Annotated in this window: 53 protein-coding genes and 1 tRNA gene (2 of these 54 cut by a window edge); 36 read left to right on the forward strand and 18 right to left on the reverse strand. The window is 40.1% G+C overall.

The features are described from left to right. The 4 genes in view from AN389_RS02355 to AN389_RS02370 are tightly spaced (at most 23 nt apart) and all read left to right on the forward strand, a layout consistent with a single transcriptional unit that may run on beyond the window. A protein-coding gene (locus AN389_RS02355; RefSeq protein ID WP_082430531.1) for a MipA/OmpV family protein crosses the window boundary here: on the forward strand, nucleotides 1-708 show its 3' portion. The gene continues 156 nt to the left of window position 1, outside the view; the window shows 708 of its 864 coding nt (coding positions 157-864); the start codon falls outside the window, past its left edge; its stop codon occupies nucleotides 706-708. Nucleotide 709: 1 nt separating this feature from the next. Next, nucleotides 710-1,090 (forward strand): DUF3019 domain-containing protein, encoded by a 381-nt coding sequence (locus AN389_RS02360; protein WP_171042066.1) that lies wholly within the window; start codon nucleotides 710-712, stop codon nucleotides 1,088-1,090. 14 nt (nucleotides 1,091-1,104) lie between these two features. Beyond that, nucleotides 1,105-1,797 (forward strand): response regulator transcription factor, encoded by a 693-nt coding sequence (locus AN389_RS02365; protein ID WP_055014070.1) that lies wholly within the window; start codon nucleotides 1,105-1,107, stop codon nucleotides 1,795-1,797. Nucleotides 1,798-1,820: 23 nt separating this feature from the next. After that, nucleotides 1,821-3,068: an ATP-binding protein gene (locus AN389_RS02370; protein ID WP_055014069.1), complete on the forward strand. Its 1,248-nt coding sequence runs from the start codon at nucleotides 1,821-1,823 to the stop codon at nucleotides 3,066-3,068. Nucleotides 3,069-3,377: 309 nt separating this feature from the next. On the opposite strand, the gene AN389_RS02375 is transcribed toward AN389_RS02370, so the two are convergent. Continuing rightward, nucleotides 3,378-3,602, reverse strand: a complete 225-nt coding sequence (locus AN389_RS02375; RefSeq protein ID WP_055017164.1) for a DUF3820 family protein — start codon at nucleotides 3,600-3,602, stop codon at nucleotides 3,378-3,380. 404 nt (nucleotides 3,603-4,006) lie between these two features. Further along, nucleotides 4,007-5,581: a cation:proton antiporter family protein gene (locus AN389_RS02380; RefSeq protein ID WP_055014067.1), complete on the reverse strand. Its 1,575-nt coding sequence runs from the start codon at nucleotides 5,579-5,581 to the stop codon at nucleotides 4,007-4,009. Nucleotides 5,582-5,847: 266 nt separating this feature from the next. Here AN389_RS02380 and AN389_RS02385 point away from each other — a divergent pair, with 266 nt between their 5' ends. Together AN389_RS02385 and AN389_RS02390 are read left to right on the forward strand one after the other, a co-directional pair. Beyond that, nucleotides 5,848-6,591: a sporulation protein gene (locus AN389_RS02385; protein WP_055014066.1), complete on the forward strand. Its 744-nt coding sequence runs from the start codon at nucleotides 5,848-5,850 to the stop codon at nucleotides 6,589-6,591. A gap of 58 nt (nucleotides 6,592-6,649) precedes the next feature. Further along, entirely contained in the window at nucleotides 6,650-7,099 is a 450-nt protein-coding gene (locus AN389_RS02390) for a GNAT family N-acetyltransferase (RefSeq protein WP_055017165.1), read from the forward strand. 101 nt (nucleotides 7,100-7,200) lie between these two features. Here AN389_RS02390 and AN389_RS02395 read toward each other — a convergent pair whose 3' ends face one another. The 6 genes from AN389_RS02395 to AN389_RS02420 form a co-directional block, all read right to left on the reverse strand. Then, entirely contained in the window at nucleotides 7,201-8,553 is a 1,353-nt protein-coding gene (locus AN389_RS02395) for a sodium-dependent transporter (RefSeq protein ID WP_055014064.1), read from the reverse strand. A 471-nt stretch (nucleotides 8,554-9,024) separates the two neighbouring features. Next, nucleotides 9,025-10,317, reverse strand: coding sequence for a HAMP domain-containing sensor histidine kinase (locus AN389_RS02400; RefSeq protein ID WP_055014063.1), 1,293 nt, complete (start codon nucleotides 10,315-10,317; stop codon nucleotides 9,025-9,027). Between the two features lie 14 nt (nucleotides 10,318-10,331). Further along, on the reverse strand, nucleotides 10,332-11,039 hold the full coding sequence (locus AN389_RS02405) for a response regulator transcription factor (RefSeq protein ID WP_055014062.1): 708 nt from the start codon (nucleotides 11,037-11,039) through the stop codon (nucleotides 10,332-10,334). Between the two features lie 17 nt (nucleotides 11,040-11,056). Continuing rightward, nucleotides 11,057-11,440, reverse strand: coding sequence for a DUF3019 domain-containing protein (locus AN389_RS02410; RefSeq protein ID WP_055014061.1), 384 nt, complete (start codon nucleotides 11,438-11,440; stop codon nucleotides 11,057-11,059). Beyond that, entirely contained in the window at nucleotides 11,430-12,287 is an 858-nt protein-coding gene (locus AN389_RS02415; RefSeq protein WP_055014060.1) for a MipA/OmpV family protein, read from the reverse strand. Before AN389_RS02415 ends, AN389_RS02410 begins: the two co-directional genes overlap by 11 nt. An 87-nt stretch (nucleotides 12,288-12,374) precedes the next feature. Then, entirely contained in the window at nucleotides 12,375-13,178 is an 804-nt protein-coding gene (locus AN389_RS02420) for a hypothetical protein (protein WP_055014059.1), read from the reverse strand. Nucleotides 13,179-13,293: 115 nt separating this feature from the next. Between AN389_RS02420 and AN389_RS02425 the strand changes: the two genes are divergently transcribed. After that, a complete protein-coding gene (locus AN389_RS02425) occupies nucleotides 13,294-14,439 on the forward strand; it encodes a serine hydrolase (protein ID WP_055014058.1) in 1,146 nt (381 codons plus the stop codon). 136 nt (nucleotides 14,440-14,575) lie between these two features. Here the strand turns inward: AN389_RS02425 and yhbY are convergent, their stop codons facing one another. Next, nucleotides 14,576-14,872, reverse strand: a complete 297-nt coding sequence (gene yhbY / locus AN389_RS02430; RefSeq protein WP_055019192.1) for a ribosome assembly RNA-binding protein YhbY — start codon at nucleotides 14,870-14,872, stop codon at nucleotides 14,576-14,578. Nucleotides 14,873-14,960: 88 nt separating this feature from the next. Here yhbY and rlmE point away from each other — a divergent pair, with 88 nt between their 5' ends. The 8 genes from rlmE (at nucleotide 14,961) to AN389_RS02470 (ending at nucleotide 23,036) form a co-directional block, all read left to right on the forward strand. Continuing rightward, nucleotides 14,961-15,590: a 23S rRNA (uridine(2552)-2'-O)-methyltransferase RlmE gene (rlmE, locus tag AN389_RS02435; RefSeq protein WP_004587345.1), complete on the forward strand. Its 630-nt coding sequence runs from the start codon at nucleotides 14,961-14,963 to the stop codon at nucleotides 15,588-15,590. A gap of 66 nt (nucleotides 15,591-15,656) precedes the next feature. Beyond that, a complete protein-coding gene (ftsH, locus tag AN389_RS02440) occupies nucleotides 15,657-17,600 on the forward strand; it encodes an ATP-dependent zinc metalloprotease FtsH (RefSeq protein WP_004587344.1) in 1,944 nt (647 codons plus the stop codon). A gap of 70 nt (nucleotides 17,601-17,670) precedes the next feature. Continuing rightward, nucleotides 17,671-18,516 carry a dihydropteroate synthase gene (folP, locus tag AN389_RS02445; RefSeq protein ID WP_055017167.1) on the forward strand — a complete coding sequence of 282 codons (846 nt, stop codon included), beginning with the start codon at nucleotides 17,671-17,673 and terminating at the stop codon, nucleotides 18,514-18,516. Then, nucleotides 18,516-19,856, forward strand: a complete 1,341-nt coding sequence (gene glmM / locus AN389_RS02450; protein WP_055017168.1) for a phosphoglucosamine mutase — start codon at nucleotides 18,516-18,518, stop codon at nucleotides 19,854-19,856. The genes folP and glmM overlap by 1 nt, the downstream gene beginning before the upstream one ends. A gap of 80 nt (nucleotides 19,857-19,936) precedes the next feature. After that, nucleotides 19,937-20,686, forward strand: a complete 750-nt coding sequence (gene tpiA, locus AN389_RS02455) for a triose-phosphate isomerase (RefSeq protein ID WP_055019193.1) — start codon at nucleotides 19,937-19,939, stop codon at nucleotides 20,684-20,686. A gap of 1 nt (nucleotide 20,687) precedes the next feature. Beyond that, nucleotides 20,688-21,035 (forward strand): preprotein translocase subunit SecG, encoded by a 348-nt coding sequence (secG, locus tag AN389_RS02460; RefSeq protein ID WP_004587340.1) that lies wholly within the window; start codon nucleotides 20,688-20,690, stop codon nucleotides 21,033-21,035. A gap of 81 nt (nucleotides 21,036-21,116) precedes the next feature. After that, nucleotides 21,117-21,201 (forward strand) — tRNA-Leu (locus tag AN389_RS02465). A gap of 209 nt (nucleotides 21,202-21,410) precedes the next feature. Continuing rightward, nucleotides 21,411-23,036 (forward strand): methyl-accepting chemotaxis protein, encoded by a 1,626-nt coding sequence (locus tag AN389_RS02470; protein ID WP_055014054.1) that lies wholly within the window; start codon nucleotides 21,411-21,413, stop codon nucleotides 23,034-23,036. 224 nt (nucleotides 23,037-23,260) lie between these two features. Here the strand turns inward: AN389_RS02470 and AN389_RS02475 are convergent, their stop codons facing one another. Continuing rightward, nucleotides 23,261-23,668: a hypothetical protein gene (locus AN389_RS02475; protein ID WP_055019194.1), complete on the reverse strand. Its 408-nt coding sequence runs from the start codon at nucleotides 23,666-23,668 to the stop codon at nucleotides 23,261-23,263. 12 nt (nucleotides 23,669-23,680) lie between these two features. After that, nucleotides 23,681-24,829 (reverse strand): porin, encoded by a 1,149-nt coding sequence (locus AN389_RS02480; protein ID WP_055017171.1) that lies wholly within the window; start codon nucleotides 24,827-24,829, stop codon nucleotides 23,681-23,683. 511 nt (nucleotides 24,830-25,340) lie between these two features. On the opposite strand from AN389_RS02480, the gene AN389_RS02485 reads away from it, so the two are divergent. From AN389_RS02485 to AN389_RS02510, 6 genes are read left to right on the forward strand one after another with little or no spacing between them, the layout of a single operon-like run. Next, the gene (locus tag AN389_RS02485; RefSeq protein WP_235575936.1) at nucleotides 25,341-25,814 is read left to right on the forward strand and encodes a hypothetical protein; all 474 of its coding nucleotides are present in this window, start codon (nucleotides 25,341-25,343) and stop codon (nucleotides 25,812-25,814) included. 55 nt (nucleotides 25,815-25,869) lie between these two features. Then, the gene (locus AN389_RS02490) at nucleotides 25,870-26,346 is read left to right on the forward strand and encodes a hypothetical protein (protein WP_055014051.1); all 477 of its coding nucleotides are present in this window, start codon (nucleotides 25,870-25,872) and stop codon (nucleotides 26,344-26,346) included. A gap of 54 nt (nucleotides 26,347-26,400) precedes the next feature. Next, nucleotides 26,401-27,099 carry a molecular chaperone gene (locus tag AN389_RS02495; protein WP_055014050.1) on the forward strand — a complete coding sequence of 233 codons (699 nt, stop codon included), beginning with the start codon at nucleotides 26,401-26,403 and terminating at the stop codon, nucleotides 27,097-27,099. Further along, entirely contained in the window at nucleotides 27,099-27,827 is a 729-nt protein-coding gene (locus AN389_RS02500) for a hypothetical protein (protein WP_235575937.1), read from the forward strand. Before AN389_RS02495 ends, AN389_RS02500 begins: the two co-directional genes overlap by 1 nt. Further along, nucleotides 27,824-30,235, forward strand: coding sequence for a fimbria/pilus outer membrane usher protein (locus AN389_RS02505; protein ID WP_055019195.1), 2,412 nt, complete (start codon nucleotides 27,824-27,826; stop codon nucleotides 30,233-30,235). The genes AN389_RS02500 and AN389_RS02505 overlap by 4 nt, the downstream gene beginning before the upstream one ends. Then, nucleotides 30,225-31,070, forward strand: a complete 846-nt coding sequence (locus AN389_RS02510) for a hypothetical protein (RefSeq protein WP_055014048.1) — start codon at nucleotides 30,225-30,227, stop codon at nucleotides 31,068-31,070. Before AN389_RS02505 ends, AN389_RS02510 begins: the two co-directional genes overlap by 11 nt. Here AN389_RS02510 and AN389_RS02515 read toward each other — a convergent pair. After that, complete coding sequence (locus tag AN389_RS02515) at nucleotides 31,060-31,650, reverse strand: LuxR C-terminal-related transcriptional regulator (RefSeq protein ID WP_055017176.1); 591 nt, start codon at nucleotides 31,648-31,650, stop codon at nucleotides 31,060-31,062. The genes AN389_RS02510 and AN389_RS02515 overlap by 11 nt on opposite strands. 412 nt (nucleotides 31,651-32,062) lie before the next feature. Between AN389_RS02515 and AN389_RS02520 the strand changes: the two genes are divergently transcribed. Next, complete coding sequence (locus AN389_RS02520; protein ID WP_055014046.1) at nucleotides 32,063-34,285, forward strand: TonB-dependent receptor; 2,223 nt, start codon at nucleotides 32,063-32,065, stop codon at nucleotides 34,283-34,285. A gap of 268 nt (nucleotides 34,286-34,553) precedes the next feature. Here the strand turns inward: AN389_RS02520 and AN389_RS02525 are convergent, their stop codons facing one another. Further along, nucleotides 34,554-35,318: an outer membrane protein assembly factor BamD gene (locus tag AN389_RS02525; RefSeq protein ID WP_055017177.1), complete on the reverse strand. Its 765-nt coding sequence runs from the start codon at nucleotides 35,316-35,318 to the stop codon at nucleotides 34,554-34,556. Between the two features lie 141 nt (nucleotides 35,319-35,459). On the opposite strand from AN389_RS02525, the gene rluD reads away from it, so the two are divergent. The 3 genes from rluD (at nucleotide 35,460) to clpB (ending at nucleotide 39,841) form a co-directional block, all read left to right on the forward strand. Continuing rightward, nucleotides 35,460-36,437, forward strand: a complete 978-nt coding sequence (gene rluD, locus AN389_RS02530; RefSeq protein WP_055019196.1) for a 23S rRNA pseudouridine(1911/1915/1917) synthase RluD — start codon at nucleotides 35,460-35,462, stop codon at nucleotides 36,435-36,437. After that, nucleotides 36,437-37,168 (forward strand): peptidoglycan editing factor PgeF, encoded by a 732-nt coding sequence (gene pgeF / locus AN389_RS02535; RefSeq protein ID WP_055014043.1) that lies wholly within the window; start codon nucleotides 36,437-36,439, stop codon nucleotides 37,166-37,168. Before rluD ends, pgeF begins: the two co-directional genes overlap by 1 nt. A 96-nt stretch (nucleotides 37,169-37,264) precedes the next feature. After that, nucleotides 37,265-39,841: an ATP-dependent chaperone ClpB gene (gene clpB / locus AN389_RS02540; RefSeq protein ID WP_055017178.1), complete on the forward strand. Its 2,577-nt coding sequence runs from the start codon at nucleotides 37,265-37,267 to the stop codon at nucleotides 39,839-39,841. Nucleotides 39,842-39,882: 41 nt separating this feature from the next. Here the strand turns inward: clpB and AN389_RS02545 are convergent, their stop codons facing one another. Further along, nucleotides 39,883-41,430 carry a methyl-accepting chemotaxis protein gene (locus AN389_RS02545; protein ID WP_055017179.1) on the reverse strand — a complete coding sequence of 516 codons (1,548 nt, stop codon included), beginning with the start codon at nucleotides 41,428-41,430 and terminating at the stop codon, nucleotides 39,883-39,885. A 387-nt stretch (nucleotides 41,431-41,817) separates the two neighbouring features. Between AN389_RS02545 and gshA the strand changes: the two genes are divergently transcribed. Both gshA and AN389_RS02555 read left to right on the forward strand, forming a co-directional pair. Further along, nucleotides 41,818-43,404 carry a glutamate--cysteine ligase gene (gene gshA / locus AN389_RS02550; RefSeq protein WP_055019197.1) on the forward strand — a complete coding sequence of 529 codons (1,587 nt, stop codon included), beginning with the start codon at nucleotides 41,818-41,820 and terminating at the stop codon, nucleotides 43,402-43,404. Between the two features lie 133 nt (nucleotides 43,405-43,537). Further along, nucleotides 43,538-44,149 (forward strand): transglycosylase SLT domain-containing protein, encoded by a 612-nt coding sequence (locus AN389_RS02555; protein WP_055014039.1) that lies wholly within the window; start codon nucleotides 43,538-43,540, stop codon nucleotides 44,147-44,149. A gap of 59 nt (nucleotides 44,150-44,208) precedes the next feature. On the opposite strand, the gene AN389_RS02560 is transcribed toward AN389_RS02555, so the two are convergent. Together AN389_RS02560 and AN389_RS02565 are read right to left on the reverse strand one after the other, a co-directional pair. Continuing rightward, on the reverse strand, nucleotides 44,209-45,477 hold the full coding sequence (locus AN389_RS02560) for an HlyC/CorC family transporter (RefSeq protein WP_138540798.1): 1,269 nt from the start codon (nucleotides 45,475-45,477) through the stop codon (nucleotides 44,209-44,211). A 61-nt stretch (nucleotides 45,478-45,538) separates the two neighbouring features. After that, on the reverse strand, nucleotides 45,539-46,345 hold the full coding sequence (locus tag AN389_RS02565) for an inner membrane protein YpjD (RefSeq protein WP_055014038.1): 807 nt from the start codon (nucleotides 46,343-46,345) through the stop codon (nucleotides 45,539-45,541). A gap of 253 nt (nucleotides 46,346-46,598) precedes the next feature. Between AN389_RS02565 and ffh the strand changes: the two genes are divergently transcribed. The 6 genes from ffh (at nucleotide 46,599) to tyrA (ending at nucleotide 51,738) form a co-directional block, all read left to right on the forward strand. Continuing rightward, a complete protein-coding gene (gene ffh, locus AN389_RS02570) occupies nucleotides 46,599-47,978 on the forward strand; it encodes a signal recognition particle protein (protein WP_055017181.1) in 1,380 nt (459 codons plus the stop codon). Nucleotides 47,979-48,229: 251 nt separating this feature from the next. Next, nucleotides 48,230-48,478 carry a 30S ribosomal protein S16 gene (gene rpsP / locus AN389_RS02575; protein WP_055014036.1) on the forward strand — a complete coding sequence of 83 codons (249 nt, stop codon included), beginning with the start codon at nucleotides 48,230-48,232 and terminating at the stop codon, nucleotides 48,476-48,478. 17 nt (nucleotides 48,479-48,495) lie between these two features. Continuing rightward, nucleotides 48,496-49,032: a ribosome maturation factor RimM gene (gene rimM, locus AN389_RS02580; RefSeq protein ID WP_055014035.1), complete on the forward strand. Its 537-nt coding sequence runs from the start codon at nucleotides 48,496-48,498 to the stop codon at nucleotides 49,030-49,032. Next, nucleotides 49,032-49,799: a tRNA (guanosine(37)-N1)-methyltransferase TrmD gene (gene trmD / locus AN389_RS02585; RefSeq protein WP_004587325.1), complete on the forward strand. Its 768-nt coding sequence runs from the start codon at nucleotides 49,032-49,034 to the stop codon at nucleotides 49,797-49,799. The genes rimM and trmD overlap by 1 nt, the downstream gene beginning before the upstream one ends. 33 nt (nucleotides 49,800-49,832) lie before the next feature. After that, complete coding sequence (gene rplS / locus AN389_RS02590) at nucleotides 49,833-50,192, forward strand: 50S ribosomal protein L19 (protein WP_004587324.1); 360 nt, start codon at nucleotides 49,833-49,835, stop codon at nucleotides 50,190-50,192. 412 nt (nucleotides 50,193-50,604) lie between these two features. After that, nucleotides 50,605-51,738, forward strand: a complete 1,134-nt coding sequence (tyrA, locus tag AN389_RS02595) for a bifunctional chorismate mutase/prephenate dehydrogenase (RefSeq protein ID WP_055019271.1) — start codon at nucleotides 50,605-50,607, stop codon at nucleotides 51,736-51,738. A 313-nt stretch (nucleotides 51,739-52,051) separates the two neighbouring features. Here tyrA and AN389_RS02600 read toward each other — a convergent pair whose 3' ends face one another. Next, nucleotides 52,052-53,209: a chorismate mutase gene (locus AN389_RS02600; RefSeq protein ID WP_055019198.1), complete on the reverse strand. Its 1,158-nt coding sequence runs from the start codon at nucleotides 53,207-53,209 to the stop codon at nucleotides 52,052-52,054. 359 nt (nucleotides 53,210-53,568) lie between these two features. Between AN389_RS02600 and AN389_RS02605 the strand changes: the two genes are divergently transcribed. After that, complete coding sequence (locus AN389_RS02605; protein ID WP_200911300.1) at nucleotides 53,569-56,583, forward strand: EAL domain-containing protein; 3,015 nt, start codon at nucleotides 53,569-53,571, stop codon at nucleotides 56,581-56,583. A 12-nt stretch (nucleotides 56,584-56,595) separates the two neighbouring features. Here AN389_RS02605 and AN389_RS02610 read toward each other — a convergent pair whose 3' ends face one another. Beyond that, on the reverse strand, nucleotides 56,596-56,925 hold the full coding sequence (locus AN389_RS02610; protein ID WP_055014033.1) for a translation initiation factor: 330 nt from the start codon (nucleotides 56,923-56,925) through the stop codon (nucleotides 56,596-56,598). Between the two features lie 129 nt (nucleotides 56,926-57,054). Between AN389_RS02610 and AN389_RS02615 the strand changes: the two genes are divergently transcribed. Continuing rightward, nucleotides 57,055-57,360: an STAS domain-containing protein gene (locus AN389_RS02615; protein WP_004587319.1), complete on the forward strand. Its 306-nt coding sequence runs from the start codon at nucleotides 57,055-57,057 to the stop codon at nucleotides 57,358-57,360. Then, nucleotides 57,360-57,671 carry the 5' end (the start) of a SpoIIE family protein phosphatase gene (locus AN389_RS02620; protein ID WP_055019199.1) on the forward strand. It continues 1,338 nt past the right edge of the window, so 312 of the gene's 1,650 nt are visible here — the first part of the coding sequence; it begins with the start codon at nucleotides 57,360-57,362; its stop codon lies off the right edge, out of view. Before AN389_RS02615 ends, AN389_RS02620 begins: the two co-directional genes overlap by 1 nt.

A 57,671-nucleotide genomic window follows, 5' to 3' on the forward strand; every position in this document is an offset into this window, starting at 1 on the left:
ATTACCAACCCACTGCATGGCGGCAAAAATGTCCCACTTCCTTTGATACCGCGAATTGCTTTTTATGGTGAACGTTGGTTTTTTGATAATGGCCGCCTAGGCTATACACTTAAAGAAAATCAACAACATCATTTTAATATTGTTTCAGAACTCAACGCAGAGTCTCGGTTTTTTATTGATTGGCACCCAAACAACCTCTTTGTTTTGCCCGCAACCGCAGGTGTTTCTTCATTCGCGCAAAATAATGCCCAACCTAAAAAAGTAAATATCGATAATATTGATAAACGCCATTTAGCCCTAGATGCCGGTGCGAGCTACCATTATGTGCAGCAAAGCCATGTACTATCAATACAGTTATTGCACGATGTAAGTAATGTTTATAATGGTATTCGTGGCGCCGTACAATGGCAGTACCACAGTAGAATAGGGCGTTTAAAGTTAAAACCAACACTGGGTGTTAACTACAAATCGGCTGAATTAAATAGCCACTTTTATGGTTTAAAAGCACACGAAACTTCATTAGGTAAAATTGACGTTGGTAGTAGCTGGCAACCTTATGCTAAAATCGACGCCAGTTGGCCATTGAGTGAGGCCAACAGTCTTCGTTTTCATGTAGCATATTATGACTATTCAGCTATGGATAGCAGTCCGCTTTTTGAACGTAACTATTCAATGACTGCTTTTATAGGATTCGATCATACTTTTTGATATGAAGTATTTAATGTTGATTGTGCTTACAGTTTTTCTGTTTAGCCCTCCCGTTGTAGCGCAAAATGCGTTTTTAAAGGTTTCCCCTAAAGTGTGCGTTGTGTCTAAGCAGCAAGCATTTTGCGATCTCGATTTAACGTTTGATTGGCAGCAGCCATCGCCAAGCGATGTATGTCTGTACCAACAAAGTAAACTTATTAAATGCTGGCAACAGCAGGCTATTGGTGAGTTTAAGTATAAAGCGCGTGTTCAGGTAGAGACCATATACTCCTTAATCAATCCTCATACCGGTGTGTTAATTGCTAAAACACACGTTGAAGTGCAAAGTGCTGATGCTAAAAAAAGTAGGCGCAGACTTCGCTCTCCATGGAGCTATTTTTAATTTAGGAGCAACTCATGCCAAAAATTTTACTTGTTGAAGATGACCTAGGATTACAACAATTAACAAAAGATTATCTTGAACATAATGGCTTAGAAGTAGATGTATTGAGCCGTGGTGATGAAGTATTTAGTTATCTTGAGAATAACGCTGCTGATTTAATGATTTTAGATATTATGTTGCCAGGTAAAGACGGTTTTAGCGTATGTCGTCAAGTCCGTGATAAATTTTCGTTGCCAATTTTAATGCTTACTGCAAAAGGTGAAGATTTTGACCAAGTGATTGGATTAGAACTAGGTGCAGATGATTATGTTGTAAAGCCTGCTGAGCCGCGTGTTTTACTGGCGCGTGTAAATGCTTTACTGCGTCGCGGGCAACCAGAAGTTAAAGCGGCCGAAGAGATTCAATTTGGTGATTTAGTCATTGATAAAACTAGCCGAATTGTTAAGTTAAATGAAAACGAAATAGTACTTACATCCCATGAGTTTGAGCTATTATGGTTACTTGCCTCAAATGCAGGCGAAGTGCTAAGCCGTGAACAGGTTCATCAGCATATGATTGGTCGCCAATACGATGGGCTTGACCGCACTGTTGATGTACGTGTATCACGCATTCGCAAAAAGTTAGGTGATAATAGTGATAAACCTTACCGTATAAAAACCGTGTGGGGACAAGGTTACTTGTTTGTATCTGATGCTTGGGAAAAATAATATATGAAGGTAAATAAGGAATAATGGGCAAACTATTTATAAGTTTATATGTTTATATCATTGTTTCTTTATTTATTGTTAGTGGTGTTATAGAACAAATTTGGCCTTACGAAGAGACGCAGCAGCAAGTGCTGCTAGATGATGAGTTTGGCCAAGCTCTTTGGTTATTATCGCAAACTGATGATGGATTAGATAAGCTCAAACACAGTTTTGAAAGCCATGTTATTGCCCGTAAAGATCTTATTTTACCCCTTAAGCAGCAAGCCTCATTAGATAAAAATCATTACCTGTACCTGTATGATAAAAAGCAGCGCATAGTGTGGTATGTTGAGCTTGGTGATAACAAGCTACTTCAAATTGGCCCTGTAGGCGTTTTAAAAGCACCTGAAAGCTCTGTTATCCCGTATTTAATGTTACTGGCTATTGTAGGGTTACCTGTGGGGCTTTGGAGCTTTTTACTATGGCGTGATTTTTCTAAGTTACGCCATGCGTGCGAAGCGGTAGATGGCTCGCAAGACTTTACTGTAAGTACTCCTTCTAAGTCGTTTTTCTTACCTGTTACTGATACTTTAAAAGTAATGCAGCAGCGCATAGAGCATCTTCTTAGTGCACAGCAAGAACTGACTTCCTCTGTATCCCATGAGTTTAGAACGCCACTTGCACGATTAAAATTTGGCATAGCTATGCTAGAAGAAACACTGCAATCAGAAAAAGGGCAGCATTACCTAACTAATATGCAGGCAGATATAAGCGAACTTGAGGCGCTTGTGTGTGAAATGCTTGAATATGCTCGGCTTGATTCGCAGCAACCAAGTTTAGCGACAAGCGACGTTGACTTGGCTACCTTAACAAAATCGGTCATTGATAAGCTAAATTTTGCAAGCGGCATAGAATTTAATGCGGTGTTACCACCGGCTCTAGTGTACAAGTGTGACGCACACTTTATTGCGCGTGTAATGCAAAATCTGGTGGGCAATGCGTTAAAGTACGCTGTTAGTCGTGTTGATGTGACACTCAAAGCGCAGGCTGATGCAATTTACTTTATTGTGGAAGATGACGGTGAAGGAATTTTAAAAAGCGACAGAGAAAGCGTATTTAAACCTTTTACTCGTTTAGATAAAAGCCGTGATAAAAGCACAGGGGGCTTTGGTTTAGGCTTAGCAATAGTGGCAAAAATTGTATCGTGGCATAAAGGGCACTATTCAATCACTGACTCATCGCTTGGTGGCGCTAAGTTTATAGTTACCTTACCTAATACCTACCCACAATAATACTTAATCATTTTGTGGGGGCAGATGTGTCGCTACCTACGTTAAAAAATCCTCATTTACGACTGCATGGATGCAGAAGGTAGAGCAATGTAGAAGCAATTGCCGAGAACAACTAAATAGCAAATTTTTTGCCTAGATATCAACACGTTTGTCTATCCACAAGATAGATGACTTAGTTATACGGATTGGTATAAAAGCAACTCACCTAAAAATACCAGACATAAAAAAAGCGCCTAAGGCGCTTTTTGTGGTTAAAAACCAAAATCAACAAGTAGCAAAATAATAGACCCGGCTACGCGAAAAAAGTTCTCAATTATTTTTCATTTTTTTAAGTAAAGGCATCAGCATTTGCTCAAGCCCATTTAATTTAACCTCGTACATCATCGCCAGCTGCGCCCCGAGTTTACTTTCTGGAAACCCTTGTTGTTTAAACCACACTAGGTAAGGCTCCGGCAAAAGAAGCAGTGGCCTGCCAGCATACTTCCCGAAGGGCATGATTGTATTAATGGCGAGCTTGAGTTCTGCTGTATCCATAATGAGTCAGTCATTGATAAAAAGTAGGAGGGAATACTACTGCTTTTTGGCTAAAAACGCATTAAATACTGGGTTTTAAAATGGGCGAGAAAAAATAAATAAAATAGGCTGTGACGGGCAAGAAACAGCCTATTGAATGAGGGAGTAGGCCCTCTAATTGAATAAATTTATGTTGATAAATAAATGCTTACCTTACATTAACTAGCTGGAGTCTAATTAACTGACAGAGGTGCGAAGGCGTTTATTTAAGCAACACCGGTAGTTTATCTGTTTTTCTTGTTGATAGAGAGAAGTAATGTAAAGGAATGTAAATAAAATGGTTTTTTAAACAAAAACTAATAAAAAAGCCTTATTAATAATAAGGCTTTTTTATTTTGCTTACTCTATTTTTTAGTTTTAAAGTATTATTTTTCAAATAGCTCTTGCTTAACATGCTCAGCAAAACCACTGCCTGCTTCTAGGTAAAAGTTATAGGTGGAGTTAACGCCCATTTGTTCGAGCTCTTTTTGCTGATCTGGGTAATTGGCGATAGCTGTTACTTGACCGTTATAGCCTGAGGCTTGTAATTGTTCTAATGCAAAAATATTTTGCATATGTTTTGGCATAGCTAACATCACCATTTCTACATGGGAGTGGTTAACGCGCTGCCAAAAGTCAGGGTCGGTGGCATCAGCAAGGAGTACCTTTCGATTGCGTTTAATATGTTTTTCGACCACCTCTGGTTTTATATCAATGCCCGCCACTACATTAGGGTGAGTCGCATTTATTGTTTCGTATGCACCTGTACCTATACGCCCCATACCGAATATAACGATTTTAGTGTCGTTTAAATTAACGGGTAGCTCTTCAGCTAAGCGAGTTTTGCTTTCAAACTTTAATAGCCAGCGCTCAATTTTAACGTATAACTCGTTTGAGCGTTTATTAAGTGGCGATGCAATAACAAACGTAATAGACACCGCAATAGCCATTACGGCCAGCCACTCTGAGGTGATCATACCCGTAGAAGCTGCCACAGCACACACAATAAGGCCAAACTCACTAAAATTGGCAAGGCTAAACGCAGTGAGTAACGAGGTGCGCGCTCTGAGCTTAAAGGTATTCGTAAACACATAATAAAGTAAGGTTTTAACTGGCAGCACAAGTATAAGGATTAACGCGACAATTAATGAATTAGCTGTAAGCTCTGCGTTCAAACCAATACTTAAGAAAAAACCGACGAGCAAAATATCTTTTAAATTAAGTAGTGATTTAGAAAGCTCTCCCGCCTTTTTATGTGGTGCAAACATCATCCCCATAATAAGTGCGCCTAAATCACCTTTTAAACCTGCAAAATCAAATGCGTTATAACCGGCTACCAATGCAAAGAAAAAGCCAAATAAGGGTAATAGCTCTCCATGTTTAGAGCGGTTAAGCACGGCATACATAAGCGGGCGTATTAAAGGAAGTGAGATAATTATAACAAGTGCCCACATATTAGGTACTTTGCCGGTGCTAATGGCTAAAAATATAACCGCAAAAATATCCTGCATAACTAAGATGCCAATGGCTATTTTTCCGTGCAGGCTTGCCATTTCGCCTCGCTCTTCAAGTACTTTTACGGCAAATACAGTGCTCGAGAAACTTAGTGCAAAACCAACTAATAACGCACTTTGCCAGCTTAAATCAACAAACATAGGCACAGCAAAAATACCGAGGAGTAACATAAAACCACTAAATAAAGCACTGCTAAAAATAATGTGCAGGGTTGCAGGTGCCCAAACTTGGGGCTTTATTAAGCTGTTTACTTTAAGTTTTAAACCAATACTAAATAAAAGAAGTGTTACGCCCAAGGCGGCAATGGTATCGAGTAGCTCGGTGCTTTTATAGCCAGATAAATTTAATGCAAAACCAGCAAGTAAAAAGCCAATAAGAGGGGGAAGTTTTAATTGATAAACACCAAATCCACACACAAATGCGGCGGCAAAATAGATTAGTTCCATAATTCTTAATATCACTTCATTTGGGATTGCAGTGTAGCGAAAATTTTATACCATTGAAAATAAAAATAGCCCTAAAATTGAGCGCCTTTAATCAATTACTTGTCTAGCCATGTATAAAAAATGCACATTAAGCGTGTATTTAATAGTAAATAGCATGTAAATAACATTTTTTCACTGACATTGGCTTTTAAATATGGTTAAGATGCCTTAACGAAGGAGTTTAAGCTTGAGCAACAAACTGAGCCGCTCAGCTTAAGGAGATAGATATGTTTAAAAAGATTTTAGCGTCGGTTGGTATTGGCGCTGCAAAAGTAGATACAATTTTAGAAACTGAGCATCTTCAGCCGGGGCAACTTTTTAACGCTAATATCGTTATAACTGCAGGCGATGTGGCTCAAGAAATCGCGGGTCTTGATTTGTTTTTAATGACACGCGTTAAAGTTGATGGCGAAGATGGTGAATACTTTACTAACCACGTGATTGATCAGTGGCGTATAACCGACATAGGCACTGTTGAGCCAGGCGAAGTTAAAAGTATTCCATTTGAAGCGCGCCTTCATCCAGAAACGCCAATTACCGAAATTAATGCCGGCTACAACCAATCACATGTATGGATTGAAACGGGCCTTGATATTGATTTAGCACTAGATCCAACAGATAAAGACCATTTGCATATTTACCCTAACGAAGCCGTTAAAACCTGTATGCAAGCAATGGATAAATTAGGGTTTAGTTTATTAAAAGCTGATGTTGAAAAAGGCCATTTACGCGCGCCTACTTTTCAGTCGGTATCGGGGTGTTATCAAGAGTTAGAGTATAAGCCCAATAGCCGCAGCTTATTTGGTATTCAAGAAATTGAATTATCGTTTGTGCCAGAAGCACACAAAACACATGTTCTAATCGAGTTGGATAGAGCATTTAGAGGCGATGGTTATGTTGATTTAACCATAGAGCACGACCATGTTAATTTATCGCAGTTGTGCGACCAATTAGAGCGTTTGTTTGCCTAAGTGATGCGTAGTTTAACTAAACCCAGCTTAGGCTGGGTTTTTTATTTTAGGATTTTATATGTCGTTTAAATGTGCGCATTTTGATGCGCTTGATTCGCGTACTTTATTTACGATAATGCGCGGTCGCGTTGATGTATTTGTAGTAGAGCAAACATGTCCTTACCCTGAGCTTGATGACGTAGACATTAACCTTAGTACTCAGCATTTATATGCAATTGCAGATAATAGTTTATTAGCTTATGCCCGGTGCTATGAAAAAAACGAGCAGTACAGTGCAATAGGCCGTGTACTGGTAAGTAAAAGTGAGCGAGGTAAAGGGCGGGCTACTGAGCTTGTAAATGCGGCCATAGCATGTTGTAAAAAGCAGTGGCCACAGCGTCCTATTTATATAGGTGCACAAACCTATTTATTAGCATTTTATCGCTCTTTTGGGTTTGCAGAAGTTGGGGAGCAATACCTAGAAGATGGCATCCCTCATCAAGATATGGTGTTAAATACACTAAGCTAATTTATTACGAGTAAATTTAAGCTATTAAAAAGCCCACTTAACGCGTGGGCTTTACTTAATTTAGAACTTAACCTGAACTCGGGTTAGTTAAAAATAACGTTTTAACTTAACACCGAATGTAAAAACACAGCACCAATAGCTATAGGGCACACAAACTTTGTGTATACAGGCCATATTTTCCAAAAGAGCGTGTTATGAACCTCAGGGTTACCTTGTTGTATTGCTTTTAGTAGTGAGCCACGGTACCAAATCCAGCCAACAAAAATACAACACATTAAGCCAAGTAAAGGCTGAGCGACTTTAGTTGTTAAGGTGATCACTAAACCAAATAAGCTGCCTAAGTTACATACTATGGTAATGCTCACTGCACTTATTAGCGCACCAATTAACCATGTTGCCTGCAGGCGGCTCATTGCAAAGCGCTCCACAGTATACGACACCGGCGCCTCTAACATTGAAATAGAAGAGGTAAGTGCGGCTATGCTCATTAGGGCAAAAAATGCAAAACCAATAAATAAACCTACTGAGCCCATACCATCAAATAAAGCTGGCAATACCTGAAATACTAATGTGTCTTCAGAAAGAAGTGTGCCAGTAGATGAAAAAATTTCTACGCCTTGTGCTTGTGCTACATACATGGCGGGTATAATTAAAAGGCCCGCTACAAACGCGATAAACACATCTATTAACGTTACATAAGCGCCCAGTGTAACAAGGTTTTCTTTTTGACTAATGTACGAGCCATAAATAATCATCACGCTGGTGCCTAGCGACAATGAGAAAAACGCTTGACCGAGTGCACTTACGAGTAAGTTTGCATCAAATATCGATGAGAAATCAGGTACTAAATAGGCTTTTAGCCCTTGCATAGCACCTTCTTGAGTCATAACGTAGGCAATTAGGGCAAATAAAATACCTAAAAGAGCGGGCATTAGGCGCTTAGACCATTTTTCTATGCCGTTTTCTACGCCACGGCTAATAATCGCCACGGTGAGTATAATAAATGTAACTGTAAATAAGATATTTCGTGAGAGTGACTGCTCACTTAACCACGTTGAAGCACCGTTTGCGCCAGCCAACGTAGTGATAGGCTCGACTGTAGCGCTGAGCATCCAGCCTGCCACAATAGCATAAAAACTTAAAATAAAGCCCGCACATAAAATTCCGCCAAAACCAACAATAAAAGCAAAGCGCTTTTGCCACGTGTGTGATGTTATTTTTGTTAAAGAGGATACCGCATTAGCTTGTCCGTGTCGGCCAATTATAAGCTCAGCCATAAGTGCGGGGTATGCTAAAAAAAACGCTAGTATCAAATAAGCGACTAAAAAAGCTGCACCACCATTGCTTGCTGTTTGGGTCGGAAACCCCCAAATATTACCTAGACCTACTGCAGAGCCTGCGGCGGCCATTATAAATCCAAAGCGAGAGCTAAACTCACCTCTAACTGCGCTCATATTGTTATACTTCTCTATTTTTTGACGGCGCTGACAATCTACTGGAATTGCAAATAAATAAAAAGCACTTATTTACCCAATTGTGACAATAATTATCGTCTGATGTGTCTGTCGCGCGATGCATTTAATTAATGTTATCAACAGGTTTAGAATAAGGAGTTGATTTTGTGTAATAAATTTTAGGGCCTGTTTACCTTTCGAGGTTAAATTTGCAGCAGTCTGTTTGGTGTTTAGGCAAGGCAGAGCCTATGTAGTGTGGTTGTTCCCCATAAATAGGCGATAACGACGTATAAATGCCAAACAGGCTCTGCCCTAAGGGTTCTGCCTAGGGGCTATTTACTCTTTGTTACTCGGTTTTTACGTAGCCCACTAGGTTACAAACCTCGCGCCGCGATTAAACAGCCCCTAGATAGAACAAATTATAACCCTAAAAGGCCAACTAGCCCTAAATACAGTTGTGTAAATATTTTTTTACGTATCGTGGTGCTGACCAATTTTAAGGGTAAAACAGGCCCCGTTAAGTCGCGTACTTTTACTAACACTTACACTGCCGTGATGCCAATCTGCCACTTTAGCAACGATTGCTAAGCCTAAACCATAACTTTTATCAGCACGGTTACGGTGGCTCTCTTCTCTAAAAAATGGGCTAAAAACGTTATTAAAGTTCTCTGGTGCAATGCCTGGTCCATCATCTTCAACCGTAATATATAAATAATGCTCATCACGTTTTGCACTGACATAAATAGTGTCTTTTGCAAAGTCGCAGGCATTGCCAATTAAATTACTAATAGCCCGAGCAAGCCAATGTAAATCAGCAAAAACTATATCGTCACTGCTATTTAATTGTACTTTGAGGTGGCTGGTTTCAATTTTTGGCGAAAGCTGGGTGAGTAAGTCCTCAAGATAGTGCGATAAATGAGTTTGCGAGTAGGTAAGTTGATTGGCATTTTGCTCAAGTGTTGCAAAGGCTAAATAGCTTTTAAGCATCGACTCCATATGGTCAAGGTCGTTTTCCATACGCCCAAGGTACTGCTGAATTTTAGGCAAGTCTTCCGTCTCTAAAGCGGCATCTAAGCCAAAGCGTAAACAAGCGATAGGGGTTCTGATATCGTGCGATAAGCTCGATGCCATTAACTTATTCTCCGCCACGAGCTTTTCTATTTGGCTCGCCATGCGGTTAAATGTAAGTTCAACGTCTCTTATATAGGTAAAGTGTGAGACCTTTATTCTCGCTTGCACATCACCTGCGGCAAATTTTTTAGCCGCTTCGTTTAACACTGTTAAGCGTTTGGCAAGTGGGGCAATAATAAAGCCCATAAAAACGCATAGCCCTGCATAAAACAGCAAAGTAAGTATTATATCGTTGCGTTGTTCTGCCTCAACCCCTTTATCTAGACGCATAGAAAGATGATAAGGCGACAACACTTCACTGCTGTAGAGCATATAAAAACCTTGTTGGTCTTCTAAAATAAGCCCGCTTTGGGCATGCATCTGTAGTATTAAGGGCGGGGTTAATGCAAGAGATTCATTACTTTTATAATCGAGTTTTACATTAAAGTCGCTTGCCAGTTGCTTTACATAAGCTGCGCGTTCAGAGGTAGCTACATTAGCTAAATGCTTACTAAAGCCGTTGATCATTTGGCTTTGTACGCTAAATTCATCATGGGGTGTTTGTGTTTGTTGGCTAAATGCATCAATTAGCCAGCCCAATACAACAATAGATAGTAGCGCACTACCGAGTAGTGAAATGTAAAATTTTTTCATTTAAAGCGCCACGGTCACTCTTCCCACGCAGTGGCAACAAGTAAATAACCACGCCCCCAAATTGTTTTTATTTTTTCTGGGTTTTGAGGGTCATCATGAAACTTTTTGCGAAGCGCGGAGATTAATACATCCACACTTCTATCAAGTCCATCATACTCACGGCCTTTCGTTGCTTTAAACACTGCATCCCTTGAAACCACTTGGCCTGCATTATTTGCTAAATAGTGTAGTAACAGGTACTCAGCACTGGAAATAGTAATATCTTGCTTGTTAAATGTTACACTGCGAGATTGAGTATCGATACTGAGTTCGCCGACTTTTATCACACTGTCATTGGGCACTTTAGTTGGTTCACTGCTCAGGCGCAGCGCTGCTTTAATACGGGCTAATAATGCGCGAGGGCGCACCGGTTTCATGATGTAATCACTTGCCCCTACTTCTAAGCCAATAACTTCATCCATTTCATCATCGCGGGCGGTCAACATAATAATGGGGGCAGTGTAAAAACTACGTAGCTCTCTGCACACACTTATACCGTCTTGGCCTGGCAGCATAATGTCGAGTAGCACAATGTTAGGGTTTAAGTTTTTTACCTGGCTTATAACTTCATCACCGCGGTGGCAAACATGGGTCGTATAGCCTTGTTCGGTTAAGTACTCTGCCACCCATTGAGCTAGAGAGGTGTCATCTTCGACTAATAAAATAGTGCCGTAATTATCCATAAAGCTTCCTTAGTAGATTAGAATAGGCGCCAACGGCGTTTTTTTTGTCTATTTTGATAAACCCACTGAAGTTTAACTTCAGTGGTGGCAATAATTTGGGCTGTATTACTATCAAACAGTTCAAAAGAAATGCTTTGCTGGGAGTCAAATGTATATTCAAATACGCCTTGTTGTTGTTTTAACCAACATTGCATAATATATTTTGATGTTGCGTCTCGTAAGCAGTAGTTTCCAATAGTCGGCTGTTGCCAACTAAGTGTAATATCAGCATAGCAATTGCGGCCCTCACGCAGTGCTACACAGGTGTCTGGAAGCGCGGTTAAAGGGGCTGTTTTATCTGTCGTTTTTGCAGATGAAATAGCAGGGAAGATCAATAATAAACAGATCCATTTAAAATACATAACGCAGGCCTACCTTGGCTTTATGCTGATACCCTTGTGAAATAATAGGGCTATCGTCTATTTCTTTTGAAAACCACGTTGTTAACCAGCCAGACAAAAATACCCAATCTTGAGATATAGGGTACTCAGCATGAAATTCAAACATAATGCTGGTGCTGCCATTCGGGGTGTAAATAGGGCGATTAGCGGTGGTTTCGTCGGCGTCTATACCAAAATAATAGTTTGTAAAACTGCCCGAGTAAGCGCTTATACCCACCCCTGATCTAAACTCCCAATTACGCCATGGCAAAATGTGGCTAAAAAAGGTGTTTAATACCCAACCGTTATGTGTACCTGTAATGTCATGTAAAAACTCAAACGAAATTTGCGAGTTTTCAAAGCGGCGCGTTAATCTAAGTCCGGCATCAAAATCGTAATTACGCGATTTTATACCCGCAAGCTCTTCTATGACACCGTGGTTGTAAAAACCTAAGCCTTTTTCGTCAAATCCGGCTTGTGTATTAGTGCCCAATATATCTAGGCCCCAATCAAATTTATCTATAAGGCTGTAACCGACGACTAAACCGCCGCTTAACTGGTTATGATCAAAGTCGAGGTAAAAGTTTTCGTAGGAAATAGCCAGGCTTAAATCGAGTTCAATACCATCGTCGTATGAGTCAAGGCCAATTAGGTAAGAGTCTTCTACATAATAACCAGCCCCAGCGCTCCAATCCCACGCAAAACCTTGGGTAGGCTCTAGCGTGTTATCAGCATAGTATCGATTGCTTGCCTGGCTTTGAAAGCTCAAAAAACTGGCGCAAAGCAATACGCTATTAATTAAAGTATGCTGTAAGAAAGCGATTTTCATCCCTGGGGACCTAATTATTATGTGTTATTAAACGTAGTATATTAGTAAGTGAATCCTTGAATCTGTAAAAAAATGTAGTTTTTTACGTTATTGCACTTTTATTTTGTCAATTAAAATACTGCTTAAGTAATATTGCATCATAGGTGTTAAGGCGCTCACTTCGGTACGCGTACATGGACCTTGTAATTTAGTTAAGCTGCTTAATTTAGTAATGGTTTTAAAAGGCGGTACAGTTACTTCTTTACCTGCGCGCGCTATACGGGCTTGCTCGGTATTTTGCTGATGTACAAATGTTGCGACTTCTAACTCATTAGTAATTTTTTGCTCTTGGGCAAAGCTAAACAATAAAGGCTCACGGTGGAAGCTTGCGCTGTCTATTGATGATTTTGCAAACCATACCACATCGCCTGAAGCACGGTGCGTAATGCGCATACTTACTTGCGCGAGTATGGTGGCGCATTGCTGAGTAGGGTATTGCTGCGCTACTTTTGCAAATAAAGGGTAAGGGTTTTCAGGCTGGGTTAACGCATATTTGGTATCGTCAGTAAATGCTAGGTCTAACTGATGAATAGCGAGCGTGTAATCACTGCTTTTATTATTAGTCACCTCTAAGCCTTTATCGTTTAAGGCTTGTGTTATTTGTTTTAATAGTGTGTCTGTTACGCTTGCTTTATCTGTTGTAATACGCACTGTTTGGCCGCGTGTTACTTTGTGCGCCGGTAACTGTACAGACTTAACTTTTGGCGATGCGTGCTCTGTTTTATACTCAAGCTGGTAAGTTTCGCTCTTTAATGTTGGCTTTAAAGGTAAAGCCAAAGGCTCGGCCGGCTGTTTGGTAATTGCACAACCTGCTGATAATAATATAAAAAGTGATACAACTATAAAACGCATAACTACTTAACATCCACTTAAAAAGCCAATAATCGCAACATTGTACGTTAGTCCCACTAAAACTTCATGATATTATGCTCATAGATGTAGTTAAAAAAGAATAAATTTGTAACGAATGAAGTATCTCACTAATTTTATGTATGTTTGGGTCGCTATTTGTCTATCTCTTCCGCTTAAGGCAATAGCTAAAGCAGACTCAAACTGGGATGGATTCGTAAAACAGTATGGACGCTACGCAGAAAAAAAACTTAACAGTAAAGGTATACCTGGCGCTGCGCTCTCTATAGTGAGTATTGGTAACGCTGATTATATTCACACCATGGGCCGCACTAAGGCAGGAAGTGGTACTCAGGTTAATCGCCACACCCGCTTTAGGTTGGCTTCGGTGTCAAAAACCTTTGCTGGGTCCTTAACTGCGAAGCTTGCAAGTGAAGGGGTAATCGATTTATTTAAACCGGTAAGCGAGTATATACCTGCCTTTAAAGACACTGTTTATAAAGACAATTTAAAAGTGTTTCACTTATTAAGCCACTCCAGCGGTTTGGTCCCTAATGCATATGACAATTTAATCGAATCAAGAATGAGTTACCCCGATATTGTCGAAAAGCTATTAACAGTAAAGCCCATTTGCGAACCCGGCCAATGCTATGGGTATCAGAATGTGATGTTTAGTTTAATTGATGATGTAATTTATCGCAGTACCAATAAAAAATATGACCAGTGGCTGGAAGAGGGGATTTTTACACCATTAAAAATGAACGACACCAGCTTAGGCTACGATGCAATGGTGCAGGATAAAAATTATGCGTTGCCGCACGTTAGAGGAAAAAAACGTTGGTACACAGCCAAGCTGAAAAAAAACTATTATAAAGTTGGCCCAGCTGCGGGCGTAAATGCAAGCGCAACCGATATGGCAAAATGGTTAAAAGCGCAATTAGGGCAAAACCTAGATGTACTTTCTTTAGAAGCACTTGCTACACAAGCACGCCCTTTTACACTTACAAAAAAAGAACGTTATAGACGCGTATGGAAAAGGAAATTAGAACAAGCTTATTATGGTTTAGGCTGGCGTATTTATAACTATAACGATGAAACGCTGTACTATCATAGTGGTTGGGTGCAAGGTTATCGTAGTGATTTGGTTGTTATACCGCATTTAAATGTGGGGTTTAGCTTGATTGTAAACGCGGAAACCGGCGTTATAAATGAATTAACCACTGAATTTTTAGACCGTTTATTAAAATACAAACGCACTAAATAAAACAGGCCTTAAATTGCTTAAACAGAGCCGTACTTTTAAATTTATTTTTTAAAAGTAAAAAGTATAATTAAGCACCTATAATAAAAAAACCAGCTTAATGCTGGTTTTTTTATAAAAAGCTCACTGCACAATTAACTTATGCACGTGGTAATTGAATCTTTTTTTCTGCACTTTGACGATACAATACAACAGTGTGACCTATTGTTTGTAGCTTAGTAGCGCCGGTTTCACGAACAATTGCATCAAAAATAAGTGCTTTTGTTTCACGATCGTCAGTAGGTACTTTTACTTTAATCAATTCGTGAATCTCTAATGCACTTTGAATTTCAACGACTACGCCCTCGGTTAAACCGTTAGAACCTAGTAAAACTACAGGCTTAAGGGTATGCGCCTGGCCTTTTAAAAACTGCTTTTGTTTGTTTGATAATGTCATGTTTATACAAATTTTGCTGAATATGGCTTGAATTAAGGGTATTCTAACGCCATCTAAAGAATATTACTAATTAGTTGCGTGTTAATTTATGACAAATAAAAAACATTCAGCCAGTTCAAAGCGATGGCTGAAAGAACATTTTGATGATCAATATGTTCAGCAAGCGCAAAAAAAAGGCTGGCGTTCTCGAGCTGTTTTCAAATTAGATGAGATCCAAAATAAAGATAAACTGCTTCGCCCTGGTATGACCGTTGTTGATTTAGGTGCTGCACCTGGCAGCTGGTCACAATACTTAGCCGAGAAAGTATCTGATAAAGGTCAGGTTGTTGCGTGTGACATATTACCCATGGACTCACTTGCGGGGGTCGACTTTTTACAAGGCGATTTTCGTGAAGAAGCCGTACTCGATGCATTGTTAAAACGCATTGATGGTAAAAATGTTGATGTGGTACTCTCTGACATGGCACCAAATATGAGTGGGAATAACTCGGTAGATCAAGCGGGTAGCATGTATTTGGTAGAATTAGCACTTGATATGTGTCATCAAGTATTAAAGAAAAACGGTGCATTTGTTGTTAAAGTGTTTCAAGGTGAAGGCTTTGATCAATACTTGCAAGACGTTCGTAATAGTTTTAAAGCAGTGAAAATACGCAAACCTGATGCCTCACGTGCCCGTTCTCGGGAAGTATATATAGTAGCGACCGGCTACAAACTGTAGTACAGTTGCTTGGCGTTTAGTTGAATTTAAATTAATTGGATACAAGAGGTTAACCCCTTGAGCGATATGGCGAAAAATCTAATACTCTGGCTGGTTATTGCAGTTGTGCTAATGTCAGTATTTCAGAGCTTTAATGGTGGCGATCAAGTTGATCGTCAAACAAGTTACACTCAATTTGTAAAAGACGTGCGTAGCGGCTCTTTACAAGAAGTTATTATTGACCGTGGAACGGGTAATATAACCGGTACTAAAAGCAGTGGTGAGCGTTTTCAAACCACCATGCCAATGTACGATGAAGACTTAATTAATGATTTACTTAAAAATGATGTAAATGTGAAAGGCGTTCAGCCTGAAGAACAATCGTTTTTAGCAAGTATTTTTATTTCTTGGTTCCCAATGTTGCTGCTTATAGGGGTGTGGATATTCTTCATGCGTCAAATGCAAGGCGGTGGCGGTAAAGGCGCAATGTCGTTTGGTAAAAGCAAAGCTCGCCTGATGAGCGAAGACCAAGTTAAAACAACTTTTGCTGATGTAGCAGGGTGCGATGAAGCAAAAGACGACGTAACAGAGTTAGTAGACTTTTTACGTGACCCTTCTAAGTTCCAAAAACTTGGTGGTAGTATTCCTAAGGGGGTACTAATGGTAGGTCCTCCTGGTACGGGTAAAACATTACTTGCTAAAGCCGTAGCCGGTGAAGCAAAAGTACCGTTTTTCACTATTTCAGGTTCTGACTTTGTTGAAATGTTTGTTGGTGTTGGTGCATCGCGTGTACGTGACATGTTTGAACAAGCTAAAAAGGCTGCACCTTGTATTATCTTTATAGATGAGATTGATGCTGTAGGGCGTAAGCGTGGCGCTGGCATGGGCGGTGGACACGACGAACGTGAACAAACACTAAACCAAATGCTAGTCGAAATGGATGGTTTTGAAGGTAACGAAGGTATTATCGTTATAGCGGCAACTAACCGCCCTGACGTACTAGACCCTGCATTACTTCGTCCTGGTCGTTTTGACCGTCAAGTAGTGGTTGGCTTACCTGATATTCGTGGCCGTGAGCAAATCCTTAAAGTACATATGCGTAAAGTGCCATTAGGCGATAACGTAGAAGCGGCAGTTATTGCACGTGGTACACCTGGTTTCTCTGGTGCTGATTTAGCAAACCTTGTAAACGAAGCTGCACTTTATGCCGCACGTGGTAATAAGCGTGTTGTAAGTATGGCTGAATTCGATGCTGCTAAAGACAAAATCATGATGGGTGCAGAGCGCAAGACCATGGTGATGAGTGAGCAAGAGAAAGAAATGACGGCTTACCATGAAGCAGGGCATGCTATTGTTGGCCGTATGGTGCCAGAGCACGACCCAGTTTATAAAGTGTCGATTATTCCACGTGGCCGTGCCCTTGGTGTAACCATGTACTTACCTGAACAGGACCGTGTTAGCCATTCTAAAGAGCTTTTAGAGTCAATGATTTCTAGCCTTTACGGTGGCCGAATTGCTGAAGCACTTATTTATGGCGAAGACAAAGTAACCACGGGTGCGAGTAATGACATTGAGCGTGCAACAGATATTGCACGCAAAATGGTAACGCAGTGGGGCTTGAGTGAAAAACTAGGTCCGTTACTGTACGCTGAAGATCAAAACGAGATGTACATGGGCGGCGGCGGTGGTCGCGCAATGAGCATGTCTGATGAAACAGCTAAAGTCATTGATGCTGAAGTACGCTTATTCTCTGATCGCAATTATCAAAGAGCAGAAGATATATTAAAAGAAAATATTGATATTCTTCATGCGATGAAAGATGCATTAATGAAATACGAAACAATTGATGCTAAACAAATTGATGATTTAATGGCGCGTCAGCCTGTGCGTGAACCACGAGATGCACATGATCGTTTAGACGATAAGCCAACTAAAACAGTTGCACCTCAAGAAAAGCCGGTTGATGAAAGCCAAAAACCGGATGATTCATCGAAAAAAGATGAAACAAACCTTGATGATAAAGCTGAATAATCGTTAAAATAATGTTTTAAAAGCCCCGTACTTCGGGGCTTTTTTGTATCAAATAACTCAAAGGTTGGCGATGACTAACACAATAAACCTTCCCCGCGGGCGTAAATTAAATTTAGAAAAACCATGTGTGATGGGTATTTTAAATGTGACTCCGGATTCATTTTCTGATGGCGGAAAGTTTTTAGATACAGCGCACGCGGTAAGGCAGGCAATGCAGTTGTTAGATGAGGGTGCAACTATTATTGATATTGGCGGTGAATCTACACGCCCAGGCGCACCAGATGTTAGTTTAGACGATGAACTTAAACGTGTGATACCTGCAATAAAAGCCATTAGAGCTAAAAGTGACTGTGTTATATCGGTAGATACCAGTAAAGCGCAGGTTATGGAGCAGGGCATTTTAGCAGGTGCAGATATAGTTAACGATGTGCGTGCATTGCAAGAACCAGGTGCACTAAGTACACTCGCTAAATACCCTGATGTTGCAGTGTGCTTGATGCACATGCAAGGGCAGCCCCGCACAATGCAAAATTCGCCCACTTATACTGACTTATTAGCGCAAATTAACCATTTTTTTGAGCAGCGTATAAAGGCATGCGAAACAGCGGGTATTAAGGTAGAGCAACTTATCCTCGACCCGGGTTTTGGCTTTGGTAAAACCCTTGAGCATAATTTTGAAATACTGGCTAAATTTAATGCATTTAATAAGTTTGAACTACCACTTTTAGCGGGTCTTTCACGCAAGTCGATGATAGGTAATTTGCTAAACAGAAAAACAGATGAGCGATTAGCGGGCAGCTTAGCCGGTGCGCTAATTGCCGCGCAAAATGGCGCAAAAATTATTCGTGTACACGATGTAAAAGAAACGGCAGATGTGCTTGGTGTCCTCCAGGCATGCGAAAAAGGAGCTTTATAATGAGCGAAAGAAAATATTTTGGTACCGATGGGGTACGTGGTTTAGTGGGCACAGCGCCAATTAACCCTGAGTTTGCAATGAAATTAGGCTGGGCCGCTGGCCGAGTTTTGTCACTTAGTGGAACAAAAAAAGTAATTATAGGTAAAGATACCCGTATTTCAGGTTACATGTTAGAAACCGCGCTTGAAGCTGGTTTAATCGCCGCAGGAATAGATGTTGTATTGCTTGGGCCAATGCCGACGCCTGCAGTTGCCTATCTAGCGCAGACGTTTAGGGCCGAAGCGGGTATCGTAATTAGTGCATCGCATAACCCTTATTACGACAACGGAATTAAGTTTTTTAATGGCCAAGGCTTAAAACTGGACGACGACGTTGAGCTACAAATTGAAGCGATGCTTGATGAACCAATGACATGTGTTGCCTCCGATAAGCTTGGTAAAGCCTCGCGCTTAGTAAGTGCTGATGGGCGCTATATTGAGTTTTGTAAAAGCCAATTCCCTCAAGGTTTATCACTTGAAGGTATAAAAGTTGTACTAGATTGTGCCAATGGCGCAACCTACCATATTGCACCGTCGGTGATGCGTGAGCTAGGCGCTGAAGTGATTACTCATGCTTGCGAGCCTAATGGGGTGAATATAAACCATGAATGTGGTGCTACACACGTTGATACGTTAAAGCGCAAAGTGCTAGAGCACAAAGCCGATGTAGGTATTGCTTACGATGGTGACGGCGACCGCGTAATGATGGTTGATCATAACGGTCGTGTATTTGACGGTGATGATTTAGTTTACATTATTGCCTGCCAAGCGGCTGAAGATCACATGCTAGGTGGTGGTGTTGTTGGCACGGTTATGTCGAACATGGGGCTTGAAAATGCATTAAAAGCAAAAGGCATTGAATTTGCACGCAGTAAAGTTGGCGACCGTTATGTTATGGAAATGCTGCAGCAAAAAGGCTGGAAAATTGGTGGTGAAAGCTCAGGGCATGTATTAAATCTTGATTTAATCACCACAGGCGATGGTATCATTTCGAGCCTTCAGGTATTGGCTGCAATGGTGGCTCAAAATCGTACATTACAAGATTTAGGGGCAGGTTTCACAAAGTACCCAATGAAAATGATTAATGTACGCTACACACCTGGCACAGATCCCACACAAGCACCAGAAGTACAAGATACGGTTGCGCAAGTAGAGCAAGCTTTAGGCGACAAAGGCCGTGTTTTACTTCGTAAATCAGGCACTGAACCGGTAGTACGTGTTATGGTTGAAGCCGAACAAGAAAAAATAGTCATAGACAGTGCGCAAAAAATTGCAGCAGTTGTCGAATCTATGAGCAAATAAACTGGTTGATAACAATAACCTCTTGTAACTTAGGGCGAGAAAAGTTAATATCTCGCCCGCTTTCTAATCTGGAGTGGAAAATGGCAATACGTAAGGCAATGGTCGCAGGCAACTGGAAAATGAATGGGTCTTTAGAACTTGTTACTCAACTGTCTGATGCCATTAACAGTGTTAAATCAAATGAGATAGACATTGTTTTATTTCCTCCATTCCCATTAGTACCAGCACTGGTTGAAAGCGGTGTAACCACGGGGACTCAAACGCTAAGCGAAAATACCCCAGGCGCCTTTACCGGTGAAGTGGATGCTCAGCTTATTAAAGATTTAGGAGCTAAGTACGTACTCGTAGGCCACTCAGAGCGACGCAGTATCTACAAAGAGAGTAACGCAACCGTAGCCGCAAAATTTGCCCGTGCACAGCAAGTAGGACTAACACCAATCTTGTGTATTGGGGAAAGCGAGAGCGAGCAAGAAAACGGTCAAACCGAACACGTAGTTGCTGCACAAATTGATGCGGTAATTGAGAAATTAGGTGTAGCAGCACTGAAAGATTCTGTGATAGCATACGAGCCCGTTTGGGCCATAGGCACAGGTAAGACTGCATCGCCAGAACAGGCACAAGCTGTTCATAAATTTATCCGTGGTAAAATTGCTTCTTTAGACAGCCATTTAGCACAAGGGCTTACCATCTTATATGGTGGTAGCGTTAACGAAAAAAATAGCGAATTATTATTTGCACAACCAGATATAGACGGCGGCCTTATTGGCGGTGCTAGTCTAAAAGCAGATTCGTTCACTGCAATCTGTAACAGTGCAAAAGGGACCGTATAAGATGTACGAAATTTTATTAGTAGTTTATTTAGTTGTTGCTTTAGCTTTAGTTGGTATGGTTTTAATCCAGCAAGGTAAAGGCGCGGACATGGGTTCTTCATTTGGCGCCGGTGCTTCGGGCACAGTTTTTGGCTCATCAGGTGCAGGTAACTTTATGACCAAAACAACAACAAGCTTAGCAACAGTGTTTTTTGTTTTAAGTATTGTGTTAGGTAACTTAACTGCCGGTCAAATCAAAAAGACCGATGAGTGGGAAAACCTTGAAGCGGCACCTGCAGTTGAAACTGTAGCGCCAGCAGAAGAAGATGTACCTGTTACTCAACAGCAGAGCTCTGACGTACCAAACTAATTTAGCGTAAAGCTAACGTTAAGCGACTTATACTCCTCAAATAAGTCAATAAGTTTAACACCTAAGCGAAAGCTTGAAAATGCGGATGTGGTGGAATTGGTAGACACGCTACCTTGAGGGGGTAGTGCTTTCGGGCGTGGGGGTTCAAGTCCCCCCATCCGCACCAAATTATAAAACCAGTAGCAGTAATGCTACTGGTTTTTTTATGGAAAAATTTCACTTTGCTTGCTTATTAACCACCTTGTCCTTTTTGAGCTTACCAGTTGTTGAATACTCGCTGTATTTGTAAAAAAAACTAGAAATATTACAAATTTAGTTAACACTTATAGGTAATAAGCCGATAATAGATATAGACAACAAAATAAGGTATACACAATGGCTTCAGGCTTCTCTTTTCAAAACCTCAGCATAAGTAAAAAAATTCATGCTATTACCAGCATTGCGGTTCTAGCATTTTTAGCGATCGTTTTGATTAATTACTTTGCAATGAATGATAATAGAATCGCACTTGATGAAATGGAAAAGTCTTCGTATCAGGTTGTTAAATTAACATCGGCAAATGTAAGCCTTTTAGAAAAGCTCGATGAGCTTTATACGCAAGCTGTTACTTTTGGGGAGCAGGAGTTAGTAGAAAAAGCAGCAGATACATACAATGCACTAAGTAACAACATAAATGCGGTTGAGCAAATAAACGCGTCGTATATTCATAGCGATACAAAAGTACAATTAGCCAATTACGAAAAAATATCATCCAGCATTGCGAATGGTATGGTTAATGGGACAGCCGATTTTAGTAAAATCCAACAACAAGCGCAGAAAAAAACAGCCCTTTATAATGATGTACTTGAAAAGTTTAAAACCGCGCAAGCTAAAGCAGACGCTCGTTTCTTTGAGCTAGTTGCAAGTACAAAAGAACGTTCTGATCACGCCCTTACACTTATGTTAGTGGTATCTATTGTTTCGTTAATTTTACTGCTATTTATGGCTATTTGGATTGCTAAACGTATTGCTGCTTCTGCGAGTGATGCGGCTAATAACCTGAGTTTACTGGCGAATGGTAAAGGGTCACTGAGCACTAATCTGAGCGTAAATTCAGAGGATGAAATTGGTCAAGTATCGATTAACTTTAACTCATTTATCGCTCTGCTGAAAAAAACAGTCCTTGAGGTAATTGCGGTATGTGAGCCACTAATGGAAAACTCAACTCGCTTAGTGCAAGGTATGGAGCAGGCTGAGCGCGCAACCACAAAGCAAACAACTGAGGCTGAGGTGGTTAAACAGTCTATGGAAGAAATGAAGCAAAGTGTGGGTGATATTTCTCAATCAGCGGCAAGTGCATCAAATGCAGCGCAAACCGCAGAAAAAGAGGTAGAGCAAAGCAGAACTCAAGTTCAAATGTCAGTCAGCGCCTCACGAACGTTGAGTGATGAAATAAATCAAGCAGCTTCGACAATTAATAAGCTAGCGGATGATACAAAAAATGTGTCTCAAATCCTTAATGTAATTACATCTATTGCTGAGCAAACTAATTTATTAGCTCTAAATGCTGCTATAGAAGCGGCCCGTGCGGGTGAGCATGGTCGCGGTTTTGCTGTGGTTGCAGATGAAGTAAGAGAGCTTGCATCACGTACTGCCCACTCTACAAATGAAATTCGTGAGTTACTGAGCACATTGACTGAGGCTGCAAATGAGTCGGTAACGGCGATGACATCTGCGCGAGATATGGCCACAGATAATGCAACAGCCGCAGAGAAAACTGGTGTGTCGATAGAAAAAATTGCAGAGCAAATGCTAGAAATAAATGGTATGAATTCACAAATTGCCGCTGCTACAGAGGAGCAAACATCCGTTGCTGCGATGGTTGTAGAAAATGTGACGAATATGCATGAATCGTTTGAAGATACAATGGACTCACTCGCGGCGGTAAGGGATGTAGCGAAAAACCTGCACTACCTTTCAGATAACCTATTAGATGCGACTGCGAAGTTTAAAATTGAGTAATATTAATCTGTAATAATACTTAATCATTTTAGAGGCTAAGCCAAGCGCTAGTTGCATTCAAAAAACGTTATTTAGAGCAACTAAATAACGTTTTTTTGCCTCGCTATCTACACACTTGTCCGCCACATAACTGCTCATTTGTTTAAGCATATTAGTATATAGCCATAATATTTAGATATAAAAAAACCACCTAATCGGTGGTTTTTTATATCTAGCTACCGCACTTAAAACGTAGCAACTACCTTAACTTTATCTGTTGCCTTGCTGCTATCTATGTAACCAATTGAGTCGCCATTACTAGCAACAAAATCAATAACAGCCTGGTCAGAATCAAATTTTTCTGGTGGTGTACCTTTACCTGTAAAAACAAGTTTTGACCAATAGGCATTTAATTGGCTGCTTGATTTACCAACTACTTTAGAATTGAATTCATCAGCCACAGCGGTACCATTTTGAGTAACAGGGCTAACTTTATTACCGTTAGCAAATGATTTTGCTTTTCCTAGGTAAATCTTTTTAATTGTATCGGCATCAAGTGCACTTGCATTGCCTGGGTTTACTATCACCGCTACTTTAGCTGAGGCGCTAAACGTACATAGCGACAGTACACTTGCTAGGATTAATTTTTTCATATTTCGCTCCAATTAGAATACTAAGTCAACGCCAACAGCTACTACATCAGTTTCAAGGTTCGTTACGTCATCGTCAAATCGACTAAAATCAATTTTAAATGCAGCTGAAGGGTGGAAGTCATAGCGCGCGCCAATGGTGTATACGTTACTCTCTGCTCGCATGCTATCAAGGGCGAGGTTTACGTTTGTATTTAATAATGGAATTGATTCGAGTGTATTAAAGCGTGATGAATCATGTTCATCATCATTTTTTTCATAAGTTACATGAACAATAACATTATCTATACGGTAGCCAGCTGAGGCATAGTATTGTGATTGCTCAGCCAAAATACTTCCCTCGACTTCAAACTGAGTATATTCGGCATCAAATAAAAAGTTATCATAGTCAACAGAGAAACCAATCCCGAAAAAAGTTGTTTCATCTTCGTCAGTGATAAGGTCGTTCGCTGTGCTGCTTAAACCGCTTGCATTAAGTACATCAATAATACCATTTAGGGCACTTAAGTTACTTGAATCACTGTTATCTATAGAAATGCTAGTGTCGGCCACAATGTATGCAGCTCTTGCGCTAAACCAGTCGTAAGAAACGCTCCAGTTAATACCACCTAAGTTATTCAATTCTGCAGGTAGCTCATTTCCAAATACATCTATATCGCCATCAAAAGCGCCATAAAACCCTTGTAATGTAGAATCCCAGTCACCTAATTGGCTGTTATATACTACGCTAAGTCCTTCATACGTAGAAAATGGAATACCGTATACAGAACGCGGTGGACGAACCCAACGATAAGCATAGCCAACGTCTAAAAAGTCTGAGTATTTGTAAAAAGGAACACGCATTTTACCCGCGCTTAATTGCAGTTCATCGCTGTATTCATAGGTAACATATGCCCATTCAAATGTTGCGTCAAAGTCATCTTCTCCACGCGCAATAATTTGCGCTGTCGCGGTCAGTTTTTCTTGAAGATCAGCAGAGAGTTGTAAGGCGAACTTGCTCTCGTTTTTAAAAGAGATGTCATCATCATATCCGTATAAAGTCTGATCACTGTCTAGGGTTTTACCACCTACTATAGATGCAAAACCATTTATACGAACTTCAGCGCTTGCAGCGCTTGTTGCAAGTGCGGCACATATTGCTACTGCTACAGATAGCTTTTTCATATGTATTTCCTATTTGTTATTTAGATGTTGATTTCAGGGGGATTATAGAAGTGAATTTAGTATTTATCTAATAATTTTAGCTAGTTAGTTAAAAAAGAACTGAGAATTTAGTTTATTTCGAGTTTACAATTGTTAACTCATGGGTTTTTACTAGAACGAAGTTATTGATTTTATTAAAGTTAAAAAACTTTTAAATTTATTGAGTTTGTTTAGCTAATGATTTAGGAAATAGTAATTACTGTTTATTTTGCTGTTTATGCTTGATTTGTTTTATATTTTAATAGTTTATAAACACTAAACATAGCGCTACAGCGGACTTAAAGAGAAAGATAGTCACAATATGATTACCTCTAAAGGTTCATAGCCACTCAAATGTTTATAATAGGCGCTATATATTCACATTATTTATTTAGTTCACCTTCTTGTTTTGTAATCAAATAACAACTTCCTAAACCTGAATTTTAGCTTAACATTACCCCTGTATCAGCAAGGTAGTTCAAAGGAAGTGGCAATGATGAAGAGGCTAACATGGTTAGTATTATGTTGCTTTGCATCCAATGCATATAGTAACGATGAGGTAAGTATTACATTGCTGGGCTATATCGCTCCAGTGTGTGAATTTACTCCACAAAGTAATAACCTAGCGTTTTCTTCTAATGGCATTGCTAATACAACATTAGTAATTAACTGTAATTCGCCAATGCGAATATCAATGCAATCTCTCAATGGCGGATTAAGTCATGAGCAAAGCAATAAAATAAGTTCATATAATATTAACTGGTCACTGGAAGGTGCCAAAAATGTTGTGTCTGTATCGGCACAGGCAATCAAATCGACCTACAGTTTTGATATTAATGAAATTATTTTTGATAGTGTTGCTCAGATTCAGTTAACTCTAGATGACCCCTTAATCTATGCAGGAAGTTACCAGGATGTGATCCGCATAGAAATGACACCATCAGTAGTATCAGGTGGGGTGCTTTAAGCGCACATTTATTAAACATAACAAACTATATGTCACATGGATAAGGAATATAACAATGAATAAACTAATCGTAATATCAGCAATCGCGGCACTATCTTCAGGTTCAGCATTAGCAGAAAACTTAAACGTAGGTGGTGCAGTTGAGTCTATATGTGAAGTAAGCAATATCGCAACAACTCATTACTTTCCAGCACTTGCTCTAGGCAATACAAAAACAGTTAACTTTGATTTGAAATGTAATGATGTAGATGGTGCAACACTTACGTTAACTACTTCTGAAGGGCACCTTCAAAACGCTGATCATGAAGACAGAGGTGTAGGATACACTGCTCATTTAACAGCAGGCCCATATGACTTTACTTTGTCAGCCGAGAATGGAACGAATGATCAAAGTGCATTTCAAAGCAGTGGCGGAAGTAATACTTTAGCAACTACAGGCGTAGCAGGGATGATTGATTTAGAAGTTACTCAAGCACCTGTATATGCTGGTACGTATGCAGATACATTAATGCTAACAGTGACAGCAAACTAAAGTTAAATTAAAAAGGCAGTGAATAACCACTGCCTTTATTTAGGAGGGAATTCTATGCATGCTTTACTTATATTAATATTCTGTTTGTTTTCTTTTTCGGCTAACGCCTTTCAAGTGAGGCCAATGGTAGCTGATCTTAGCTCTCAGGGTAGTCAATCACAGCAGACGCTTCGCATTATTAACCCGTCAGATAAACCGTTAACTATCGATGTTTCTGCATATAATATGAGTATAAGTGATACAGGAGTCGAGTCTTTAGAGGAAAATGAAGACGATTTTTTAATTATTCCTATGACAACAATCATCCCACCTGGAAATAGTCAATCGATTATCGTTAGATATATCGGGGAGCCTATTATTAAACATTCCAAGTCGTACAGAATTACCGTAGAACAAGTGTCGGTAGATCTAAATGATAATGCGCAGTCTGGGGTTGGTATGTCACTTAGTTTTAGAACCCTATTTAATGTTGTGCCTGAAAATGCTAAAGCTAACCTTATAGTTAAAGAAAAAAAACAATTAGCAGAAAATCAATGGAGTGTGTCGTTAGAGAATCGAGGGAATAAATACTTACGTCTTTCTAAAGGTCAATGGAATATTAAATCTAAAGGTAAAGTATTAACTTTAGAAGGTATGGAGCTAAGCAAAGCTCTTTCAGGGAAAATTCTATTACCCAATTCAAAAAGTAATATTGCAATATCGATACCTAAAGAATTTCAAGCTGATGATAGTCAGCTAGAGGTTGTATTCTAATGTCTAGTATTCAGTGGCTCAGTCGATGTTTAGTAATATTAATTTGGAGTATTACTATTTCGGTTGATGCACTTGAAGTAACACCTATGGTGGTTACACTATCCCCGCAGGAGCCTTCAAAAATACCATCTAGTCTGGTTTATAATCAATTACCCAGAGAAATTGCATTTGATATTGAAGTACACGAAATTGATTTTTCCACACCCAACCCATCTTTAAAAAAGCTGGAAGACTCCCCGTTATGGGTCTTTCCTCCCTCTTTATTTTTACAAGAGGGGCAAGGCCAGAAAATTCAATTTAGGTGGATTGCCGAGAGTTTTCCGAAATATGATAAAAGCTATCAAGTAAGTTTAGTTGAGCAGCCTTTGGCTTCTAATATCGATAGTGATACCTCGCAACTTAAAATATTAATGAATGTAAATTTAGTTGTTCACGTGCACATGGATGAGTATTTACCAAAATTAAAAATACTCACATCAACAATTGAAAGTGGGGAGCTTTTAACTCAAGTAAAAAATGAAGGAAGAGGCGCAACTCGTCTCAGGGATTACGAAGTTAAAGTGACTACTAATAAATCAGTTGTGACTACGTTTGAAAAGCAAGCTTTATTAGAAAATGGATACGATGTTTTTTTTGCGCCGTATGCTACACAAACCATAAAAATTAAGCTCCCAGAAAATATTGAAAGAGGCAAGGTGGAGCATTTAAGTTTAGATTTAGTGCAATGAAAATTACAGCTGCGTTTTTATTCGCTATGTTCTTTTTTCCACTTACTGTGTTTTCAAAAATTAATCCTTCTAACAGGACAATTGAGCTTAATGTGTCTGCTCAACTGAATAAAAGTCCAATCGGTCAGGTTTTACTTAAAGTCGATAAAGGTGATGCACTTTTTTTAAAGTGGAATGAGTTAGAGCCTCATTTTCGCCAAGTATTACTTGAAGAAAAAGAGGAGGAACTGTTCAAGGTGTTAAAAGGTAGTTCATTAGCGGTAACTTCACTAAAAGAATTGGGTTTTAGTGTTGTATTTGATATGAGTGATTTTAGCTTGGATATTATTGTTCCAGTAGAGTTAACTCGTCCTCAAAAATTAAGTGCGCAAAAACGTAGAAAAAAATTAAAGGCTATAGAACCAGCAAAAGCCAGTGGGTTTGTCAACGCTTATGCAAGCTATGTTCATCAAGATGATCAAGAACAGCAGCAAATTCAAGAGCAATACGCGTTACGCTCCGAAATCGTGGCTAGTTGGCAAGGCTGGGTGGTAGAAAATGAGCTTGAATATAACAAAATATCTCAGCCTTCCTCTTCAATTTTTAAACGCCGGGGCACTCGGTTAATTCATGATTTACCAAACTTAGGTATGCGCCTTTCTATTGGAGATAACTTTAGTTCAGGTGGCTATTTTCAAAATTCCTCTCGTTTATTGGGCTTTTCACTCGCACATGACTTTTCTCTATTATCAGATAGGCCTATAAGACCGACTGCTTCACAAAGCTTTACCCTGCAAAGTCCTTCAAGTGTGGAGGTATATGTAGATGGCCGTATTATTCAGCGTCTTAATTTAGTTGCGGGCATTTATTCTTTAGATGATATACCTATAAGCGAAGGTAGTAATAATATTTCTCTAAAAATTACTGATATAGCAGGCGTTGTTCGCTATGTAAACTTTGATGTTGCAACTGGTTTAGATTTATTTGCTAAAGGACAGCTTGAATATGAAATTCACTTAGGTGTACCTGCGCAAGCTGGCGATAGGCTCAAATATGAGGAAAATGCCCCCTTCCTTAGTGCTTACCTAGATTATGGTCTCACTCCAAGTTGGACTGCAGGCTTTACAGTCCAAGGAGATAAATACGCTCAGCAAATAGGCACTAAACAAATTTATGCTGCTAAGATGGGTCAGCTGGCTTTTGAGGGGGCACTTAGCTTCGCTAAACACCAAGGTTATGCCTATCGTACAGTTTATAGTAGCTATAATATGAGCAACCTAGGAAGTGAGTTTACGTTTGGTTATGAATACACTTCAAAATACTTTACAGCTTTGGGGTTTAGGACCCAGGAAGCGTTCAATAACCGTTACACAGAGCATTATGCGCAAGCGAGTTATAGCTACTATGTTAACAGTAGGACATTAGCATCTTTCTTTGCAAACATCTCTCGTGATCATGAGGGTGAACAATTTGATCAATCTATGGGTTTAAATATTTCAGGAGACTTAGCTAACAGTCAGTGGAGGTATACAGCTGGCGCGCAATGGGATGACTTAAGAGGTGAAAAGCAGTGGGGGCTCAGCTTGTCATTGACCTATAAATTCAATAATCAGCACAGGATTAAATTATCTCATCGCTCCAAACGTGACAAAACAAGACTAGAGTTTACTCAAGATAGTAACCAACGGTTTGTTGGTGCGTTGAACTTACGAGCAGGGCTCGAAAATAATGATTTAAATAAAACTATCTTTGATCTAAACATGCAATATAACGCAAATCGTTTTGCTGCTAACCTAGAGCATGCAAGTTTTTACAAAGATTTAAATGCCCGTTCTGCTTATCATCAAAGTCGTTTAAGTGTAGCATCGAGCGTCGCTTTTGCAGACGATACGTGGGCATTCGGAAAACCTATATACGATAGTTTTGCACTCGTTAACGCCCATAAAAGCTTAGAAAATAAAGTAATTACATTAGGCCGAGTTGAGGACGAGTATAGAGCCGATAACAGCGACTTTAAAACTATATTGCTCAATGACTTGAGCTCATATGACAGCATAAACATTCCTGTTGATATTGATGATTTAGCTCCTGGCTATGACATAGGCTCTGGCATGCTCAGTTTTTACCCGCAGTATAAAACTGGGCACAAAGCAATAATTGGCACTGCAGCAAATATTTCTGTTATTGCAACTCTTCGAAGCAAGGACGAGGCTCCCTTAGCTTTAATGGTTGGAAAGGCCACTTGTTCAAATGATGCATCTGGTAAAGAGTATACCTTTTTCACAAATAAGCGAGGCCGCTTTGCTATAACAGGTCTTGCTCCTTGCCGCTATGAAGTAACCTTGCAAAATAAAGACAATACTAAATTTTTTATAGACGTTCGTGATGCAGAACAACTTCAAAGAAAAGGGGTTATTTATGTTCATTAAAATTGTGTATTTAGCAATAAGTATATTTACACTATCTTTAGCTTGTAGAGTTAATGCTCAGTGTGATGCAAGTATTGGTGAAGTTGAATATTTGTTTGATGACTTGTCTTTTTACAACATAAGATCACGAGTCGATGCTGAGAAAGTAATTCGTATAAGTACAGTAAATACAGCGGGTTGCACCTTGTATTTTGGTATTTTTTCTCAAAATCAAGGCTACTTCAAAAGTAACTCTCAAGTTATCGATTATCAAATTCTATTAGAAAACCAGTTATTAAGCAGGACAATTAGTCATGTGAAATTAAGCAATAACGTAGTTGATATTAGCTTGGTAATACCTGCAGGGACCCCCGTGAAAGCGGGGAACTACAATGATAGGCTTCAGTTGATTCTCTATGACGAAAGTAAACAAATTATGGATGAGAAAGAGATTGAAATTGAAACGAACATCCAACCACGCACTAGTTTATCTTTATTAGGCTATAACACTTTTTCTAACACAGTTTATTTGGGGGAGTTAAAGCCTGCACAAACCTATTCAATGTTACCCAGTCTACAAATAGTAACCAACACTGATGTCCAACTTAATGTAGCTTCAGAAAATAAAAGTCGTTTAATACATGCTATTTATAGTACTAAATACGGTATTAACTATACATTGCAGTTAGGCGCAGAAGAAATTAACTTAGCAAAGCCTGCAAGTTTAAACTTCTCTTACTCTGGGCAGACGGAGTTTTTTATACCGCTTAGTATTCAGTTGGAGGACTTTACACGTCAAGCTGCTGGTGAGTATTCAGATGTAATACGCTTTCAAATAAGCCCGCTTAACTATTGACTTTGCTTAGGTTTTTTTGACACCAAAGTAATGCTTGTTGCTTATTTTTTACAGATATTTTTTGATAAATTTTATGTAAATGCACTCTTACAGTGGCTTCACTAATGAATAGACTATCTGCAATGGCGCTAGAGTGTAAACCGGAGAAAAGCAAATTTAATACTTTAATTTCCTTACAAGTGAGATTACTAGATTGCAAGGTGGTTTGTTGTTCAGAGGCTAACATTTGCCTCATCCAGCTGTCAGTGACATCACGTGGAAACCAAAGTTTACCTTGTTCAATGGCTTCAAGACCTTGTTGAAAAAGTGAATCATCTGAACTTTCATAGAAAAGGCCCTTTAAATTAGGCCATTCTTTTAAAGCTAATACGTCACTATTTTTAGGTACATCAAATATAACTAAACTTTTATATCCGTTGTCCTGCATAAACTTGTTGATAAGTTCATAGGTCGTTATTACGTTAAGTGCTTGGTAATTAACTAATAAAATATTGTAGTTAGCTGCTACACAGAAAAGTGAAGTATAGTCTGGACTATTAAAGCACTTTATATAGTGTATTGGAGTATTTTTAATATCCATAATTTCTGTCCATAGATGCAATAGTAATACTATATTGCTATTTTTGGTTAATATCAATCATAGTGCATAGTCCGATAAGCTATAGCTAGCGTAGATTGGTGTATTTTATGGAATAATGAAGGCTTTGTATGTGAACAGCAGAGGTAGCATAGTTAATATAAAAAATAGCAGCGCCTACATTTTATAGAGGGAGTTTTTTCACGTAAGTTATCCAATAAAAATCAAAAGTTATAATTAATTAGTACCTTTATGTTTACTAAATGAAAAGTTTTATACATTTCTTCACAAATATGTAATATAATGCCCTTCCAGAGGAAAGATGCTATTAAGCGTCTTTTTTTATGCCCAAAACTTATTGCCTTAGCCAATAAGTTCGCATAATTAAATTATACGGTATCCTTTGGAGAATATTTTGAAACTACGCAAACTCTCACAGTTAAGCCTAGCAATTGTTGCTGCACTCACTACCTCTGTAAATGCTGAAGAAGTTAAAACAACAGCAAAACAAGACGCGTTTGAAAAAATCGAAGTTACAGCTCGTAAACGTACAGAGAGCTTGTTTGAATCTCCAACCGCTATCACATCTATTGGTGCAAACTTAATTGATAAAGCCAATATGAGTAACCTAGAAGATATTGGTAAATACGTTCCAAACTTAAATATTACTCGCTACGGTGTAGGTAATGCGGCGCATGCCTCTGTGTTTATTCGAGGTATTGGTCTGCAAGATCACATAATTACAACCGATCCGGGTGTCGGTGTTTATTTAGATGGTGTTTACTTAGGCCGTCAAATGGGGTCAAACTTATCGTTACCAAATGTAGAGCGTGTTGAAGTTCTTCGTGGTCCACAAGGTACATTATATGGTCGTAATACATTAGGCGGCGCAGTAAATGTAATTACTAAGCAGCCCGGTGACGAAGGGATTGTTACAACCTCGGCTAAAATTGGTAGCCGCGGACGTATTGCGGGCGATGTTTACTTTAATAACTCGTTGACTGATGACGTGAGCATGTCTGCAAGTGCATCTTACAAAACACGCGACGGTGTGGGTGAAGCAGTTAATTTAGCTAACCCAGAAAAAGAAATTGGTGAAGAAGAAGAGTTTAGTGGTCGCGTAGCCCTTAAATGGCAGGCTACTAGCGATTTAGCGTTAACTTTTTCACTTGACGGTGTTGATAACGAATCAGGTCAATCACCTTACACTATTGAGTTAACTGAGCCGCTTGATGCAAACGATGTATTTAATGGTGACTTCCCACTATTAACACAGGACCTAATTCCTTCTGACCCAGATGATTTAGGCACTACTGTTGCGGGTATTGAGTCTACCTCTTACTCAGGGTGGGGGACGTCATTTACCGCTGATTGGGCAATTGATGATACGTACACGGCTAAATTTATTTCAAGTTACCGTACTTCTGAATACGAAGGTGGACTTGATGATGATGCGTCACCACTTAATTTATCTGAGTTCCCAGAAGAGGGTGGTGCAGACCAATACTCGTTTGAAATTCAACTAAATGCTACCTATGACAATATGGACTTTGTATCAGGCCTTTATTTCTTTAATGAGGATGGCTTTACACGTTCAGGTCCATTTGTATTTAGCCCATTTAATACACCAAATAGTTTATTAAACGATGGTGTTACACCGTCATTTGGTGGTTATGGCGAATTTGAAATTAACCAAGAAACAAACTCATACGCTGTATACTTTAATACAAGTTATGATTTAACAGATGATTTAAGTATTGGCGGTGGACTTCGTTATTCAAAAGATGAGAAAGATGCCGATGCGATTTTCCCTACATTTGCTGAACGTAAATACGTAAGTGCAGAGTTTGACGCTGTAACGTGGGATGTAAACGCATCGTATCAAATCAGCAATAACATGAATGTATATGGTCAAATTCAAAAAGGATACCAAACCGGTGGCTTCCCTCCGCGTCCTTTTGGTGGCCCAGATCAGTTTGTATCGTTTGATGAAACCAAAGCGATTAACTACGAAATGGGCTTAAAAGGCCAAGTACACGAAAATGTGTCTATGATGTTGGCTGTATTTGTAACAGATTATACTGACCTTGCTTTACCATTTTCAGACCCTACTGCAGGCGGTGGTTTTGTAACGATTGTTGAAAATGCCGGTGAGTCTAAAGCGCAAGGTATTGAGCTTGAAACCACTGTTGCCATTACAGACGATTTTACAATTCGCAGCTCTGTCGGTTACTTAGATTCTGAAATTACAGAAGTAGATGCAGGCGTACAAGGTATTGGTAAAGGTGATTCGCCAGCATTAACGCCACGTTGGACTGTAATGGTAGCCCCTTCTTACTTTATGGATTTAGATAGCGGTGCAACCGTTGCATTTAATGCTAACTATTCTTACAGAAGCGAAATGCAAGGCCAGTCAGTTTACAATGAAAGTGAAACTATCGATTCACGTGAGTTAGTTGGTTTTAATATTTCTTACACTAATCCGTATGGCGATATGGAAGTAACCTTATACGGTGAAAACGTATTAAATGAGGTTTACGATGTAGGTCGTTTGCAGCAGTCAGGTTTTGTTGGTGTAATGCGCAGTAATGACCGTAGCGAGTTTGGTTTAAAATTCAAAAAAGACTTTGAACTTTAATAACCTACAATGAGTTAAACAAAAGGTAAGCTTAGGCTTACCTTTTTTTTCTTTTGCGCCAGTAAAAAGTCAAGCTTGGGGCCACATGCTGAACCTCTTTGTAACAAGCGTGTAGTGCTGTGCTATTGATATACCCTGTGTGGTGCGAAGTAACCACTAAGTAATATAAAGCACTATTAGCATCAGGTAACCTTGTTTTTAGGTAATAAAAAAGCCCTCAGTGAGGGCTTTAAACAATTTAGGTTTGATTAAAAAACCGCTATCAAACTTATTTATTCGACTTATTGTATTCACGCGTTAGTCTTGCGTGCTCACTTAAATCTTTCAAGCCAAGCTTTTCGTAGCTTTTTTCCATCATCTCAAGGGCTGGATCTAAATAGCTGCTTTGCGAGTAATGCTCAACAACGTACTTACCACGATTAGCGGCCGCTAGGTAAGCTTCACGTTCGTAATAGTAGTTTGCTACTTTTAGCTCGTAGCGCGCCATGCGGTTTAATAGCCACACTAAGCGACGTTTAGCCTCTGGTGCGTAATCACTTTTTGGAAAGCGTTTTACAAGCGTTGATAAATCGGTAAATGCTACACGGGTACGGTTGGCATCGCGGTCAGCTCTGTCTATGCCAAAATACTCTTGGAAGGCATTTTTATCAGCTTTAATATTAACCAAACCACGCATGTAGTACATGTAATCTAAATCTTTGTGATTTGGGTTTAAACGAATAAAGCGGTCGATAGTCGCTAATGCTTGTTCTGTATTACCTGATTGGTAATGGGCATACACTAAATCCATTTGTACTTGCTTTGAGAAAGGCCCAAATGGGTAGCGTGAATCAATAGCGGTTAATAACTCAATTGCTCGGGCGTATAAACCAGAGTCAAGTGTTTGTTTTGCATCTTCATACAAAGCGTGTGCAGATTTGTTAGGAACGCGTTGGATATCTTCTTGGTCAGGCGCAGAAGAACAGGCCCCTAAAGTAAGTACAGAAGCTGAAAAAACAATGGCGAATGCACGTTTCCCTATTTTATTTATCATTTTATTTGTTACCTTCGATGTCTTCGGCTAGGCCACGGCGGTAAAACCGAGTAAACTATGCGTATTATATTATGCTTTTATTAAAAGCGATTCTAACCCAGTCAGGCACAGCTTGCACTGGTAAATTGGGTAAAGTTACTAATGTCAGAACAAATTTCACTTCAAGCCGAGGTTCCTACCGAGTTAGGTGGTAAACGTCTAGACCAAGTATTAGCGCAATTGTTCCCTGATTATTCACGTTCACGTATAAAAACATGGATATTGGATGATAAAATCACCGTTGACGGTGAAATCTATAACACGCCGCGAGAAAAACTACTCGGAGGTGAAGTTGTAAATGTTGAAACCAGCATTGAAGCACCACGCGAATACGAAGCACAAGATATCAAATTAAACATTGTTTATGAAGATGACGATATTTTGGTTATCAACAAACCCATGGGCCTAGTCGTTCACCCTGGTGCAGGTAACCCAGATGGCACAGTGTTAAATGCATTGTTACATCATTTTCCGGATATTATTAACGTACCGCGTGCTGGTATTGTGCACCGTCTAGATAAAGACACCACAGGCTTAATGGTGGTGGCTAAAACTATTCAGGCGCAAACACATCTAGTTAAAGCACTGCAAAAACGTGAAAACTTCACGCGTGAATACGAAGCTCTATGTAATGGCACTATGACAGCAGGTGGCATGGTTGAAAAGCCGATTGGCCGCCATCCTACGCAGCGTACACACATGGCAGTTCACGAAATGGGTAAGCCTGCCATTACACATTACCGTGTTGCTGAAAAATTCCGTGCTCATACACGTTTACGCCTCCGCCTAGAAACCGGGCGTACACACCAAATTCGTGTTCATATGGCGTATATAAACCATCCGTTAATTGGTGATAGAGCCTACGGCGGCCGTCCTCGTCCACCTAAAGGTGCTACGCCAGAGCTATTTGAAATGTTACGTACATTTAATCGCCAAGCTTTACATGCAGTAAAATTAAGTATTGCGCACCCTATTACGGGAGAAATGATGACCTGGCAAGCGCCTATTCCAGATGACATGGTGGCAATGACTCAGGTGCTTAGAGAAGATACAAAAGCTAACCCTGACATAGAGTATTAATGACTTTTTTGTCAGCACCATGGCCTAATTTAACCTCGGTAGGTACGTGCAGTACCACCCGAGAAGGCGGCGTGTCAAAGCCGCCTTTTAACAGCTTAAATCTAGGCTTACATGTTGATGATACTCCAGAGCACGTGCTAAAAAACCGTGCTTTGGTAGAGCAATCCCTTCCAAAACCGGCACTTTGGCTTAATCAAGTGCACAGTGCTGATGTGCTCTGTGTTGATGCAGATTTTGACTTTCAAACATTACACACTGCTGATGCGTTGTATACCCAAGTTAAAAATCAGCCTCTTGCTATTATGAGTGCAGATTGCCTACCTATTTTGCTTGCAAGCCATGATGGCCGCGAAGTTGCAGCAGTGCATGGTGGTTGGCGTGGTCTCGAAAAAGGGATCATAAAAAATACGCTTGCCTGTTTTAGCGCGCCTAGTATGCAAATATATGCGTGGCTTGGGCCTGCTATTGGTGCTGAGCGATTTGAAGTTGGCGACGAGGTCGCTTCGCGGTTTATTGCAAAATCCCCGCTGTTTAAAGAGGCGTTTAAATTGCAAAGCAATAAAAAATATTTGTGCGACATTTACTTAATCGCTCGCATTGAACTTGAGCAATTAGGCGTTATAAATATTAGTGGAGGCGATTATTGTACTGTTTCTCAGCGGTCACTGTTTTTCTCTTATCGGCGAGAGGGCAAAACAGGGCGCATGGCAAGTTTGATCTGGCGCAAATAAACACTATTTCCCCACAATATTCATCTTAACACCTTGAACAATTCTATTAACATACCCATTTATTAAGCAATTAGTTTATTAAATAGGTAAACCCTCATGCGTCTAGATAGATTCACAAGTAAATTTCAATCTGCGCTTTCAGATGCTCAGTCGCTAGCATTAGGGCGCGATCATCAATTTATTGAACCTGTACATTTAATGTATGCGCTTTTACAGCAAAATGGCTCTAGTGTGCGTGCTTTGCTTGCTCAAGCAGGCGTGAGTGCGGATGAGCTCAACACCAAGCTTTCTCAAGAAATAGAAAAGCTGTTTAAAGTTGAAGGAGTAGGGGGCGACGTACAGCTTTCTAATAACATGGCTTCGCTTATTAACTTATGTGATAAGTACGCGCAAAAGCGCAAAGATAAGTATATTTCGAGCGAATTATTTGTATTAGCGGCCTGTGACGACAAAGGCCCTTTAGGTGATATTTTTAGAGCGCTTAATATTACCGCAACTAAAATAGAAAGCGCCATAAAAGCAATTCGCGGTGGCCAAAAGGTCGATGACCCTAACGCCGAAGAAACCCGACAAGCACTTGAAAAATACACCATTGATTTAACCGAGCGCGCAGAGCAAGGTAAGCTCGACCCCGTTATTGGGCGCGATGACGAAATTCGCCGCACTATTCAAGTTTTGCAGCGCCGTACCAAAAATAACCCCGTGCTTATTGGTGAGCCTGGAGTAGGTAAAACCGCCATTGCAGAGGGGTTAGCCCAGCGCATTATAAATGGGGAAGTGCCAGAGGGCCTAAAAAGTAAGCGTGTTTTATCGTTAGATTTAGGCGCGCTGGTGGCGGGTGCTAAATACCGCGGTGAATTTGAAGAGCGTTTAAAATCGGTGCTCAACGAACTGGCCAAAGAAGAAGGCCAAGTGATTTTGTTTATTGATGAAATTCATACCATGGTGGGCGCCGGTAAAACCGACGGCGCTATGGACGCTGGCAACATGTTAAAGCCAGCGCTGGCTCGAGGCGAGCTACACTGTGTGGGCGCCACTACGCTTGATGAGTACCGTCAATACATAGAAAAAGATGCTGCACTTGAGCGTCGTTTTCAAAAAGTATTGGTTGAAGAGCCCTCAGTTGAAGATACGATTGCCATTTTACGCGGCTTAAAAGAGCGCTATGAGTTACATCATTCGGTGGATATTACCGACCCGGCCATTGTTGCTGCTGCGCATTTATCGCATCGCTATATTAGCGACCGACAGTTACCCGACAAAGCCATTGATTTAATTGATGAGGCTGGCTCGTCAATTCGTCTGCAAATAGATTCAAAGCCTGAGTCTTTAGATAAGCTTGAGCGCCGTATTATTCAATTAAAACTTGAAGATAACGCTTTAGCCAAAGAAAAAGACGATGCAAGCCAAAAGCGGCGCAGCGAAATGCAGCAGCTTATTACCGATTTAGAAGCGCAATATCGAGAGCTTGATGAAGTATGGAATGCAGAAAAAGCTTCGTTACAAGGCACGCAAGTAATTAAAGCTGAGCTTGAACAAGCGCGCCTTGATTTAGAGGTTGCCCGCCGAGCAAGCGATTTACAGCGCATGTCGGAGCTGCAATACGGAAGAATACCAGAGCTTGAGCGAAAACTTGATTTAGCCTCGCAAGCTGAAATGCAAGAAATGAGCTTACTAAAAAACCAAGTAGGCGAAGACGAAATTGCAGAAATACTCTCTCGTTGGACTGGGATCCCAGTATCGCGCATGTTGCAAGGTGAGCGAGAAAAGCTGTTAAAAATGGAAGAGCAACTACACAGCAAAGTGATAGGGCAGGATGAGGCAGTTGTTGCAGTCGCGAATGCGATACGCCGCTCTCGTGCAGGGCTTGCCGATCCTAATCGGCCCATAGGTTCGTTTTTATTCTTAGGGCCAACTGGGGTGGGTAAAACAGAGCTTACTAAAGCGCTTGCAGGTTTTATGTTTGATACAGAAGATGCCATGGTGCGTATCGATATGTCTGAGTTTATGGAAAAACACGCTGTAGCACGTTTAGTGGGCGCACCTCCCGGTTATGTTGGTTACGAAGAAGGCGGCTATTTAACCGAAGCCGTTCGCCGTAAGCCTTACTCTGTCATTTTGCTTGACGAAATAGAAAAAGCGCATCCCGATGTATTTAATATTTTATTGCAAGTACTCGATGATGGCCGCCTTACTGATGGGCAAGGACGCACGGTTGATTTTAAAAATACGGTTATTATTATGACCTCAAATTTAGGCTCAGACATTATTCAAGAGCAAGCGGGCACAAACGACTACGCAACGCTTAAGAGCAAGGTTATGAATGTGCTCGTTAACGAATTTAGGCCAGAATTTATAAACCGTATTGATGAAACCGTCGTATTTCATCCACTTGCCAATGAGCATATTAAAGAAATTGCCGATATTCAGCTTGTTAAATTGCGTGAGCGTTTAACAGAAATGGGCTACTTATTAGAGATCAGTGATGCGGCGCTTGAAAAAATTGCCTCCAGCGGGTTCGACCCTGTTTACGGTGCTCGGCCATTAAAACGAGCTATTCAGCAAACAATCGAAAACCCACTGGCGCAGCAACTATTAGGGGGCGATTATAACCCTGGCGATATTGTTGTGATAGATGCAAACGAGCAAGGCCTGATTTTTTCAAAACGCTAATATAGGCGCACAATAAGCCGCCAAGCAGGCGGCTTATTGCTTTATACTTTAAATGTATAAAGCAAGTTGTTTACTTTTTGTGAGCCGGCAACTAATTCTGCGGCATCTTTAGCAACGTCAAAGCTCAACGCTAAGTTGTCGTTACTTACCTCTTTTATATTATCTACATTATTAGCAATATCATGGCTCACCATCTGCTGCTCCTCTGCAGCCGTTGATATACTGTTTGTAAGTAATGCTATTTCACTAATTTGATTGAATATACTATCGAGCTCATGGTGTGTTTGCTCGGTTGTTTGAACGCAGCTCTCTGCTTGAAGTCTTGTATTTTGCATTACCTTAGACCAATTAACTAACGTATCTTGGATATCCTTAATCGAGCTGTGAATTTGCCCTGTAGCAGTTTGCGTACGAGACGACAGTGCACGTACTTCATCGGCTACCACGGCGAAACCACGGCCATGCTCTGCAGCTCTTGCGGCTTCTATTGCTGCATTAAGTGCTAATAAATTGGTTTGCTCAGCAATGCCTTCAATCTCATTCATTACTTGGCCTATTTTATCCGCTTCTTGCGCGAGGTTATTTGCGGTATTAGCGGCGTGATCTACATGAGTAGCCAGCTCAGAGACCATTTTTTTGTTATCAACAATATGTTGTTTTATATCTGCGCAACTATGTTGAGTAGAGTTAACTTTATCGGCTGTATTTGTTGTACTAGTTGAAATATCACCAATCGTAGCGGTCATTTGCGCCATAGCGGTAGCGATTTGTTCAAGTTGTGTACTTTGTGCCTCAATCCCCTTTTCGGTGAGCGTCGATTTATCATCGAGGTTTTCAGCAATGTTATTAAAGGCATAGGTGGCATCTTTTACGCGCCCCAATACGGTTCTGAGCTTAGCAAGTAACATTTGCTCTTTATAGTCACTCACACTTAGCGGCGAGTTATCGCAAAAAACATAGCGCGAGATAGAGTCAGAATGCTGTTTATAGGCGTTTAATTTAGCAGGGGTTGCCACAAGCTCTTGATAATTTAAGGCTAAAATAAGCACGCAAATTAATACGTTGATAACTGCTGCCAAAATCGAAAAAGCAAATCCACTCATAATTACCCAACTAAATACAACAGCCAATGTAAGCATCTGGCGCAAGCTTGTGTGCTCTTTAAAATTAAAAGTGGCTTTACCGTTATTTAATTTCTCGTATAGTTTATGGGCTGTTAAAACATGTTTTTTATCTGGCTTTGTACGTACAGATTGATATCCAACTAATTGACTACCTTCAAAAATAGGTGTTACAAAAGCATCAACCCAGTAATACCGGCCATCCTTACAACGATTTTTGACTATCCCTCGCCATGAATGGCCACTTTTTAACGTACTCCACATTTCTTTAAATGCTGCTTTGGGCATATCAGGGTGGCGCACAATATTATGATTTTTACCAATGAGTTCCTGCTCACTAAAGCCTGCTACATCGCAAAATGCTTTATTTGAATAGGTAATAACTCCCCGTAAGTCGGTAGTAGAGACTAATTGTTGAGAATCACTAAAGTGGACTTCTTCATTTATTAAGCTTTGATTATGACGCATGTTAGTTTTAATCATCCTTTTTAATTAACTTGTTATTGTATTGGGTAAACTTAATGAGGTGAAGTAAAGGCAACGCACTGAATAATAATGTTACTAAAATTGCGACTTTTTATGATCTATATCAAATTTTGCGCTTAAAATATTAAGGCTTGTGAAGTCTAATCTAGTAATTAACGGTCTTTAGGCTTTAGTAAAGCGATTGTATAATAGTGTTAGCAGTGGCAAGATTAGCTAGCTGGTTGATGCTAATTGTATCGAGCGCATGCTCAATAGGGTAAATAGTTAACAATTTTGAAAAATTATATTGTTCTTAACAATTTAGTCTTGAGTATGGGCAATTAGCCCCCATAACCGTAAGATTAAGCCACGTGGCCGAGGAAGCATTTTTTGACTATACATGATTTATCTAGCGCGCTTAACGCGTTATCTACCACACCGCATCAGCAGGCAATTAAAGGGATCAAACGTGGCATTGAGCGAGAGTCGCTACGTATTAAAGGTAATGGTGCCATTTCCACTTTAGGGCATCCTAAAGGTGTAGGTAGTGCATTAACAAACGGGCACATTACTACTGACTTTTCAGAGTCATTACTTGAGTTTATTACCCCTGTTAGTGAATCTGCGACAGAAACTTTAGCACAATTAAAAGACCTTCAAAAATTTACACTTGAACACATGGGCGATGAGCTTTTATGGCCTATCAGTATGCCATGCTTTATTGAAGATCAAGATGATATAGTACTGGCTCAATTTGGTAGCTCAAATACCGCACGCATGAAAACGTTATACCGTGAAGGCTTAAAAAACCGTTACGGCAGTATGATGCAAGCAATTGCAGGTGTGCATTTTAATATTTCTTTCCCAGAGTCTTTTTGGCAGTCTTTACATACCCTAAAGCAAAGTGAGCAAAGCCTAGATGCATTTATTTCGGATGGTTATCTGGCGCTTATCCGTAATTTTAAGCGTGAGCTTTGGTTAATTAGCTACCTGTTTGGTGCCTCACCAGCCTTATGTAACTCTTTTTTACAAGGGCGAAAAACTGACTTACCATTTAAAAAACTAGGTAAAGGTACACTTTATTTAGAGGTAGGCACGGCACTTCGCTTGGGAGATTTAGGCTATACCAATAGCGCACAATCTTCATTACGCGTCATGTATAATTCGCTAGATGAGTACGTTGCTGGGCTTAAAGAGGCAATCAATACGCCTTCTGATTTATACGGTGATATTGATGATTACACCACGGCTACGCCTAAGCAACTTAACAAAAACATTCTTCAAATCGAAAACGAATTTTACTCGCCAATTCGCCCCAAACGTAATGCTAAAAGTGGTGAAAAACCAACGGATGCTTTATTAAGAGCCGGCATTGAATATGTTGAAATTAGAGCACTTGATGTAAATCCGTTTAGTGAAACCGGTATTGATATAGATCAAATACACTTTTTAGATGTCTTTTTGACGTACTGTTTATTAAAAGATTCGCCAGAAATGCTGTGGAAAGAGCAAGCCCGCAGCACAGAGAACTTAGATACAGTGGTTAATCAAGGACGTCAGTTAGGTGTTATGCTTAATGACAATAACCAACAGCGTACTTTGCAAAGTTGGGGGAAAGAGATTTTTGATCAATTAAGTGAAGTAGCTAAGTATATGGATAAGGCGTATGGGGTGACCTATTACAGCGAAACCATAGCAAAAATGGCTACCTGGGTTGATAACCCAATGCTGACTTTTTCGGGACGTTATGTATCTGAACTGGAAAATGCAGGTATAGATAATGGTGTGTTTGCTATTCAATTAGCTAATAAATATAAGCAAAGTCATGCAAAATCTAACTACAACGTATTTTCTAAGCAATGGCTTGAGCAACAAGTTGTTTCTTCAAATAAAGCGCGTGAAGAAATAGAGCGCGCCGATACGCTAAGCTTTACTGACTTTTTAGATGAATATTTTAATGCTAAAGCTGTTGTTTAAGCTTTTTTAAGCAAAAAAAACGCAGCCCAAGTGGGCTGCGTAAATATTCTTCAGGGATGAAACAATGCTATACTGCTGCATTCATATACTCAGACCCACACTTTTTTAAAAAGTTCAGTGAGATCGTATAAAAATGAAAAAAAATGCAATTATTTTATCTTTTGCCCTCTCTTTAGCAGGGTGTGCCACTGCGCCACCAAAGCAACCTAATGATCTTTGTAAAATTTTTGAAGAAAAGCCGGACTGGTACTTTGATGCAAAAGACGCACAAGAAAAGTGGGGTTCGCCTAAACATGTCCTTATGAGTATGATGTACCAAGAAAGCTCGTTTCGTCATGATGCTGCCCCTCCCATGGAATATTTTTTGTGGATTATCCCTACAGGGCGTGCCAGTGATGCTTACGGGTACTCACAAGCAAAAACCCCAACATGGTCTGATTATATTCGTGAAACGGGTAATAGCGGTGCTGATAGGGATGACTTTGATGATGCAATCGACTTTATGGCGTGGTTTGTTTATAAAACACATAAAGTAAATAAAATCTCTAAATGGGATGCTTATGCCCAATACTTAAATTATCACGAAGGGTGGGGCGGTTATAAACGCGGTACTTATAAAAAGAAAAAGTGGCTGATGAGTGTTGCCAATAAAGTTAAGCATCGGGCAAGTCGTTATGGTGCGCAGCTTAAACGGTGTGAAGACGAGCTAGATAAAGGTTGGTTTGAGCGACTGCTTTTTGGCTAACTACTTACCTTAAAAGCAAAAAAGGAGCCAAGGCTCCTTTTTTAACGCGCTATTTAAACTTATAACTTACGTTGATTAGGCTTAATTTTTACCTGTTTAATCATATTCTCTTTTACCTCTAACACTTCCACAGGGTAGCCGGCTATTTTAAGGCTTAAATTAGCATCTGGAATGTCTTCTAAGTATTCTACAATTAAACCGCTGAGTGTTTTAGGGCCATCAAGAGGAAATTCCCAGCCCATTTCTTTGTTAAGGTCGCGCACGTTAGCCCCGCCATCAACAAGGTAAGAGCCATCACTTTGTGTGGTTACCTCTTCACTGGGCGTACGTGTTTGTGTGGTCGTGAAATCGCCAACCACTTCTTCAAGAATATCTTCAAGGGTTACGAGACCTTGTATGTCGCCATATTCATCAACCACTATACCAATGCGCTCTTTCGATTGTTGGAACTTTAATAGCTGGGTATTTAGAGATGTTCCCTCGGGGATAAAGTAAATCTCACGGACCGCACGTAATAATGACGGTTTATCAAACTGCTCTTTGGTCAAAAGACGAAGAGCATCGCGCGAATGAATAAAACCGACGGCGTCATCGATATTATCGCGATAAAGTAATACACGGGTGTGCTGCGCATGAGTCAATTGACGGCTAATGATCTTCCAATCGTCGTTAATATCAATCGCTACTATTTCGTTACGCGGGATCATAATATCTTCAACGGTCACTTGTTCTAAGTCTAAAATAGACGTCAGCATGCTTTGGTGGCGAGCTGGAATCAATGCCCCCGATTCATTCAACACCGATTTTAGCTCTTCTTTGCTCATGCTATGTTCGTCAATTTGTTCAGCGCTAATGCCAAATAAACGTAACATTCCATTGGTCATCCAGTTAACAACAACCACAAAAGGGAATAGAATTTTAAGTAACCCTTTTAATACCACTGAGCTTGGAAAAGCGACTCTTTCAGGGTAGAGGGCAGCAAGGGTTTTAGGGGTCACTTCGGCAAAAATAAGCACAACGAGTGTAAGTACACCTGTGGCAATAGCGATACCTAAATCACCGTATAAACGAATACCTATAATAGTGGCAACTTGAGCTGCAGCAATATTTACAAGATTATTACCTATGAGGATCAAGCCAATGAGTCTATCAGGGCGACTCAGAAGTTTGTTGACGCGTTTGGCAGCGCGATGGTTTTCTTTAGCAAGGTGGCGCAGACGAATTCTGTTAATTGACATTATGCCCGTTTCAGAACCAGAAAAGTATGCAGAACATAAAATTAAAATACCGAGTATTATAAATAAGACACTCGTAGATATGCTGTCCAAAGAAGGATCCTTTTTTTATAAACCAATGCGTATTAAGCTAGAGTGAGCTGACAGAGTCAAGTTAAAACTTATTTAACACTACTTCTTGTACAAAACGGCTGCCAAAATAAGCAAGTGTGAGGATAAATGCGGCGACCATGATGGTAATAACCACAGGTTTACCTCGCCAGCCTTTTTTAATGTGACCAAGCGCAACAGTGATAAAAATAACCCATGCAACAAGTGATAAGACTGTTTTATGGATAAATTCTTTGGCGAACATGCCATCTAAAAATACAAATCCTGTCAGCAGTGCGAAGGTAAGGATAACCGTGCCTAAATTTAATAGTTGATAGAGCTGACGTTCCACCACCATTAAGGGCGGCAAATGGCTGTGCACAATTGCTAAATCTTTGCGCTTTAAACGTTTATCAATAAAGTAAAACTGCACGCCATATAAAGTGGCAATAATCAAAACGCAGTACGCTAATAATGACAGCGATATGTGTGCAATAAGCCCTATTTCAATACTTAAGCTTTGTAATAAAATGTGATGCGGAATAAACAAACTCGCAATGGTGAGTAAGGCTGCAAACCCATAAACGACCGGCAATAACAACGTAGCAGGGAACTTTAGCGAGACCGCAGTAACCGACACCACAATAACCCAACAGGTTAGCAGCGCTACATTCACAATACTCAAATCTTGCCCATCGGAGCGAAACACCGAATTAACCAACAACAGCATGTGCGCGAGTATTGCAACGGTACTTAAAATAACCGTTACCTTTTGGCTAGGGCCTTGTTGATGAAACAGGCGTGTTAACACATGAGACGTTGCTAACACATAAAATAAACTGGCAATAATAGTTAAACTAATAATTAGCATTATGCTTGGGCCACTTATAATTAGAGTCAAATAATTCTTGTTGTTATATACACATTGTATTTTATAGCAATGCAATTGCATAGACCTAAAAAAAGAAACTCAATAAGCTATGCTTCAATACTGTATTGTGCGCCCTCATTTACGGTATACTGTTTTTAATTGAAATTTAATACTATTGTGCCCATCTAATAAGTAAAATGCGAATAAGTATGAGCTTATTGGGTCAATATAAACGTCTTATCGGAACCGTTACATGTTTGAGAACCTCCAAGAACGATTAGGTAAAACCTTAAAAAATATTAGTGGCCGCGGCCGTTTAACAGAAGACAACATAAAAGATACGCTGCGTGAAGTACGTATGGCGTTTTTAGAAGCTGACGTTGCGTTGCCTGTTGTTCGCGAGTTTGTAAAGCAAGTCAAAGAACGTGCCGTAGGTGTTGAAGTAACTAAAAGCTTAAGCCCTGGCCAAGTATTTATAAAAATAGTACGCGAAGAGCTTGAAAAAGCGATGGGTGAGGCTAACGAAGAGCTTAGCCTAAATGCGCAGCCGCCAGCTGTTGTTATGATGGCGGGTCTTCAAGGTGCGGGTAAAACAACCAGTGTCGGTAAACTTGCTAAATTTTTAAAAGAGCGTAAGAAAAAGTCAGTACTAGTTGTGAGTGCTGATGTTTACCGCCCAGCGGCTATTAAGCAGCTTGAAACACTTGCCAGCGAAGTTGATGTAGATTTTTTCCCAAGTGATATTTCGCAAAAACCAGTCGATATAGCCAGCGCAGCTATTTCATATGCTAAAAAGAAATTTATAGACGTTGTTTTAGTTGATACCGCCGGCCGTTTGCACGTAGATAACGAAATGATGGGCGAAATTAAAGACCTTCATAAAGCAATCAACCCAATAGAAACATTATTTGTGGTGGATGCAATGACGGGTCAAGATGCGGCGAATACCGCTAAAGCATTCGACGAAGCGCTCCCTCTAACCGGTGTTATTTTAACTAAAACAGATGGTGATGCACGTGGTGGTGCTGCTTTATCTATTCGTCATATTACCGGCAAGCCCATTAAATTTATGGGTGTGGGCGAGCGTACAGATGCATTAGAGCCGTTCCATCCAGATCGTATCGCATCGCGTATTTTAGGCATGGGTGATGTACTTTCATTAATCGAAGAAGTCGAAATGAAAGTCGATAAAGAAAAAGCGGCTAAGGTCGCTGAAAAAGTATTTAAAGGCAACGGCTTTACCCTTGATGATTTTGCAGAGCAATTAAAGCAAATGAAAAATATGGGTGGCATGATGTCGATGCTAGATAAGCTGCCTGGTATGCAAAACTTACCCGATGCTGTAAAAGGCCAAATGGGTGACAAAACCTTCATTCAAATGGAAGCCATCATCAGCTCTATGACCAAACAAGAGCGTGCCCGCCCTGAGATTATTAAAGGCTCTCGTAAAAAGCGTATTGCAGCAGGCTCTGGTACACAGGTACAAGAGATAAATAAACTGCTAAAACAGTTTACGCAAATGCAAAAAATGATGAAAAAAATGAAAGGTAAAGGCGGCATGCAAAAAATGATGCGCGGCATGAAAGGCATGTTACCACCTGGAATGATGGGTGGCGGTGGCCCTAAATTTTAATGAAGCGCTATTAATACTCGCTATATAATGTATAACAAAAGGGCCAATCGGCCCTTTTTTGTTGAATAAATTATGCGCGTAGTGCATGCTAATCTATTAATTGTGGCTCAGATCATAGTTTAACCTACTAAAGTGGCTTTTTGCTTCACTTCTTACTTGCATTGTTGCTAAAAACTCGTACAATTCCCCAGCTCCCCATACTGGGGAGTAAATCTTATTAATGAAAACAGTCAATCTATTTAGAGGACGGTATGGTAACTATTCGTTTGCAACGTGGTGGCGCTAAAAAACGCCCTTTCTATCAAATTGTGGTTGCGGATAGCCGTTTCTCGCGTGACGGTCGCTTCATCGAGAAAGTTGGTTTCTTTAACCCAATTGCTTCAGGTCAAGAAGAAAAACTTCGTTTAGATTTACCTCGTGTTGATCACTGGGTAGGTCAGGGCGCAGGTCTTTCTGATCGTGTAGCTAAGTTAGTTAAAGACGCTCGTAAAGCGGCTTAATAGGCGTAAGTGTAACCATGAGTCAAGAGAACACCTCATCAATTATTGTCGTAGGAAAGCTCGGTGCCCCATATGGTATAAAGGGCTGGCTTAAGGTACATTCATTTACTGATGATCCCCAAGGGATCTTCGATTTCAGCCCGTGGTTGATAGGGCAACAAGGTAAATGGCAGACCTTAGAAGTGGTCGACTGGCGTCGCCACAACAAAGGCTTTATCGCTAAGATTGCGCAAGTAAACGACAGAGACGAAGCAATGGCTTATACCCATGCAGAAATATCTGTTGATTCAGCGCAATTACCAGAACTCCCGCAAGGTGAGTTTTATTGGCGAGATCTCATCGGAATGACGGTTGTAACTGATAAAGGTTATAACTTGGGCATTGTTGATGACCTGATGGAGACAGGATCAAATGACGTCTTGGTTGTGAAAGCAAACAAGAAAGATGCATTTGGTCAAGCTGAGCGTTTGATTCCTTTTTTAACTGATTCAGTGATTAAAGACATTAAACACGAAGCGAGAGAAATTACCGTAGACTGGGACCCTGGGTTTTAATGACTCAAACTAGTTCATTGTGGGTTGGGGTGATAAGCCTTTTCCCTGACATGTTTGATGCAATTACACACCAAGGTGTAACCGGTCGCGCAGTGAAAAATGGCTTAATTGACTTTAACTGCTGGAATCCACGTGATTATGCTTTAGATAAGCATAGAACCGTAGATGATCGTCCTTACGGGGGCGGCCCAGGTATGTTAATGATGGTTGAACCACTAAAACAAGCCATTCTTGACGCTAAAAAAGCGGCAGGTGATGGCGCAAAAGTAATTTATATGTCCCCACAAGGGCGCAAATTGGATCAGCAAGGGGCAAGCGAGCTCGCAAACTCTGAAAAGCTGATTTTAATTGCCGGTCGCTATGAAGGTATAGACGAGAGAATAATAGAGTCATACGTTGACGAAGAATGGTCAATTGGTGATTTTATTTTGAGTGGTGGTGAACTACCTGCCATGACATTAATTGACGCAGTAGCGCGATTAGTGCCTGGTGTGCTAGGGCATAACCAATCAGCAGAGCAAGACTCATTTTCGGATGGCTTGTTAGATTGCCCTCACTATACACGGCCAGAAACATTGGACGACAAACAGGTGCCCGCTGTATTACTCAGTGGAAACCACCAAGAGATAGCAAAGTGGCGGCTTAAGCAGTCATTAGGTAGAACTTGGCTACGACGTCCTGACTTGTTGCATAACCTAGCTCTGACTGAGGAGCAAGCGGTATTACTCGCACAATTTCAGCAAGAGTACCAAAAAGCTTGTGGCTAGAAGACAGTTACACCTAGGAAAGTGAGAAACATAATGGCAAAAGTAAACCAAAATATTATTAAAGCGCTTGAAGAAGAGCAGCTTAAAACAGACGTACCAGCATTCGGCGCTGGTGATACAGTAGTTGTACAGGTACGTGTAAAAGAAGGTAACAAAGAGCGTCTACAGGCCTTTGAAGGTGTTGTAATCGCTAAGCGTAATCGTGGTCTTCACTCAGCATTCACAGTTCGTAAAATTTCGAGCGGTGAAGGTGTTGAGCGTGTATTCCAAACGCACAGCCCTCTTATTGATAGCGTAACAGTTAAGCGTCGCGGTGCGGTTCGTCGTGCTAAGCTTTACTACCTACGTGAGCGTTCTGGTAAATCTGCACGTATTAGAGAAAAACTTAACTAATACGCGCTGTTTATCAACGCAAAGAAAACGGGTTGCAATCTTAGGATTGCAACCCGTTTTGGTTTCAAGTATTAAATAACATACTATTTCTTCACAAAAGCATCCCTCTGTATTAATACAAATTCGCATCGATACTTAATCATTTTGTGGGGCTCAACGTATCGCTTCCTACGTTAAAAAATTCTGACTTAGAACAACTAAATAGCGATTTTTTATCTAGTTATGAACACGTTTTTCCAGCCTCAAAATTAATCACTTAATTAAACGAATTGGTATGGGGAAATTTCACCCGCATTACTATATTAGCCTTTTCACTCATACTTGATCCTGTTAGTATTTAACGTATTGATTAGTTTACTTAAATGTAAACTTTAATTTACGAAATGAGTTGTTTATAGGTGGAATGAGAAACGTGGCTGAATTAAGTGATTTATCACAATTACGAGATGGCATAGATGAATGCGATGCGCAATTAGTTGCTTTACTTGCAAAGCGAAATGCAATTACCCAAAAAATTGGGGCTATTAAGCAGCAAAGTGGTGCTCCTCTGCATGCCCCTGAAAGAGAAGCTGCTTTGTTAGCTGCTCGTCGTGATGAAGCGATTAAGCAAGGAGTCAGCCCTGAACTAGTTGAAGACATATTAAGGCGCATGATGCGCGAAGCCTATCAAAACCAACAAGCTAAACTTGCTTGCGCAGCTCCTAATTTATCACCTATTGTGATTGTCGGTGGGCAAGGGGCTATGGGCCAGTTATTTGCTCAGCAGTTTATTCGTTCAGGTTATGAAGTTAAAATTTTAGATAAAGATCAGCAAAGCGAGGCTAAAGCCATTATAGCTGGCGCAAAGTTAGTGATGATCAGTGTGCCTATTAACGCACTTGAGACCGTGGTGGCTAAGCTACCTAAACTTGATGATGATTGTTTGCTTGTTGATATTACCTCTGTTAAGCAATCACCCATTAAGGCACTAAAGGCAGCACACTCTGGGCCCGTTGTTGGCTTACACCCTATGTTTGGCCCTGATATTTCTCACTGGGTTAAACAAACCGTTGTTGTGTGTGAAGGCCGCGCGCATGATGCGGCAAAAGGCTTACTACAGCAGTTGCAAGTATGGGGTTGCCAACTAGTTGAGCTAGATGCTAAAAAGCATGATGAAGCAATGCAAATAATACAAGTAATGCGCCACTTAACGACGTTTGTTTATGGGCAATTTTTAGCAAAGCAAAGCCATACGCTTGAGGAGCTAAGAAGTTGCTCATCTCCTATTTACCAGTTAGAGCTGATGATGGTAGGGCGCTTATTTGCGCAATCTCCTGAGCTATACTCAGATATAATGTTGGCCCAGTTTGATAATGTTGAGAGTTTATTAGCGCAGTATCAAGAGACCTTTTCACAAACTCTTGAAAAGTTAAAAGCGGGAGATAAAGGGGCACTCATCGATGCATTTGCTGATGCTAAAGCGTATTTTTCAGACTCTACTGCGCACTTTTTAACACAAAGCCGTAGTCTGCTAAATAAAGCAAATGACGCCAAGGTATTAGATTAATACCAATTCGCATTAATACTTAATCATTTTCAGGGGCTAAACGTGTCGCTATCTACGTTAAAAAATTCTCATTTACGACTGCATGGATGCAGAAGGTAGAGCAATGCAGGAGCAATTGCCGGGCACAACTAAATAGCGAATTTTTTGCCTTGCTATCAACACGTTTATCCATCCTCAAAATAGATCACTTAATTATGCGGATTGGTATAAAAGGGTTAAAAATGTGTAGTTACTTAGGCTATACGTTTAAAACATTTTAAATGAGCGATTAAAAAAGGGCCTATTTAGGCCCTTTTGGTATTAACGTATTAGGTTAGGTATTTACACTTACTGCTTGTAAAGATTCACTTTGGTAACAACCTAATACACGTACATATTGAGTATGTTCTTTAAGCTCTTCTAAGGCATGTTTTACTTGGTTATCGGCAAGGTTTGCCTCTAAGTCCACATAAAACACTTCTTCCCACGGGTTACCCGGTACAGGACGAGACTCGAGTTTAACTAAGTTTATTTGATGTTGTTTAAACACCATTAGCGCATCAGCCAATGAACCTGCTTGCTGTTTAGTTGCCATAATGAGGCTGGTTTTAGTGGGTATTTGTTTAGACACCTGCAGTGGCTTGCGTGCAACGACTATAAAGCGGCTGTGGTTTTCGCTTTGATTAGCTAGGTTTGACTTTATTACTTCAAGGCCCACATTTTTACCCGCCTGCGCTGAGCCAATAGCCGCACTATTTGGCGTGTTTAATGCTGACTGCAAGGCACTTGAGGTGGAATCACAGGTTTCATGTTGTAAGTCCCCCAGCCCTTGTAAAAAGCGACTGCACTGAGCAAATGGCTGAGGGTGAGCATAAATTTTGGTTAATTGGCTTAATTCAGTATCTGGGGTTGCAAGTAGGCAGTGCTCTACACTGTGGGTCACTTCACCAACAATTGATACTTGAGCGTGTTGTAATAAATCAAATACTTCGTTAATACTGCCCGAACTGGTGTTTTCTATTGGCAGTAATCCAAAATCTGCTTGGCCATTTTCTACTTTGCCTGTTATTTCGTCAAATGAGCTACAGCCAATTTCAATCAACTTGCCAGGGCGACGGCTAAAGTACTTATGACATGCTAGTTGACTGTAAGTACCTTGCCCACCTAAATAAGTAACACGATGTGTTTCACTTAGCGCATCTGGGTTAAGGTTTTTTTGCAGCATTGCTTGCTGATGTAAAACAGAGTCTTCTAAAATAGTCTGAAAAACGTTATTTACATAATACGCGTCAAGACCAAGCGATTTACCATAACCTATTAACTTTTCTAATAGGGCTAGTTCACGCGCTTCATCACGAATGGGTTTATTATTAGCAATTTTATACTCTACTACACCGTGGCTTATGCGGCGGCGTTTGGCTAATAACACTAATAAATCTGAATCTATTTCATTAATGTCGTGTCTGAGCGCGTTTAAAACGTCGTTGGTCATTTTGGTTTCCTCATTCCAAAAATAAGTTGCATCTGCGCAACTAAAACAAAAAAGCCTCCCTAGTGGGAGGCTTTGCTATTCGATTGATTTTATCTCACAAACAGGTCAGCCTCTTTTATAAAAAGAAGCTAAAAAAAGAAAAAAACGTGCAAGATAAGATAATTTTCATCCTGTTAATGTATGAGGTGTTACTGGCAAAGTCAACCAGCAAGCCCGTTTAAATAAACATGATGAAGAATTATCAGCTCCAGGCTAACTTTTAGATAAAATTCACAAATAGTTTATAAATATGAATAGGGATCTGGTATATTTCAGGTATTAGCTAAAAATAACAACAACTAAAATAATAAGGTTGGCCTGTGGTGTATAGACGCCCTCCATCGCGTTTTGGACTAAATTCTTTGAGTGTAAAGCTGTCATTGCTTATATCTGCAATTTGTTTAATTGCCGGTGTGTGCGCTGCCGCGCTGATGCTTAAATCTGAAGAGAAACAATTAGTTTTTGAAGAGCATGAAGTACTTAAAAGCTCTACTGAATTACTCATCAGGCAATTTGACGCATTAATTAAAACAAAGTCGGCTGTTGCCAAGCAAGCCAATAATGTTGTCTCAGAGCAGCTATTTAGCGAAAGCTCAGCAATTAATTTATCTAACAAAACCCAATTACAATTTAATAGTGACGGCACTATTCGCAGTGCATCAAGTGATGGCCTCTCAGCTGCATTTCTTCCTCAGCAGCATTACTCTCCTTTTTACAAGCGCTTATTCAATAACTCAGAGTCGTTATGGAAAATTATTTCACCAACCTTAATTCACGACTTTTTTAATTTTTATATGATCACCAAAGATGATTTCATCCGTGTTTCGCCTCCAAATTGGGCGTTAAACGCACCGCCTGAACTAAGGGGTTCTAATGGTGCAACATTTAAATATGTTCAAAGTGATTTAAATCCGAGCAGAGAGCCCGTTTGGTCTAAGGTTTATTACGATAAAGTGTGGCATAAATGGGTCATTAGTTTGCTCGTTCCTTTGTATGTAGACAATGAATTCTTAGGTGTGACGGGCAGCGATATTGATTTAAATACGTTGATTTCTTTTTTACCCGTTGGAGATAAAGAAAAGCATTTACTGGTATTTGATAAAAAAGGTCAGCTACTTGCACATCCGAGTCTTAATCCTGCGCTACAAGCAAGCTATGGCAGTAAAGATAAAACCATAACCACAAACGAATTTGTTAATCCGCAATTGCAAGCCATTATAAATGAAGCAATTACCATGAAATTACCAGAGTATGCTAATTCGTTTGTACAAAACGATGAAGCACACATTATTAATATTCGTAAAATTGACAAGTTAGACTGGTATATTGGGGTGTACAAAAAACGCTCATCAACGCTCTCAGCTCTGCAAGATTTAAAACTGAAATTTTTTGGCTTGTTTGTGCTTTATGCGGTACTGGTTGCCTTATTGTTACATCAAGCGCTGTATCAGCTAGTGCTTCGCAGAATACACACATTAGTGCATGCGGTTACTGGGTTTGGTAAAGGGCAATTATTAACTGAGTTCCCGCCTGAGAATAAAGATGAGATAGGTACACTGAACGGCTCGTTCAGAGATATGACCGTAGAAATTCGTAAGCTTATAGATGGGTTAAATCAGCGAATTACAGAAAAAGAAATCGCTGAAAAAGCCGCTAACAAACTCTCAAAGGCTGTTGCTTTCTCAGGGACTGGGGTAGTGATAACGGATGAAAATTTTGTGATTGAATATGTAAATCCCAAAATGCTTGAAATGACAGGCTACCCCGAAAGCCATTTTAATCGCGCCCCACTTTTGAATATTATTGCATCAGAGATGGCTATTTTAGTCGAAGACATCAATATCGACCTTCGCAGTAGAAATTACTGGCGGGGGGATACCTTGATTCAAGGTAATGATAAGCAGCCTATTTGGGTGTCTTTAAGTGTTTCTCCTATTCGCGAAGACGGCGGTGAGATCACCAGTTACGTAGCCTCCGCGCAAGATATTTCGTTTGTTAAAGAAAGCCAGCGAAAAATGGAGCAGCTTGCGTACTTTGACACGTTAACGGGCTTAGCAAACCGAACCTTTTTTAGAATGCAGTTGCGTAAATCAATGGCTTTGGCTGAGCGCGGCCATTATGCATTTGCCCTTTTTTACTTTGATTTAGATGAATTTAAGCGCATTAACGATACGTTAGGGCATGATGCGGGGGATCAGCTGTTAATTGAAGTGGCTAATCGTCTTAAAGCACGGTTACGCGCTGAAGATACTATTGCCCGTTTGGGTGGCGACGAATTTGCTGTTTTACTCAGCGGTATTGAAAGCCAAGAGCATGCTAGCGATGTGGCAAACACCATTCAAAAAACACTTAACGTGCCTATAAAGCTTGGCAATAACGAAGTGATAGTCAGCGCCAGTATTGGTATTACAATGGCCCCATACGATAGCCTAGAAGAGGATCAGCTTTTAAAGCATGCTGATTTAGCAATGTACGAGGCAAAAGCAAAAGGGCGTAATACTTACCATTTTTATAGTCAAGAGCTTAACGCAGCTGCCAATGAAAGGCTGTTCATTGAAAATGAATTACGCCATGCAATTAAAGAAAAACAGTTTGAGGTTTATTATCAGCCGCAAATTAATTCATTAACTCAACATGTAGTTGGTTATGAAGCGCTACTGCGTTGGTTCCACCCAATAGAAGGACTTATTTCACCGACTAAGTTCATTCCTATTGCTGAGGCAACAGGGCTTATTGTTGAGCTTGGTGAGTGGGTATTACAACAATCTTGCGAGTTTGCCGTGCGTTTAGCTAAAGAGGGTCGTGATAACAACGTATCGATTAATTTATCGGCACGGCAGTTTAAAGACGCTAATTTAGTCCCTATGTTAAGCAATATTATTAAGCAAACAGGTGTAAGCCCTAAACGACTTCACTTAGAGCTGACCGAAAGTATGTTAATGGGTAATGTTGAAGCGGCCATAACGCAGTTACACGAACTTAAAGCGTTAGGTATTTCAATTTCTATTGATGATTTCGGTACAGGTTATTCGTCACTAAGTTACTTAAAACGATTCCCGGTCGACATATTAAAAATTGACCGCTCGTTTGTAAAAGATATTCCAACCGACCCTAATGATATGGAAATAACCGCCGCTATTATAGCCATGGCGCAAAAACTTAAATTAGACGTAGTTGCAGAAGGGGTCGAAACCAAAGAGCAAATAGAGTTTTTGCAAAATAATAATTGTTATATTGTGCAGGGATTTTATTACAGCAAACCGGTTGCTGAGAAAGAGCTCTCAGCGTTGTACAAAAAATTAAATGATGAACCTAATAGTGTTAGTAGCAAATAAAAGGTTGCGGGTTTAACCACCCGCAATTTTTACTTTAAATTTAAGGGTTTCTAAAATCCCTTTTAATTTTTCGCGATCATCGCCTTGAACTTCAATAATGCCTTCTTTTACGGCGCCACCTTGGCCCATTTTACTTTTTATTGTTTTAGCTAGCTTTTTTAGATCGTGTGCTTTTGGGTCTATACCTACCACCAACATGACACCTTTTCCTTTACGGCCCTTCGTTTGGCGCTCTATGCGGATAAAGCCATCTTTAAATAGTTTTGCAGTGGGTTCTTGCTCAACCTTTGGTTGGCTAATTCGGCCCATGTCGGTGGAATATACTAAGCGGTCATCACTCATAATTTACCTAAATAAACGTTTTTATTGATGTACTAAATAATAACAAATTTACTGGCGAGTGTTTTTATTTTTGCTAAATACTTTTAACAGGTTATATTTAGATCAAAGGAAATATAATTGGAGTTTAGAATGAGTTTAACAAAGAGTTTATCGGTTGATGAAAGTACTTTAACGATACAAATTAAAGGCAAATTTGACTTTAATTTAGTGCAATCATTTCGCCAAGCTTATGCGCAAATTGAGCCTAAAACAAATAAAGTGATTATCGATTTAAGAGAGACCGACTACATGGATAGTTCTGCACTAGGTATGTTGCTTAACATGAAAAAAACCATTGAAAGCCAAGTACAAACTATAGAGATTAGTAACTGTCAGCCTCAGCTTAAAAAAATACTGCAAATATCACGTTTTGACAAAAAGTTTGATATTAACTAATGACCCACGTACTTATTGTTGACGATCAAGCACTTAATCGCATCCTACTGGAAAAAATGCTGCTTGAGGAAAACTATAAAATATCAATAGCGTTTAACGGTCTCGAAGCGCTAGAAGTGCTAGAAAAAGAAGCCATTGATATTGTTTTACTCGATGTGCTTATGCCGGTAATGGATGGCTTTGAAGCCGCAAAGCGAATAAAGCAGCGCTATAACGACGTTTACCTACCTATAATTTTTATTACTTCGCTTGAGGATCAAAACAGCTTTGAGCGTTGTTTAGAGGTAGGCGGGGATGACTTTATTCAAAAG

Source organism: Pseudoalteromonas sp. P1-7a (assembly GCF_001401855.1).
Taxonomy (GTDB): Bacteria; Pseudomonadota; Gammaproteobacteria; order Enterobacterales; family Alteromonadaceae; genus Pseudoalteromonas.

Coding starts and splice junctions, on each gene's coding strand:
- AN389_RS02360 (WP_171042066.1), top strand. CDS start 710: ATGAAGTATTTAATGTTGATTGTGCTTACAGTTTTTCTGTTTAGCCCT.
- AN389_RS02365 (WP_055014070.1), top strand. CDS start 1,105: ATGCCAAAAATTTTACTTGTTGAAGATGACCTAGGATTACAACAATTA.
- AN389_RS02370 (WP_055014069.1), top strand. CDS start 1,821: ATGGGCAAACTATTTATAAGTTTATATGTTTATATCATTGTTTCTTTA.
- AN389_RS02375 (WP_055017164.1), bottom strand. CDS start 3,602: ATGGATACAGCAGAACTCAAGCTCGCCATTAATACAATCATGCCCTTC.
- AN389_RS02380 (WP_055014067.1), bottom strand. CDS start 5,581: ATGGAACTAATCTATTTTGCCGCCGCATTTGTGTGTGGATTTGGTGTT.
- AN389_RS02385 (WP_055014066.1), top strand. CDS start 5,848: ATGTTTAAAAAGATTTTAGCGTCGGTTGGTATTGGCGCTGCAAAAGTA.
- AN389_RS02390 (WP_055017165.1), top strand. CDS start 6,650: ATGTCGTTTAAATGTGCGCATTTTGATGCGCTTGATTCGCGTACTTTA.
- AN389_RS02395 (WP_055014064.1), bottom strand. CDS start 8,553: ATGAGCGCAGTTAGAGGTGAGTTTAGCTCTCGCTTTGGATTTATAATG.
- AN389_RS02400 (WP_055014063.1), bottom strand. CDS start 10,317: ATGAAAAAATTTTACATTTCACTACTCGGTAGTGCGCTACTATCTATT.
- AN389_RS02405 (WP_055014062.1), bottom strand. CDS start 11,039: ATGGATAATTACGGCACTATTTTATTAGTCGAAGATGACACCTCTCTA.
- AN389_RS02410 (WP_055014061.1), bottom strand. CDS start 11,440: ATGTATTTTAAATGGATCTGTTTATTATTGATCTTCCCTGCTATTTCA.
- AN389_RS02415 (WP_055014060.1), bottom strand. CDS start 12,287: ATGAAAATCGCTTTCTTACAGCATACTTTAATTAATAGCGTATTGCTT.
- AN389_RS02420 (WP_055014059.1), bottom strand. CDS start 13,178: ATGCGTTTTATAGTTGTATCACTTTTTATATTATTATCAGCAGGTTGT.
- AN389_RS02425 (WP_055014058.1), top strand. CDS start 13,294: ATGAAGTATCTCACTAATTTTATGTATGTTTGGGTCGCTATTTGTCTA.
- yhbY (WP_055019192.1), bottom strand. CDS start 14,872: ATGACATTATCAAACAAACAAAAGCAGTTTTTAAAAGGCCAGGCGCAT.
- rlmE (WP_004587345.1), top strand. CDS start 14,961: ATGACAAATAAAAAACATTCAGCCAGTTCAAAGCGATGGCTGAAAGAA.
- ftsH (WP_004587344.1), top strand. CDS start 15,657: ATGGCGAAAAATCTAATACTCTGGCTGGTTATTGCAGTTGTGCTAATG.
- folP (WP_055017167.1), top strand. CDS start 17,671: ATGACTAACACAATAAACCTTCCCCGCGGGCGTAAATTAAATTTAGAA.
- glmM (WP_055017168.1), top strand. CDS start 18,516: ATGAGCGAAAGAAAATATTTTGGTACCGATGGGGTACGTGGTTTAGTG.
- tpiA (WP_055019193.1), top strand. CDS start 19,937: ATGGCAATACGTAAGGCAATGGTCGCAGGCAACTGGAAAATGAATGGG.
- secG (WP_004587340.1), top strand. CDS start 20,688: ATGTACGAAATTTTATTAGTAGTTTATTTAGTTGTTGCTTTAGCTTTA.
- AN389_RS02470 (WP_055014054.1), top strand. CDS start 21,411: ATGGCTTCAGGCTTCTCTTTTCAAAACCTCAGCATAAGTAAAAAAATT.
- AN389_RS02475 (WP_055019194.1), bottom strand. CDS start 23,668: ATGAAAAAATTAATCCTAGCAAGTGTACTGTCGCTATGTACGTTTAGC.
- AN389_RS02480 (WP_055017171.1), bottom strand. CDS start 24,829: ATGAAAAAGCTATCTGTAGCAGTAGCAATATGTGCCGCACTTGCAACA.
- AN389_RS02485 (WP_235575936.1), top strand. CDS start 25,341: ATGATGAAGAGGCTAACATGGTTAGTATTATGTTGCTTTGCATCCAAT.
- AN389_RS02490 (WP_055014051.1), top strand. CDS start 25,870: ATGAATAAACTAATCGTAATATCAGCAATCGCGGCACTATCTTCAGGT.
- AN389_RS02495 (WP_055014050.1), top strand. CDS start 26,401: ATGCATGCTTTACTTATATTAATATTCTGTTTGTTTTCTTTTTCGGCT.
- AN389_RS02500 (WP_235575937.1), top strand. CDS start 27,099: ATGTCTAGTATTCAGTGGCTCAGTCGATGTTTAGTAATATTAATTTGG.
- AN389_RS02505 (WP_055019195.1), top strand. CDS start 27,824: ATGAAAATTACAGCTGCGTTTTTATTCGCTATGTTCTTTTTTCCACTT.
- AN389_RS02510 (WP_055014048.1), top strand. CDS start 30,225: ATGTTCATTAAAATTGTGTATTTAGCAATAAGTATATTTACACTATCT.
- AN389_RS02515 (WP_055017176.1), bottom strand. CDS start 31,650: ATGGATATTAAAAATACTCCAATACACTATATAAAGTGCTTTAATAGT.
- AN389_RS02525 (WP_055017177.1), bottom strand. CDS start 35,318: ATGATAAATAAAATAGGGAAACGTGCATTCGCCATTGTTTTTTCAGCT.
- rluD (WP_055019196.1), top strand. CDS start 35,460: ATGTCAGAACAAATTTCACTTCAAGCCGAGGTTCCTACCGAGTTAGGT.
- pgeF (WP_055014043.1), top strand. CDS start 36,437: ATGACTTTTTTGTCAGCACCATGGCCTAATTTAACCTCGGTAGGTACG.
- clpB (WP_055017178.1), top strand. CDS start 37,265: ATGCGTCTAGATAGATTCACAAGTAAATTTCAATCTGCGCTTTCAGAT.
- AN389_RS02545 (WP_055017179.1), bottom strand. CDS start 41,430: ATGCGTCATAATCAAAGCTTAATAAATGAAGAAGTCCACTTTAGTGAT.
- AN389_RS02555 (WP_055014039.1), top strand. CDS start 43,538: ATGAAAAAAAATGCAATTATTTTATCTTTTGCCCTCTCTTTAGCAGGG.
- AN389_RS02565 (WP_055014038.1), bottom strand. CDS start 46,345: ATGCTAATTATTAGTTTAACTATTATTGCCAGTTTATTTTATGTGTTA.
- ffh (WP_055017181.1), top strand. CDS start 46,599: ATGTTTGAGAACCTCCAAGAACGATTAGGTAAAACCTTAAAAAATATT.
- rpsP (WP_055014036.1), top strand. CDS start 48,230: ATGGTAACTATTCGTTTGCAACGTGGTGGCGCTAAAAAACGCCCTTTC.
- rimM (WP_055014035.1), top strand. CDS start 48,496: ATGAGTCAAGAGAACACCTCATCAATTATTGTCGTAGGAAAGCTCGGT.
- trmD (WP_004587325.1), top strand. CDS start 49,032: ATGACTCAAACTAGTTCATTGTGGGTTGGGGTGATAAGCCTTTTCCCT.
- rplS (WP_004587324.1), top strand. CDS start 49,833: ATGGCAAAAGTAAACCAAAATATTATTAAAGCGCTTGAAGAAGAGCAG.
- AN389_RS02600 (WP_055019198.1), bottom strand. CDS start 53,209: ATGACCAACGACGTTTTAAACGCGCTCAGACACGACATTAATGAAATA.
- AN389_RS02610 (WP_055014033.1), bottom strand. CDS start 56,925: ATGAGTGATGACCGCTTAGTATATTCCACCGACATGGGCCGAATTAGC.
- AN389_RS02615 (WP_004587319.1), top strand. CDS start 57,055: ATGAGTTTAACAAAGAGTTTATCGGTTGATGAAAGTACTTTAACGATA.